This window comes from Enterobacter sp. 50793107 (assembly GCF_001463365.1).
Lineage (GTDB): Bacteria > Pseudomonadota > Gammaproteobacteria > Enterobacterales > Enterobacteriaceae > Enterobacter > Enterobacter cloacae.
Genome location: NZ_LNII01000075.1, coordinates 114341 through 170877 on the forward strand (window position 1 = coordinate 114341; position 56537 = coordinate 170877).

A 56537-nucleotide genomic window follows, 5' to 3' on the forward strand; every position below is an offset into this window, starting at 1 on the left:
GTCGGCAGCCCGCGTGCGGTATAGCGAGCGGCAATGGCGTCGCGCAGAGCCGTCAGGCCGAGCTGATCGTAACCGGTCAGCGCAAGGTGCTGGGTGATCGCGGTGAGCGCCCAGGTGTAAGCCTGGTGGATCTCTGGCCCGGCATTCAGGGCGGCAGTGGAGAGATCCAGCGCTGCGCTTGCCGCTGAAAGCGTCGGTACAGCACGGGTATCGGGCAGGATCACGCGTGAACCGCTGCCGTGGCGGCTCTCCAGATACCCTTCTTCTCGCAGATGGGCCAGCGCGCTGCTGATGGTCGTCCGGCTTACATCTAACGCCGTGGCCAGTTCACGTTCACCGGGCAGGCGCGTGCTCAACGCCAGCCTGCCGTCTAGGATCAGCAGGCGCAACGCGTCGGCCAGCTGTCGCCAGAGTGGGGTTCGGGATGGGGTTTGTTGCCAGTGGCCCAAAAGGCGAACCAGCGACTGACTTCCGAAACGGCGTGATGACATATGCAGTCCACTATTTGAAAACTGGACATTAATCATAGTGCCATTTTCGAACAAGATGAAAGCCTGGTTCACTGGAGAAGCTAAAATGGTACGTCGTCTGCTGCAACTGTACGTTGGTTTAGGCCTGTACGGGCTTTCAACCGCGATGTTTATTCGTTCGGATCTGGGGGTTGACCCGTGGGATGTGTTTCACCTTGGGGTGGGATTACAGCTGGGGATGACCATCGGTACGGTGATTATTTTGACCGGTGCCGCGGTGCTGCTGCTGTGGATCCCGCTGCGTCAGATGCCTGGGCTGGGAACGCTCAGTAACGTTGTCTGTATTGGCCTGGCGGCGGATGCCTCGATGGCCCTTATCCCCGAGCTGGATCTTCTCCCCATTCGGATTGCTCTGCTGGTTGGGGGCATTGTGCTGAACGCGATAGCAACCGGTATGTATATCGGTGCCGGGTTCGGGGCGGGCCCACGCGATGGACTGATGACCGGCATTCACGCCCGGCTGGGGTGGTCAATCCGCAGCGTTCGGACCTCAATTGAAGTGAGTGTTCTGCTGATTGGCTGCGTCCTTGGCGGAACGTTTGGCGTCGGGACGGTACTGTATGCCCTGACCATCGGCCCGCTTATCCAGCTCTGTTTGCCGTGGTTCCGTCAGAAGCCGCGTACGGATAACGTTCCTCAGCCAGAGCGGGTTGTTTAATTTTGCGAAGCGCTCACAGGTATTAATGGCCGCGCTGTGCCACAATAGACGGCTCTGTTAACACCAAGCCGGAACGCATGAAAGCCATTACCCTCTATGATGTTGCCCTCCTTGCGGGGGTGTCTTATCAAACCGTTTCCCGTGTGATTAACGACGCGGAGCATGTTTCTGCCCGGACACGGGAAAAGGTGCAGCAGGCCATGGCGGAGCTGCACTATGTTCCTAACCGTGGCGCGCAGCAGCTGGCGGGCAAGCGCACCCGTACGCTGGGACTGATCACTACCGATCTGGCGCTGCATGCGCCTTCGCAAATTGTCTCTGCGGTCAAATCCCGGGCGGTAGAAAAGGGGGCGAGCGTACTGATCTCAATGGTGGAACATCCGCAACAGTGCCAGGCCGCGCTTCAGGAGCTGCTGGCGCAGCGCGTGGAAGCCCTGCTGGTGAACGTGCCGCTTGACGATCCCCATGCCGAACAACTCAAGGCACTGGCGTCGCCCGTGCCGGTGTTGTTTCTGGATGTCTCTCCGTCGGCAGCGGTCAACAGCCTGGTGTTCAATGCTGAACAGGGCGCTCGTCTGGGCGTTGAACATTTGCTGTCGCTCGGGCATCAGCGTATTGCATTGCTGAGCGGGCCGGAAAGCTCTGTTTCCGCTCGTGCCCGTCTGGCGGCATGGAAAGCCGCGCTGGCGGAAGCTGGCCTTGAGGCGGCGGCGGTGGCCTACGGCGACTGGAGCGCAGCCTGCGGTTATGAGAAGGGGCATGCGCTGTTGTCTGCTGCAACGTTACCGGATGCCATTCTGGTGGCTAACGATCAAATGGCGCTGGGGGTGATGCGGGCCTGCGCGGAAAAAGGGGTGACGATCCCGGGCCAGATATCGATAGTGGGGTTTGACGATACCGCCGACAGCGCCTGGTTTTCACCTCCGCTTACCACCATCCGTCAGGCATTTCGCGAGGCAGGTGAACAAAGTGTGGAGTGGCTGCTGGCTCCCGCCCGCCATGAAGCCTGCTGGCAGGTTCAGTTGCCCGTCACGTTGATTAGCCGACAATCCAGTGCCCGTCGCACCCCGCAGCAGGCCGATCGTGAGGATCTTGCGCAGCAGCTCAGAAGCCTGGCCCTGCGGGCAGAGCAACTTGCTCGCCAGTAACACTTTTGTGATCTGACTCGCTACACGGCGATCCCACGCTTTACCGCGGCAGTTTGCCAGGGCATGTTGAGTAAAATTGTGAGCGCTTCGCAAAGAGGAAAACATGTCCAATACTGTCTCGCTGACTCTCAGCGCACTTCTGGCCCGTCGGGACTGGGAAAATCCCGGCGTCACCCAGTGGAACCGGCTGGCGGCGCATGCGCCATTTCATAGCTGGCGTAATGAACACGCCGCCAGAGAGGACGCGGCATCCATCAGCCGACGTTCCCTGAATGGGGAGTGGCGATTTAGCTTCTTTTCTGCACCTGAGCAGGTTCCGCAGGCATGGACAGGCGAAGATTGCCCGGATGCCGTTGCGATGCCGGTGCCGTCAAACTGGCAGATGCAGGGGTTTGATACACCTGTTTACACCAACGTCACCTATCCCATTCCCGTCAATCCGCCCTTTGTTCCGGCAGAGAATCCGGTCGGTTGTTACTCGCTCACATTTGAGGTGGAGGACGCGTGGCTCGAGGGCGGGCAAACCCGCATTATCTTTGATGGCGTGAACTCGGCGTTTCATCTCTGGTGCAACGGTCAGTGGGTGGGGTATTCCCAGGACAGCCGTCTGCCGGCCGAATTCGATCTCTCGGGCGTATTGCGTGCTGGCCAGAACCGCCTGGCCGTGATGGTTTTGCGCTGGTGCGACGGAAGCTATCTGGAAGATCAGGACATGTGGCGCATGAGCGGGATTTTCCGCGATGTGTCGCTGCTGCATAAGCCGGAGACGTACATCGCGGATTATCAGGTGGTCACCGACCTCAATGCGGAGCTGGATCGCGCCGTGCTGAAGGTGGATGTCGCCCTGGCGGGCGCTCACTTTGCGGAGTGCGAGGTGGCAATAACGCTCTGGCGCAACGGTGAACGCTGTGCCAGCGCCACCCGGCGGCCAGGCTCGGCCATTGTGGATGAACGTGGCAACTGGGCCGAGCGGTTGACGGTGGCGATCCCGGTTGCGTCACCCGCCTTATGGAGTGCTGAGACCCCAGCGCTTTATCGGCTGACGATCGCGCTGCTGGACCCGCAGGGTGAGGTGCTGGAGATTGAAGCCTGTGACGTGGGCTTCCGCCGCGTTGAAATCAGCAATGGCCTGCTGAAGCTCAACGGCAAGCCACTGCTCATCCGCGGGGTCAACCGGCATGAACATCACCCGGAAAACGGCCAGGTGATGGACGAAGCGACGATGCGTCGCGATATCGAAATCATGAAGCAGCACAACTTCAACGCCGTGCGCTGCTCGCACTACCCAAACCATCCTCTGTGGTACCGGCTTTGCGATCGCTACGGCCTGTATGTGGTTGACGAGGCCAATATCGAAACCCACGGCATGGTGCCGATGAGTCGTCTCGCTGACGATCCCCGCTGGCTGCCCGCCATGAGCGAGCGCGTGACCCGCATGGTGCAACGCGATCGTAATCATCCGTCCATTATCATCTGGTCGCTGGGCAATGAGTCTGGCCACGGTGCAAATCACGACGCGCTGTATCGCTGGCTAAAAACCACCGATCCGACGCGCCCGGTTCAATATGAAGGCGGTGGAGCGAATACGGCGGCGACCGATATCATTTGTCCGATGTATGCCCGTGTTGATCAGGATCAGCCGTTCCCGGCAGTGCCGAAATGGTCCATTAAAAAATGGATCGGGTTGCCGGATGAAACCCGACCGCTGATCCTCTGCGAATACGCCCACGCAATGGGCAACAGCTTTGGCGGCTTCGCCAGATACTGGCAGGCGTTTCGTAGCCATCCGCGTCTGCAGGGAGGATTTGTCTGGGACTGGGTCGACCAGGCGCTGACGAAGAAAGATGAAAATGGCACCCCGTTCTGGGCCTACGGCGGCGATTTTGGTGATACACCCAATGACCGACAGTTCTGCCTTAACGGGCTGGTGTTCCCCGATCGCACGCCGCACCCGGCACTGTATGAGGCTCAGCGCGCGCAGCAGTTCTTCACCTTTACGCGAGTAAGCACTTCTCCGCTGGTGGTGGACGTGCAAAGCGATTACCTGTTCCGTCATACGGATAACGAGCTGCTCAGATGGTCGGTGATCCGTGACGGAACGGTGCTGGCTAAGGGGGAGGTTACGCTCTCCATCGCGCCTCAGGAGACTCAGCGTCTGGATATCTCGCTGCCCGCGCTGACGGCAGAGCCGGGCGAGGTCTGGCTGAATGTAGAGGTGTACCAGCTGAAGGCAACGCCGTGGTCACCGGAAAACCATCGCTGCGCGTGGGATCAATGGCCACTCCCGGCACCGTTGTTTATCGCCCCGCCCGCACCGGTGGGTGTGCCGCCGGTACTGACGCAAACCGATGAGATGCTGACCCTGACGCACCAGCAGCAGCGATGGATAGTTGACCGTACCTCAGGACTCCTGACGCAGTGGCTGAACAATGGCGTTGAAACGCTGCTCTCGCCGCTGACGGATAACTTTACCCGCGCGCCGCTGGACAATGATATCGGAGTCAGCGAGGCCACGCGTATCGATCCAAATGCATGGGTGGAGCGCTGGAAGGCGGCGGGGATGTACGACATTACCCCGCGGTTGCTGCGTTGTGAAGGAGAGCAGCATGCCCGCGAGGCGGTAGTCACGACGCTGCATGCCTGGGAACATCTCGGCAAAGCGCTGTTCCTGAGCCGTAAAGTCTGGCGGGTGGACGATCAGGGTGTGCTGCACGGTGAGGTTGAGGTAGAGGTTGCGTCTGATATTCCGGAGCCTGCGCGTATTGGCCTGAGCATGCATCTTGCCCGGCCGCCGGAAGCCGTTCACTGGCTGGGGCTGGGGCCGCATGAAAACTACCCGGACAGAAAGCTGGCAGCACAGCAGGGGCGCTGGACGTTGCCGCTGCAGGCAATGCATACGCCGTACATCTTCCCGACGGAAAACGGCTTGCGGTGCGATACCCGTGAACTGGTGCTGGGGACGCATCAGTTGAACGGGCAGTTCCATTTCTCTGTGAGCCGCTACAGCCAGCAACAGCTGCGTGAGACAACCCATCACCATCTGCTGCGTGACGAGCCGGGGTATTGGCTCAATCTTGATGCGTTCCATATGGGCGTGGGTGGAGATGACTCCTGGAGCCCCAGCGTCTCGCCGGAATTTATCCTGCAAAATCGCCAGCTTCGCTATCGCTTTAGCTGGCGTCAGAACCTCAACTGACCTTCGGTGGCGGCCACGCGTTGGCCGCCTGGTTCAGGCCAGGATACCGCCTAACCCGTGCAGGATCATGTAACCCCCCACCAGGATAATCAGTGCCGCAGAGAACCACGGTGCTTTGCGTGAAAACTCGCTGAACCCCGGCCAGCGTTTTGTCGCATGTTTAAGGCTTAACGCGGCAATCGCGCCCGATGCCACCAGCGTTAACGCCAGACCAATACTGAAGCTAAATACCAGCGTGGCGCCCAGGGCAAAGTGCTTGAGCTGCAGGCAGATCAGCAGGACGGTGATTGACGCCGGGCAGGGGATCAACCCGCCGGTCAGCCCAAACATCGCAATTTGCCCGGTGGTGACGTTTTGTCCGTTAAAACGACGATTGATATCCTGCGCATGGGCGCGCTGGTGGGCGTCTTGCCACTCCTCTGCAACCAGTTGATGTTCATGGTGGTGATGATCATGATGGTGGTCATGGTCATGGTCATGGTCATGGTCATGGTCATGGTGGTGATGATGATCGTGCGGCTGATTCTCCTTCCAGGTACGCCACGCCATCCACAGCGCGATCAAAACGATCAATACCCCAGAGATAAGCTGGAACCAGGGTTCAGAGGTTTGCGCATCCCAGCCGCGACCAAACCATAATCCCGCCATGGCAATGATCCAGACTACCGCGGTATGGGAAAGCGTGGCCGCCAGCCCCAACAATACCGCCTGTTTCAGCGTGCCACGGATCGCCACAATAAAGGCTGCCATCATTGTTTTAGAGTGGCCCGGCTCAAGACCATGCAGGGCACCGAGCAGGATCGCGCTGGGAATGAATAGCCATGCGTTGCCCTGTTGCAGAAGAGAAGCAAAATCGTTCATTACAAAATCCGCACTGGAAAAGGTGCGCAGATAGTACTCCCCCCCAGTAGTTGAATACTACCCCCCAGTAGAAAAATACTCAGGGGGAGTAGGGCGTGTTATGCTTTACCCGCCAGAAGAAGAAGGATGCAGAGATGTCACATACGGTTCGTCACAAGAAGATGTTATTGACTCGCCTGAAGAAAATTCAGGGACAGAGCACCGCGCTGGAAAAAATGCTCAGTAACGACGAGCATGAGTGTGCCGAGGTATTACAGCAGCTGGCCGCGATCCGCGGTGCGGTGAATGGCATGATGCTGCAGGTGATCGAAGGCCATTTAACCGATCACGTCGTCAAAGAGCCTGAGGAAGATCAGCGTGAGGCCGATCTTGGCGTGGTTTTACAGGTGATCAAATCTTATCTGAAGTAGAAGGGGCGTTAAGGTTATTTTCTGCCCATGCCATAAATTCCGCTTTTGGCAGCGCCTTACTGTAGTACCAGCCTTGCCCGTATTGCACGCCGTGACGGTGCAGCCAGGCGAGCTGCCCTGCGGTTTCCACTCCCTCAGCAACCATCGCCAGCTTCAGTGATTTCGCCATTTCTATAATGTGTGGCGTTACGTTTTTGTACTCCAGCGCATCCACGAACGACTTATCAATTTTCAGCGTGTCGACGTCCAGATCCTGCAGATAGCTCAGGCTGGAATAGCCCGTGCCAAAATCATCGATGTAAATGGCGTGGCCCGAACGGCGAAAAGCGGCGATGGCCGGTGCGCTGATTTTGGGATCGGCAAAGCCGCGTTCGGTTAATTCAAGCGCTATCTGTTCCGGGCGGACTTGCCATTTATTTAGTAGCTGGCTCAGAAGCGGCGGCAGCTTGCCGGAGGTTAAATCTGCAGGCGCGAGGTTGACGGAGATATGCTGATCGGCATGGAGATGCAGCCAGTTGCCCATATCCTCGAACACTTTTTCGATCACCAGATGCGTGAGGCGCGAGATAAGCCCCGTTTGTTCCGCCAGCGGGACGAAACTGTCAGGCGACAGGCTACTCCCGTCAGGCTGAGGCCAGCGCGTTAGCGCCTCTGCGCCCACTATTTTCCCGCTACAGAGCGCCACAATAGGCTGGTAGTGAACCTCGAATTCGCGGTTATTGATGGCATCAAGCAGGCGGTTACGCGGTGACTGGATGCGACGCAATATCCGCAGAACAAACAGGGCGGCAAGCAGGCTTATCAGCATGCCAAACGGCAGCCAGAAAAGGAGCTGCCGGTGCCAGGTTTCCGCCAGCGGTTTTAGTGCAGCCCATGCAACAACGTTTATTCCCAGCTCCGGTACGGGCTTCATGACGTACATTGCACCGTTGTACTCAACACTGACCATCTCCTGATCTTTAATCATGTTGCGGATGTGCGGATCAAGTTTGCTGCTGCTGGAGAACACGAGATGCGTTGCGTTCGCTACCAGGGCGGCATCGATAGAAATATCGGCGAAGGGGATCACATCCACCAGCGAGGCGGGATCGACCAGTACAAGATAATGTCCTTGCCCCAGCACGGCCATGTTGCGGTTGAAACCGAGTTCATTTGGCCTCGTAAGCCACGCGCTATAGCCATCTTCCGTAATGCGCATGGGCGGCGGGAACGCGGTCGCTTTGCTGACCTGTTCCAGCGACGAGCACAGTGGCTTAAGGTTATCGGTGTATATCACTTCCTGAACATAGAGCCACGAGAAGGCGATCCGGCGCATTTCCCGTAAATGCAGATGGCTACAGGGAGGGCCTTTAAAGGTCTGCAGTTGCGTGAGCGCTTCCTTGGCCTGCCCAACAACCCTGTCCGTACGCAACAGCACGCGTGAGGCATAGCTGTCCAGCGCATCGACAAATTTTTCTTCCGCCTGGCGATGCGCCAGCCAGATACTGAGGCAAATCGGTATCAGCACAGAAAAGATCAGTATGCCAGTCACCAGGCTGACCAGATGTCGGGTTTTCATGCTGCCGTGTCCTTCCTCATATGCCCACTCCAGGGCACTGAGACGCTTGCCAGAGGAGAAAGTTTTTACCGCGAAATGATATAGTTATAGCACGTGAGCGTCATGGTTTTCGTTCCGCAGCAGCGAAATCAAAAAATATCGTCGGAAATGTGATGCACTCTCGGGGGTTGTTTTTACCGCAGAGCCTGGATATTATTTTGTTATGTTATAACAAAACATGAGTGATTCACGATGAAACCCAATATCCATCCAGCCTATCGCACCGTGGTGTTTCACGACACCAGTGCCAATGAATACTTTAAAGTTGGTTCAACCATCAAGACTGACCGCGAAATTGAACTCGACGGTGAAACCTATCCTTACATCACCATCGAGGTCTCTTCAAAATCGCATCCGTTTTATACCGGCAAACAGAAAACCTTCTCGACGGATGGCAGCGCGGCGCGCTTCCGTAAACGTTTTGGCGGCTTTCTTAATGCGAAGCGGGGGTGATCATGCAAGTACTTAACTCGTTGCGGAGTGCGAAACAGCGTCACCCGGATTGCCAGATAGTCAAACGTAAGGGACGCCTGTATGTGATTTGCAAATCAAACCCGCGCTTTAAAGCGGTGCAGGGACGTAAAAAAAGACGCTAGACGCCCGTTTCACGCCAGCTTTCCAGGGATCTTTTCTGTTTGCCATCGGCAGTAAAATTGTCGGTGGCAAGCCAGCTTTCAAAGGCGCTCGCCAGCGCTGGCCACTCTTTGTCGATAATCGAAAACCAGTCCGTATCCCGGTTATGGCCTTTGGTGACCAGCGCCTGGCGAAAACGCCCCTCAAACAAAAAGCCCAGACGCAGCGCAGCCTTGCGGGAAGGCTCGTTCAGGCTGTTGCACTTCCACTCATAACGCCGGTAGCCCAGAGTATCGAACACGTATTGCATCAGCAGAAACTGCGCTTCGGTAGACATTGGCGTGCGGCTCAACAGCGGGGAGAAATGAACGTGTCCCACCTCCACAACGCCATTTTTGGGGTCGATACGCATCAAGGCCAGGGTTCCCACCGGGGAGCGGGTCTGATTATCGAAGACGGTAAAGTGTATCGGGTCTGATAATTCACTCACGCTTGCCACCCATGCGGCAAATTCTCCTGCCGTGGCATCGGGTTCACGCAGAAGCCATGTCCAGCTTCGGGTATCCCCGGCGAGCGAATAAGCGGCACACAGCGCACCGGCATGCTCCACCTGCAGCGGCTCAAGCCAGCAGTAGCGGCCCTGAAGGACCACCCGGGAAGGGTGCTGACGGGGCTGCCAGTCGATTAGCGGTTCGCCCACCGGCTGCCCAAACTGATTGAAAGTATTCATCTTCATCTCCGTGACGTTGTAAAGAGTTCCAGACTAGTGAAGAAGTGGTTCCTTAAAAAGTACCAACAGGCTATGTTTTGGTGGTACCACAAGGAGGGGCGATGAATATTCCAGGCGATGAACTGTATACCTTGCTGAATACGGCGCTGAAAAACCGCGGACAAGAGACGCTGCAGCGCACGCTTTATCTTTCATTGCGGGAGTACATATTGTCCGGCAGGTTACAGTCCGGTAGTCGCCTGTCTGGTTCCAGAACGCTGGCCGGGCATCTCTCCCTTTCCCGAAACACCGTTAATGGGGCACTGGAACAGCTCACCCTCGAAGGGTATCTGTTGCGTAGCCGCCAGGGAACGCGGGTGGCACCGCTGGCGGCCCGTCAGCTCGCGCAGGATTTACCGGCACCTGCGGTTGCGCTTGCCGGGCGGGTTAGCGCACTGCCTGCCCCTGTACCGCGTAGCACGCCGGTTCTGGCCTTTACGCCGGGGACACCGGCCATCAACTATTTTCCCTTGCCGCTCTGGCGGCGCCTGTACGATCGCGTGTTGCGGGAGGAGGGAAGTGCCCTGTTGGGCTACGGCGATCCCGCCGGGGAACCTGCTTTGCGGGCGGCCATTGCCCGCCACCTTGCGCTTTCCCGCGGGATTGACTGCGACGCCAGCCAGATTGTGATCACCGAAGGCGCACTGGAAGGTGTGAACCTCTGCACCCTGCTATTGAGTGAGCCGGGCGATGTTGCCTGGGTGGAAGATCCCGGCTATGCCGGCGCAAAAAGCGCCTTTGTGAAAGCGGGTTTAGCCATAACGGGAATACCGGTTGATGGAGAGGGCATGTGCTGGGAAGGAACAGATGCGCCGTCCCCTTCGCTTATTTTTACTTCACCTTCACATCAGTTTCCGTACGGAAGTGTCCTCAGCGCGCGGCGGCGTCTGGCGTTACTGGATGTGGCGCGACAACATAACGCCTGGATTATCGAGGATGATTACGACAGCGAGTTTCGTTATAGCGGTGAGCCGGTACCGGCGATGCTGGGAATGATTAACCATGCGCCCGTTGTTTATCTGGGAACATTCAGCAAAACGTTATTCCCGTCGCTCAGAATGGGGTTTATGGTTTTCCCCCCGGCGCTGGCGAAAGCGGCACGCCCGGCCATCGGTTCGTTATTGCGCGGCGGGCATCGCGCCGAGCAGCGTACCCTGGCGCTGTTCATTGAAGAGGGCCACTATGCGCGCCATTTGGCAGCCATGCGTCGTCTCTATCGTAAACGCTACCGACAGCTGCGTGAGGCTCTGAATGCGGAGCTTCATGTACCACACCGGGTTCTGGCGGGGGAAGGGGGCATGCATCTGACGGTGGCGATTGACGGAATCGACGACAGGCAACTGGTGGAACAGGCCAGGGCGTATCAGCTGGCTCCAGCGGCATTGAGCGGGTATTACCTTGATACAAAACAGGGGCAGAGCGGTCTGGTATTAGGCTACGGGAACACATCGGCTTCACTGTATGCGTCGGCTATCCGACGCATACAGATACTGATCACGCAACAGCAGGGCGGGAAAGGGTAAAGACATCATAGAAAGAGAGCTGGCCTTTGGTTGAGACCATTTTTTGCAGTTTCTCTTTTTGTTCGGTTTCTACCGCAGGGGAGTGCAGAATGCTGTCGATCAGCTCCGGCGGGACAAAACGGGTGTTGTACCACTCGCCGTTGTAGCAGACCCGGAAATCGAGCACGTCGATATCTTCATAACGATAGCGCGGATGCACGTCAAAAAAGAAAAACGCGTTAAATACCACAAACAGCACCACAAGCAGCCAGACGGAGTCCACCAGCGTTTCGGATTTCAGCATGACAATCAGCGTTGCCAGCCAGGCGGCATACATTGCGACAAACAGGCCTGGATGTTTGCGAATAAAGCTAATGCTAAAGCGCGGGCGATTATCGCGCTTTTCGCGGATGTTGAGATCGTCGATGGTGGCGGTAAGCAGGCGCTGTATTTCGGTCATTTTTTGCCTTCATGATTGTTGAATACAGGGGATCTGCCTATTTTAGGGGAGCCATTTGACTGAAAAAAGTAACAGTTATGTGCTGAAAGACCATAACAGTTGGCTCCCCACACCTTCACAGCATTTTGATAATTTTCGCCGGATTACCCCCGACGACGGCATTGGCCGGGACATCTTTTGTCACCACAGCGCCGGAGGCGATCACCACATTATCCCCCACCGTGACGCCCGGGTTAATCACTGCCCGTCCGCCGATCCAGACATTATTGCCAATGCGCACGGGTTTACCGTATTCCACTCCGCTGTTGCGTTCTTCGGCATCCAGCGGGTGGGTGGCCGTATAAATATGCACGCCAGGCGCGAGCATACAGTTATCACCAATATGAATAGGGCAGACATCGAGCATCACGCAGTCGAAGTTAGCGTAAAATTCTTTGCCCAGGAAAATGTTATAGCCATAGTCACAACGGAAAGCTGGCTCAATATAAGCCCCTTCACTTTGCCCCAGCAGTTCCGCCAGAATCTTCTGGCGTTCTGTTTTCTCATCGGGGGCGGAGTGGTTATAGCGGTGAACCAGATGGCGGGCGCGCAGTCGGTCGGCCCGTAATGTTTCATCACCAGGACGGTAATGTTCACCCGCAATCATTTTCTGCTTTTCTACGCTCATAGGATGCCTCTCTGGGTTCGATTACCGCAGGGTAATCGGGATAAGCCAGAAAGGGAACGTTCCCGAAAAGCGCGTGTGACTAAAGTCACAACATTGTTGCTAATGATCACGTTTTACACGGAGACCTGGCTTTAACACCGGGATCGTAATTCGAAAGGTATAAACAACTAAGAGAGTGGCGTAGAACCTCTACAGACACACTGCAACAACTAACGGACAAATTTCCACACGGAAGGAGGGATTTTGTCATACAGTTTATTCATGGTCAGCTCGGCAAGGCGATGGTCAGCGGCTGAATAAAATACGGTCAGTTCATTATCAGAAAGCTCGTATTTATTTTTTTCAATCACGCGTTCGAGTGTGTCAATTGACTGACAACGTCGTAAGCGCATCAAATAATCGGTTTTTGTGAGTGGTTTATCAGACATAAATTCACCTTAGTCATTGTAATAATTTTAACAGGAAAGGCTAACCGGGTTAGCTCTGCTCACGTTGACGAAACAGCGGAATAGCCGGTTTCCAGATTTACGCCATTTCTGCAAATCCTGCGCGTTAATGCCGTAGCTGCTGAACAACATAAAGGTGTCATCCAGGTATTCGTCAATTTGCTCAATCAGTTTATTATCTTCATTGTACTTAATTTTATAATTAAGTGCGAAGGTCGCGATATGCTCTATCAACTCATTCAATTGCAAATTGATGGCCGATGTTGGATCGTTCACCCAGCCATGATTACTTTCATCAAGATTGGCAAGGCAGTCATGGTACAAGGATTCGCAGAGAAATTTCAACTGCGCGATATCATGCCTTTTTGGCGAGTACTCGTCCATAGCGCATCCCCTTCTGAGTGATTTCTTACTCACCGAACATCATTGTCGGGATGGATACAACCTACTTAGCTCTACGGGTGCTGTGCTCCTGTTCACTCTAACTATAAGCCACTCTGATCAGGATTTCACCGCGCTATTACGAAAAATTACAATTAAAATCAGAGTCTGCGAGCGTTTACGCAATAGTACATCCTAAGATGAACACTTTTATCCAAATTAACGCTGGTTTTTTTTCGCTTCCTTACGTTTCATTGATTTAGCGTAAACACGCGGAAAAAGTCCGGATTCAGAATTTTCTTTGTATGGACTTGTTATTAGGAATATTCCTAATAAGTTAAGCGGCGAAATGGAATTAAAACAATCCTGAGTTCGCCCATTAAGTTTTCTGCTAATTATGATATGCCTTTTAAACATGGCATAAAATAAATAAAACGACAATAAGCGTATTTTATGATTTTTTTCAGAAATGAAAAAGGCCGCTAATGCGGCCTTTTTATCATGTGAAACCGGTATCAGTGAGGTTCTACCGAATGACTGTGTTCAATATCTTCATTCTTCCGGCTGAAGCGGCGGCGAACCACCACAAAGAACACCGGTACGAAGAAGATAGCCAGTACGGTCGCGGTGATCATACCGCCCATTACCCCGGTACCTACCGCGTTCTGTGCGCCGGAACCCGCACCAGAGCTGATAACCAGCGGCAGTACCCCGAGGATAAATGCCAGTGAGGTCATCAGAATAGGGCGCAGACGCATACGAACAGCTTCAAGCGTGGCTTCGATCAGGCCTTTACCTTCTTTCTCCATCAGATCTTTGGCGAATTCGACGATAAGTATCGCGTTCTTCGCCGACAAGCCAATGGTTGTCAGCAGGCCTACCTGGAAGTACACGTCGTTGGTCAGCCCACGGAACGTTGCAGCCAGCAGCGCACCGATAACCCCCAATGGCACCACCAGCATAACGGAGAACGGAATTGACCAGCTCTCATACAGTGCCGCCAGACACAGGAACACCACAATCAGTGAAATGGCGTACAGGGCAGGGGCCTGGTTACCGGACAGACGTTCCTGATAGGACATACCGGTCCAGTCATAGCCAATACCCGCAGGCAGCTTGCTGGCTAACTCTTCCATCAGGTTCATGGCTTCACCGGTGCTTCGACCCGGCGCGGCCTGACCCAGAATTTCCATGGATGGCAGCCCGTTATAACGTTCCAGACGCGGTGAACCGTATTCCCAGCGCGACGTCGAGAAGGCTGAGAACGGCACCATCTGGCCATCGCTGCCGCGAACGTACCAGTTGTTGATATCGTTCGGCAACATACGGTATTGCGCTTCAGACATCACGTACACTTTCTTCACACGACCGCGGTCGATGAAGTCGTTAACGTAGCTACCGCCCCAGGCTGCGCCCAGTGTGGTATTGATGTCGCTGATGGATACACCCAGCGCCTGCGCTTTCTCCTGGTCGATGTCGATCTTGTACTGCGGCGTATCTTCCAGGCCGTTAGGACGCACGCCGACCAGCAGGTCAGGGTGTTTAGCCACTTCGCCAAACAGCTGGTTACGCGCCTGAGTCAGTTTCTCGTGGCCCAGACCGCCCTGGTCAATCAGCTGGAAGTCGAAACCGGTCGCCGTACCCAGTTCAACGATCGCTGGCAGGTTAAAGGCGAAGACCATCGCATCTTTAATCTGCGAGAAGGTGCCCATTGCACGGCCGGTGATCGCTTCAACCTTGTTCTCTTCGCCCGGACGTTCAGACCAGTCTTTCAGTGAAACGAAGGCGATACCGGTGTTCTGGCCACGACCCGCAAAGCCAAAGCCGTTAACCGCAAACACGGATTCAACGTTCGCTTTTTCTTTGGTGAGGTAGTAGTCCGTCACTTCATCCAGCACTTTCTGGGTACGTTCTTGCGATGCACCCGCCGGAAGCTGCGCCATCGTCAGGAATACGCCCTGGTCTTCATCTGGCAGGAACGAGCTTGGCAGACGAACGAACAGATAGGCCATGCCCACCACGATGATGATATAGAGCAGCAGATAACGACCGGTGCTGCGCAGAATGTTCCCTACGCTGTCGGTATAGTGGTGCGTACTCTTATCAAACATGCGGTTAAACCAGCCGAAGAACCCTTTGTGCTCGCCGTGACCGCCTTTCTGAATCGGTTTCAGCATGGTTGCACACAGCGCAGGCGTCAGGATCAACGCCACCAGCACCGACAGCGCCATCGCAGAAACGATAGTGATGGAGAACTGACGGTAAATCGCACCGGTAGAGCCCCCGAAGAACGCCATCGGAATAAATACGGCGGACAGCACCATCGCGATACCGACCAGCGCGCCCTGGATCTGGCCCATGGATTTACGGGTTGCTTCCTTCGGCGGCAGACCTTCTTCCGCCATGACGCGCTCGACGTTTTCTACCACCACGATGGCGTCATCCACCAGCAAGCCGATGGCGAGCACCATCCCGAACATCGTCAGGGTGTTTATCGAGTAGCCAAATATTGCCAGTATGGCGAAGGTTCCGAGCAAGACGACCGGTACGGCGATGGTTGGAATCAGCGTCGCGCGGAAGTTCTGCAGGAACAGATACATCACCAGGAAGACCAGGATGATCGCTTCTACCAGGGTTTTAACCACTTCGTGAATCGAAATTTTAACGAATGGCGTGGTGTCATACGGATAAACGATCTTCAGACCTGACGGGAAGAACGGTTCCATCTTCTTCAGTTCTGCACGGATAGCCGTTGCGGTGTCCAGGGCGTTAGCACCGGTCGCCAGTTTGATACCCAGACCAGAAGCTGGTTTGCCGTTAAACTTCGCAATGATGTCGTAGTTTTCGCCACCCAGCTCCACTTTTGCCACGTCACGCAGGCGAACCTGCGAACCGTCCTGATTCACTTTCAGCAGAATTTTGCTGAATTCATCGGCGGAGGTCAGACGGGTTTGCGCGATGATGGACGCGTTAAGCTGCTGGCCTTTCACCGGCGGCGTACCGCCTAACTGACCGGCTGCAACCTGGGCGTTCTGTGCTTTAATGGCGTTGATGACGTCAACCGGCGTCAGCTGGAAGTTGTTCAGTTTATTCGGGTCCATCCAGATACGCATCGCGTACTGGGAACCAAACAGCTGAACGTCACCCACACCTGAAGTACGGCTAATAGCGTCCTTCATGTTGGCGCCCACGTAGTCGGAAATATCCTCCTGCGTCATGGTGCCGTTGGTGTTGATAACGCCAACAACCATCAGGAAGCTACTGGACGATTTCTCGACGCTCACACCCTGCTGTTGTACTTCCTGCGGCAGCAGCGGCATCGCCAGCTGCAGTTTGTTCTGCACCTGAACCTGCGCGATGTCAGCATCAGTACCAGACTCGAAGGTCAGGGTGATCTGAACCGTACCGGTGGAGTCACTGTTTGAGGACATGTACATCAGGTTATCGATACCGTTCATGTTCTGTTCGATAACCTGCGTAACGGTATCCTGCACCGTTTTCGCATCCGCCCCCGGGTAGGTTGCGGAGATCGTCACCGCCGGTGGCGCAATGGTCGGATATTGCGCAACAGGCAGCTTCAGGATCGCAAGTCCCCCGGCCAGCATGATAATAATGGCGATCACCCATGCGAATATGGGGCGATCGATAAAGAAATTAGGCATGTCTTAACGGCTCCTGTTTAAGTTAAGACTTGGTTTGTTCTGACTGGCCAGCGGCCGAAGCTTGTTGTTTATCGTCAGACTTCACTTCCTGTGCTTTAACCTGCGCGCCAGGACGAACTTTTTGCAAACCAGTAACAATCACGCGATCGCCATCTTTCAGACCGTCCGTCACCAGCCATTTATCGCCAATCGCCTGCGTAGCAGTGATATTGCGCATTTCGACTTTGTCACCAGCGCCAACAACCAGTGCGCTCGCATCGCCGCGTGGCGTACGGGTCACACCCTGCTGTGGAACCAGAAGTGCGGTTGGGTTAGTGCCTTCTTCCAGACGTGCGCGAACGAACATACCTGGCAACAGGGTGTGGTCAGGGTTCGGGAAGATCGCACGTAAGGTGATGGAACCGGTGGTCTGGTCGACCGTTACGTCAGAGAATTCCAGCGTACCCGCCTGTGGATATTTGATGCCGTCGTTAGTGACCAGCTCCACTTTGGCTTTGCCGTTCTCCTGCTTCAGGGTGCCGTTTGCCAGCTCTTGTTTCAGTCGCAGGAAATCGTTGCTGGACTGCGTCACGTCAACGTAGATCGGATCAAGCTGCTGCACGGTTGCCATCGCTGTGGCCTGACCGTTTTGCACCAGTGCCCCTTCCGTCACGGAGGATTTACCAATACGACCGCTGATAGGGGAGGTCACTTTGGTATAGGCCAGGTTGATGCGCGCGGTTTCGACAGCCGCTTTTGCTGCCACAACGGCCGCGTTAGCCTGCTGTGCATCCGCCAGGGCTGTGTCGTAGTCCTGTTGGCTGATGTACTGCGTACCGAGCAGTTTTTTGTAACGATTCAACGTCAGCTGAGAGATTTTGGCCGCCGCTTCCGCTTTCGCCAGGTCGCCTTTCGCGCTTTCATACGACGCCTGATACGTTGCGGGATCAATCTGATAAAGAGACTCACCGGCTTGCACATCGCCGCCTTCGGTAAAGTTACGTTTCAGGATAATGCCGCTCACCTGAGGACGAACTTCTGCAATGCGATAAGCACTTGTGCGGCCAGGCAATTCGGTGGTGATCTGAAGAGGTTCGGATTTGAGCGTCACAACGCCAACTTCTGGCATCTGCTGCGCTCCTTGTTGAGCCTGTTTGTCGTCACATCCTGTAAGCGCTAAGCTGCCTGAGAGCATCAGAACGACCGCCAGAGGCGTTAACCCTCTGTTTTTGTTCATATGTAAACCTCGAGTGTCCGATTTCAAATTGATCAATGGTCCTGAGTCCAAAAACCCATTGCTGCGTTTATATTATCGTCATGCTATGGTACATACATTCACAAATGTATGTAAATCTGACGCCTGTAAATTCACCCACTTATGGCACGAAAAACCAAACAACAAGCGCTTGAAACCCGACAACACATTCTGGATGTGGCAATCCGCTTATTTTCTCAGCAAGGTGTTTCGTCAACCTCGCTGGCACAGATTGCTCAGGCCGCTGGCGTTACGCGGGGAGCGATTTACTGGCATTTTAAAGACAAGTCAGATCTGTTCAGTGAAATCTGGGAGCTTTCAGAGTCCAGCATTAGCGATCTCGAGAGTGAGTATCGGGCAAAATTCCCTGACGATCCACTCTCAGTATTAAGAGAAATATTAGTATATATCCTTGAAGCGACGGTAGTTGAAGAGCGCCGTCGGTTAATGATGGAAATTATTTTCCATAAATGTGAGTTTGTGGGAGAGATGGCTGTCGTGCAGCAGGCGCAGCGCAGCCTTAGCCTGGAAAGCTATGACCGCATTGAACAGAACCTGAACCAGTGCATGCAGGCTAAACTGCTACCGGCCAATCTCCTGACCCGCCGGGCGGCTATTCTGATGCGCAGCTACATTTCGGGCCTGATGGAAAACTGGCTTTTCGCCCCGCAATCCTTTGACTTAAAAGCGGAAGCCCGCAGCTACGTGGCGATTTTACTGGAAATGCTACAACTCTGCCCGACGCTGCGCAGCGACGCGCCTTCGCTCACTGCCTGAGCCATTTCCAGGATTTATCTCAGAGGCTCACGTTCGCGCTATTCTGCTTCAGGCGAGCGTGATATTCTGCACGCCGGACTATTTTCGGTCATCTTCTGACATCACTCACGACTATGCTGCACACCAATCGCTCGCAACATCCTGTTCTTGCACTACTCTTCGCGACGCTGTTTTTCTTCGCAACGGCACCGCTTTCCTGGGCCCGCGCCGATAACGGCAATGACATTCCATCACGTGCTGATGTTCAGTCGCAGCTCGACGCCCTGAATAAACAAAAAGATCTCACGCCTCAGGACAAACTCGTTCAGCAGGATCTGACGGAAACGCTGGAATCACTGGATAAAATCGATCGCGTTAAAGCGGAAACCACCCAGCTTCGTCAGAAGGTGGCGCAGGCGCCTGAAAACATGCGTAAAGCAACGGATTCGCTAAATGCCCTGAGCGACGTAGATAACGACGACGAAACGCGCAAAACGCTGGCAACGCTGTCGCTGCGTCAGCTGGAGTCGCGCGTCGCGCAACTGCTCGACGACCTGCAAACCGCACAGTCGGATCTCGCCACCTACAACAGTCAGCTTGTCTCTTTGCAGACTCAGCCCGAGCGCGTACAAAACGCAATGTACGCCGCGTCTCAGCAGCTGCAGCAAATCCGCAACCGCCTGAACGGTACCACGGTGGGTGAAGGCACGCTGCGCCCGACGCAGCAAACGCTGCTGCTGGTTCAGCAGTCGTTACTGAATGCGCAAATTGAACAGCAGCGTAAAAGCCTGGAAGGGAATACGGTGCTGCAGGACACGCTACAAAAACAGCGTGATTACGTGACCGCTAACATTAACCGTCTGGAACACCAGCTTCAGCTGTTGCAGGAGGCGGTGAACAGCAAGCGCCTGACGCTGACGGAAAAAACCGCCCAGGAGGCGGTATCGCCGGACGAAACCGCCCGCATCCAGGCCAATCCGCTGGTGAAGCAGGAGCTCGACGCGAACCATCAGCTGAGCGAGCGCCTGATTCAGGCGACCGAAAACGGTAACTCGCTGGTTCAACAGAACATTAAAGTTAAAAACTGGCTGGACCGCGCGCTCCAGGCGGAACGTAACATCAAAGAGCAAATTGCGGTGCTGAAAGGCAGCCTTCTGCTGTCACGCATTCTTTATCAGCAACAGCAGACGCTGCCCTCTGCCGACGAGCTGGAGGACATGACCAACCGCATTGCGGATTTACGTCTGGAACAGTTTGACGTCAACCAGCAGCGCGATGCCCTTTTCCAGAGCGATACCTTTGTCGCCAAAATAGAAGAGGGCCACTCCAGTGAAGTGAACCCGGAAGTGCACGACGCACTGTTGCAGGTGGTGGATATGCGCCGCGAGCTGCTTGACCAGCTCAATAAACAGCTGGGTAATCAGCTGATGATGGCGATTAACCTGCAGATCAACCAGCAGCAGCTGGTGAGCGTTTCTAAAAGTCTGCAGGAGATTTTAACCCAGCAGATTTTCTGGGTTAACAGCAACAAACCGATGGACTGGGACTGGATTAAATCCTTCCCCGAAACGCTGAAAACGCAGATTAAAAGCATGAAAATCACCGGGAACTGGGAGAAAGCCTGGCCCGCGATGATGATTGCCTTCCTGGCGGGATTACCGCTGCTGCTGATTGCGGGCGTGATCCGCTGGCGTCTGGGATGGCTGAAGAACTATCAGGCGAAGCTGGCCTCAGAAGTGGGGCAACTGCGAAATGACAGCCAGCTGCATACGCCAAAAGCGATTCTGATCGATCTCATTCGCGCGCTGCCGGTGTGCCTGATCATCCTTGCTGTTGGCCTGATCCTGCTCACCATGCAGCTCAACGTCAGCGATTTGCTGTGGGCTTTCAGTAAAAAGCTGGCCCTGTTCTGGCTGGTGTTTGGTCTGTGCTGGAAGGTGCTGGAAAAAGACGGCGTGGCGGTGCGTCACTTCAATATGCCGCAGCAACTGACCAGCCACTGGCGTCGTCAGATTGTCCGCATCAGCCTGGCGCTCCTGCCGCTGCACTTCTGGTCGGTGGTTTCCGAGCTTTCTCCGCTGCATCTGATGGATGACGTTCTGGGTCAGCTGGTCATTCTGCTGAACCTGCTGCTGATTGCCATCCTGATGTGGCCGATGTGCCGCGATAGCTGGCGTGATAAAGAGTCCCACAACCTGCGCCTCGCCACCGTCACGGTGCTGGCAATCATTCCGCTGGCGCTGATGGTGCTCACGGCGACGGGCTACTTCTACACCACGCTGCGTCTGTCCGGCCGCTGGATAGAAACCGTCTATCTGGTGATTGTCTGGAACCTGCTCTACCAGACCGTGCTGCGCGGCTTGAGCGTGGCGGCTCGCCGTATCGCTTATCGCCGCGCCATTGCGCGTCGTCAGCATCAGGTGAAAGAGGGCGCCGAAGGCGCGGAGCCGCAGGAAGAGCCGACCATCGCGCTGGAGCAGGTTAACCAGCAGACGCTGCGTATCACCATGCTGGTGATGATTGCCCTGTTCGCGGTGATGTTCTGGGCCATCTGGTCTGATTTGATTACCGTCTTTGCCTATCTCGACAGTATCACCCTCTGGCAGTACAGCGGGACCGAAGCAGGCGCTGCGGTGATGAAGAGCGTCACCATGGGCAGCCTGCTGTTTGCGGTGGTGTCGTCGATGGTGGCCTGGGCGCTGATTCGAAACCTGCCGGGTCTGCTGGAGGTGCTGGTGCTGTCGCGCCTGAACCTGCGTCAGGGGGCGTCCTATGCCATTACCACCATCCTCAACTACGTCATTATTATTGTCGGGGCGATGACGGTCTTCGGCTCGCTGGGCGTGTCATGGGACAAACTGCAGTGGCTGGCGGCAGCGCTCTCTGTGGGTCTCGGTTTTGGCCTGCAGGAGATTTTCGGTAACTTCGTTTCCGGCCTGATCATCCTGTTCGAACGTCCGGTGCGAATTGGCGATACGGTGACCATCGGGACCTTCTCCGGTACCGTCAGCAAGATCCGCATTCGTGCGACCACCATTACCGACTTCGATCGCAAAGAGGTGATCATCCCGAACAAAGCGTTCGTGACCGAGCGTTTGATCAACTGGTCGCTCTCTGATACGACGACGCGTGTGGTGATCCGCCTCGGCGTAGCCTACGGTTCGGATCTGGATAAGGTGAAAGAGGTATTGCTGAAGGCCGCAAAAGAGCATCCAAAGGTTATGCACGAGCCGGCGCCAGACGTCTTTTTCACCACCTTCGGGGCGAGCACGCTGGATCACGAGCTGCGTTTATACGTGCGTGAGCTTCGCGATCGCAGCTACACCGTGGATGAACTGAACCGCTCCATCGACCGTCTGTGCCGTGAAAACAATATCAATATTGCTTTCAACCAGCTTGAGGTTCACCTGCATAACGAGAAAGGTGACGAGCATACGGAAGTGAAGCGTGAGATTAAGGGTGACGATCCGACTCCCGCCTGAACTATTTTCCCTCTCCCTGTGGAAGAGGGTTAGGGTGAGGGCAACCGGCCTTCACCTTTCCCTCAAAATCCCGCCGCACAATCTCCAGTGCCTTCAGCACCGTCTCAGCCGGGATCTCATGATTCTCCAGCAGCATAATCAAATCGACGGCCAGTTTGACCTCATCGGGGGCATTTTCCAGCGACATGTATGGCTCCTTTTAACGGGTCAGGCGTTCAATGACGCGTTCGATCTCATCCAGCGCATGACGGCAACGGACAAGACGTCCATCCAGCGCGTCGATTTCGCGCATCAATAACTGCTGCTCTTCCAGCGTTTCACTGTTGTTCAGACGTGCTTCCCGCTCGCGCTTCATCTCAAACAGACGGCGTTCAAACTCCTGGTGCTCCAGCCGTTTTCGCTGCCATTTACCGAGGCCGGGAGACGCGCTATCCCAGGTACGCAGGGGCCAGGCTGCGATCTCCCGGTGCAAGGCGGTGATCTGACTGGTGAGATGCTCCGCAAGCCAGGCCACCTGCTCATGTTTACCGTCATTCACGGCCTGTCGCAGTTCGTCGAGGTTGGTCTGCGCCTCATCAAGATAGTCTTTCATCAGCGTACTTCGCGTATGAAATAACTGCCGGTCAAAGCGCGGTTTGAGCGTCGCATGCTGCATCAACGGTGACGCCTGCGTGCGCAGGGCAACGAGCTGATTTTGCAGCGTCTCTAAAAGCAGGGCTATTTTCAAGGCGCGCTCCAGTGGTAAAGTAGCCGTTCAGTTTGATAACGATTCGCATTATGCAGCGTACTATTTTAATCATCATTGGCTGGCTGGCGGTAGTGTTAGGCACCCTGGGCGTGGTTTTGCCACTTTTGCCCACGACGCCGTTTATTCTGCTGGCAGCCTGGTGTTTTGCCCGCTCATCCCCGCGTTTTCATCACTGGCTGCTGTATCGCTCGTGGTTTGGCGGCTATCTGCGCCACTGGCAGAAACACCGGGCCATGCCGCCTGGCGCAAAGCCGCGTGCGATTGCAGTCATCCTCATCACCTTCGCCATTTCATTATGGCTGGTGAAAATGATGTGGGTGCGGATCCTGCTGCTGGTTATCCTGACCTGCCTGCTTATCTTCATGTGGCGGATCCCCGTGGTTGATGAAAAGCAACAAAAGCACTGAAGCCTTATAATGGCTGTTGCAATTATTGTGCGCAGCCAGTAAATTCGACCGTTTTCGAGCACAGGCGCGCCTGGTTAAAGGTTAAACAATTGTTACCTTTACCGCCTCTTTGCGCGCTGTGAGTAACACTGTTTCATTTAGGCACAAACCGATGACCGCAACTGCACAGCAGCTTGAATATCTGAAAAACAGCATCAAAAGCATCCAGGACTATCCAAAACCTGGCATTCTTTTCCGTGATGTCACCAGCTTGCTGGAAGACCCGAAAGCGTACGCGCTCAGCATTGAACTGCTGGTAGAGCGTTATAAAAACGCCGGGATCACCAAAGTAGTAGGTACCGAAGCCCGTGGCTTCCTGTTTGGCGCACCGGTGGCGCTGGCAATGGGCGTAGGTTTTGTGCCAGTGCGTAAGCCGCGCAAACTGCCGCGTGAAACCATCGCGGAGAGCTATGAGCTGGAATACGGCACCGATCAGCTGGAAATCCACGTCGATGCCATTAAGCCTGGCGACAAAGTGCTGGTGGTGGACGATCTGCTGGCAACCGGTGGCACTATCGAAGCGACCGTGAAGCTGATTCGTCGCCTGGGTGGTGAAGTGACCGATGCGGCCTTCATCATCAATCTGTTCGATCTGGGCGGCGAACAGCGCCTGGAAAAACAGGGTATTACCAGCTACAGCCTGGTGCCTTTCCCGGGTCATTAATCCCGTTTCTCACAACCTCGCTCAATGGGTGAGGTTGTGATAGCATTCCCCTCCATTAATTCACCTTCCAGCGTTGCAGAGCCTGCCCATGAGTTATCAGGTGTTAGCCCGTAAATGGCGACCACAAACCTTTGCCGACGTTGTCGGTCAGGAACATGTGCTGACGGCCCTGGCGAACGGCTTGTCGCTAGGTCGTATCCATCACGCCTATCTCTTCTCCGGTACCCGCGGCGTCGGTAAAACCTCTATTGCCCGTTTGCTGGCAAAAGGTCTGAACTGCGAAACCGGGATCACCGCCACGCCGTGTGGCGTGTGTGACAACTGCCGTGAGATCGAGCAGGGGCGCTTTGTCGATCTGATCGAGATCGACGCCGCCTCGCGCACCAAAGTTGAAGATACCCGTGACCTGCTGGATAACGTGCAGTACGCCCCGGCGCGTGGCCGCTTCAAGGTCTATCTGATCGATGAAGTGCACATGCTGTCACGTCACAGCTTCAACGCCCTGCTGAAAACGCTGGAAGAGCCGCCTGCGCATGTGAAATTCCTGCTGGCGACCACCGATCCGCAAAAGCTGCCGGTGACGATTCTGTCGCGCTGTTTGCAGTTCCATCTGAAGGCGCTGGACGTTGAACAGATCCGCACTCAGCTGGAACACATTCTCGACGAAGAGAACATTGTCCACGAGCCGCGCGCCCTGCAACTGCTGGCCCGTGCAGCGGACGGCAGCCTGCGCGATGCGCTCAGCCTGACGGATCAAGCCATTGCCAGCGGTGACGGTAAACTGTCGACGGAGGCGGTCAGCACCATGCTCGGCACGCTGGACGACGACCAGGCGCTCTCCCTGATTGAAGCCACGATCGCCGCGAACGGTGAGCGCGTCATGTCGCTGGTGAATGCCGCTGCAGCCCGTGGCGTCGAGTGGGAAGCCCTGCTGGTCGAGATGCTTAGCCTGCTGCACCGTGTAGCGATGCTTCAGCTCTCTCCGTCAGCAATGGGGGCGGATATGGCGGCCATTGAACAGCGGATGCGTGAACTTGCGCGAACCGTGCCGCCTGCTGACGTACAGCTTTATTACCAGACCTTGCTGATTGGCCGTAAAGAGCTGCCGTTTGCGCCGGATCCTAGAATGGGCGTTGAAATGACGCTGCTGCGTGCGCTGGCGTTCCACCCGCGTATGCCGCTGCCAGAGCCTGAAGTGCCCCGGCAGTCATTCGCCCCGACCGCTCCAACGGCAGTGATGTCCCCGCAGCAGGTGCCAGCACAGCCGGCAGCGCCGCCGCAAAATGTACCGCTGTCGGATGCCACCAGTTCGGTGCTTGCCGCCCGCAGCCAGTTGCAGCGAGCGCAGGGAGCAACCAAACCAAAAAAGAGTGAACCGGCAGCGCCAGGAAGAGCGCGGCCGGTTAACAACGCCGCGCTTGAACGACTGGCCTCGGTAACGGAGCGCGTACAGGCGCGCCCGGCACCGTCCGCGCTCGAGCAAAAAGCCCCGGTGAAAGAAGAGGCTTACCGCTGGAAGTCGACGACCATCGTCGAAGAGGTGAAGAAAGAGGTCGCCACGCCAAAAGCGCTGAAAAAAGCGCTGGAGCATGAAAAAACACCGGAGCTTTCCGCGAAGCTCGCGGAAGAGTCTATCGCGCGTGACGCCTGGGCCGCGGAGGTCAGTAAACTGCATTTGCCTAAGCTGGTCGAGCAGGTCGCGCTGAATGCCTGGAAAGAGCAGGACGGTAATCAGGTGCGTCTGCATCTGCGTCCCGGTCAACGGCACCTGAACTCCCCCGGCGCACAAAAAGCACTGGCGGAGGCGCTGGCCACATTGCAGGGTGCACCGGTTGAATTGACTATCATTGAAGATGATAATCCGGCGGTGCGAACGCCACTGGAGTGGCGCCAGGCCATTTATGAAGAGAAACTCGCGCAGGCGCGTGAGTCGATTATTGCGGATAACAACATCCAGACCCTGCGCCGGTTCTTCGACGCCGATCTGGATGAAGAGAGTATTCGCCCCATTTGATCGTGAGTCTGACTTACGGTTGTCATCGTTAAACGTGAAAGAGAGAGAAGCCTATGTTTGGTGGAAAAGGCGGTCTGGGTGGCCTGATGAAGCAGGCTCAGCAGATGCAGGAAAAAATGCAGAAGATGCAGGAAGAGATCGCTCAGCTGGAAGTCACGGGTGAATCCGGTGCCGGTCTGGTCAAGGTGACCATCAACGGTGCGCATAACTGCCGCCGCGTTGAAATCGATCCAAGCCTGCTCGAAGACGACAAAGAGATGCTGGAAGATCTGGTTGCAGCCGCGTTCAACGATGCCGCTCGCCGTATCGACGAAACCCAGAAAGAGAAAATGGCCTCTGTATCCAGCGGTATGCAACTGCCGCCGGGCTTCAAGATGCCGTTCTGATGCAAACCAGTCCGCTGCTCACGCAGTTAATGGAAGCGTTGCGCTGCCTGCCGGGCGTAGGCCCGAAGTCGGCGCAGCGTATGGCGTTTACGCTATTGCAGCGCGACCGCAGCGGCGGGATGCGCCTGGCGCAGGCTCTGACCCGCGCCATGTCAGAAATTGGTCACTGTGCGGATTGCCGTACTTTTACCGAGCAGGACGTCTGTAATATTTGCTCGAATCCGCGTCGTCAGGAGAACGGTCAGATTTGCGTGGTGGAGAGTCCGGCGGACATCTATGCCATCGAACAAACCGGGCAGTTCTCTGGCCGCTATTTCGTGCTGATGGGGCATCTCTCCCCGCTGGACGGTATTGGCCCGGATGATATCGGTCTTGATCGCCTTGAACAGCGTCTGGAGTCCGAGACCATCAAAGAGGTGATCCTCGCCACCAACCCCACGGTGGAAGGGGAGGCAACCGCCAACTACATCGCCGAGCTGTGCGCGCAGTACGGCGTTGACGCCAGCCGTATCGCTCACGGCGTGCCGGTTGGCGGCGAGCTGGAGATGGTTGACGGCACCACGCTGTCGCACTCTCTGGCCGGACGTCACAAGATTATTTTCTGACCAAACGGAGGCGGCATTCGCAGCCTCCGCTTGAAAATTTCCCTGCTTATCCCCATCTCTCCCTCAACGTTTTACAACCCCATTAAATGGCATTGTTGAGGTCGACTTAGATGAAAGGACAAGAAACCCGTGGTTTCCAGTCAGAAGTAAAACAGCTTCTGCACCTGATGATCCATTCCCTGTATTCCAACAAAGAAATCTTCCTGCGTGAGCTGATTTCCAACGCCTCCGATGCGGCGGACAAGCTGCGTTTCCGCGCGCTGTCTAACCCGGATCTGTATGAAGGCGACGGCGAGCTGCGCGTGCGCGTCTCTTTCAATAAAGAGAACCGTACCCTGACCATCGCCGATAACGGCATCGGCATGAACCGCGACGAGGTGATCGACCACCTCGGGACTATCGCCAAATCCGGGACCAAAGCGTTCCTGGAATCTATGGGCTCTGACCAGGCGAAAGACAGCCAGCTGATCGGCCAGTTCGGTGTGGGCTTCTATTCGGCGTTTATCGTGGCGGACAAAGTGACCGTGCGTACACGTGCGGCGGGCGACAGCGCGGAAAACGGCGTGTTCTGGGAATCTAAAGGTGAAGGTGAATACACCGTTGATGACATCACCAAAGCGGATCGCGGCACCGAAATCACCCTGCACCTGCGTGAAGGCGAAGACGATTTCCTGAACGACTGGCGCGTGCGCTCCATCATCAGCAAATATTCCGACCACATTGCCCTGCCGGTTGAGATTGAAAAACAGGAAGAGAAAGACGGTGAAACCGTGGTCTCTTGGGAGAAAATCAACAAGGCGCAGGCCCTGTGGACGCGCAATAAGGCTGAAATCAAGGACGACGAATACAACGAGTTCTACAAACACATCGCCCACGACTTTACCGATCCGCTGACCTGGAGCCATAACCGTGTGGAAGGTAAGCAGGAGTACACCAGCCTGCTGTATATCCCGTCGCAGGCGCCGTGGGATATGTGGAACCGCGATCACAAGCACGGTCTGAAGCTTTACGTTCAGCGTGTCTTCATCATGGACGACGCCGAGCAGTTCATGCCGAATTACCTGCGCTTTGTCCGTGGCCTGATAGATTCCAACGATCTGCCGCTGAACGTCTCCCGTGAAATTCTGCAGGACAGCACCGTGACCCGCAACCTGCGTAACGCGCTGACCAAACGTACGCTGCAGATGCTGGAAAAACTGGCGAAAGACGACGCGGAAAAATACCAGACCTTCTGGAAGCAGTTTGGCCTGGTGCTGAAAGAAGGCCCGGCGGAAGACACCGCGAACGTAGAAGCGATCGCCAAACTGCTGCGCTTTGCCTCTACGCACACTGACTCCTCCGCGCAGACCGTGTCGCTGGAAGAGTACGTTTCCCGCATGAAAGAAGGGCAGGAGAAGATCTACTACATCACCGCCGACAGCTACGCCGCGGCGAAGAGCAGCCCACACCTGGAGCTGCTGCGTAAGAAAGGCATCGAAGTGCTGCTGCTTTCTGACCGCATCGACGAGTGGATGATGAACTACCTGACCGAGTTCGACGGTAAGCCATTCCAGTCTGTTGCCAAAGCCGATGAATCCATCGACAAGCTGGCGGATGAAGTAGATGAAAGCGCGAAAGAAGCCGAGAAGGCGCTGGAGCCGTTCGTTAAGCGCGTGAAAACCCTGCTGGGCGATCGTGTGAAAGAGGTGCGCTTCACCCACCGTCTGACCGATACGCCGGCGATTGTGACTACCGATGCGGACGAAATGGGTACCCAGATGGCGAAACTGTTCGCCGCGGCAGGTCAGGCGATGCCAGAAGTGAAATATATCTTCGAGCTGAACCCGGATCACCCGCTGGTGAAACGCGCGGCGGATACCCAGGACGAAACCCGCTTTGCCGAGTGGGTTGAACTGCTGCTGGATCAGTCTCTGCTGGCCGAGCGCGGCACGCTGGAAGATCCTAACCTCTTCATTAAACGTGTGAATGCGCTGCTGCTGGCGTAATTGACCACGCCTCCCCTGGTCTTCTCCCTCTCCCCGTGGGAGAGGGCCGGGGTGAGGGCACCAGACCGCACTCCCCCAAATTATCTCCCCCCATTAACCGTTTCAGCCCTCCCGCCTTCCTTGAGCCGCATCCGTTCTGGTGGTATTGTTTAGCGCTTTTGAAAAATTGAATCGACTTTTGAGGGGATTTTCGCAATGCGTATTATTCTGCTTGGCGCTCCGGGCGCGGGTAAAGGAACTCAGGCTCAGTTCATCATGGAGAAATACGGTATTCCGCAAATCTCCACCGGTGATATGCTGCGCGCCGCTGTTAAATCTGGCTCTGAGCTGGGTAAACAAGCGAAAGACATCATGGACGCTGGCAAACTGGTGACCGACGAGCTGGTTATCGCTCTGGTCAAAGAGCGCATTGCTCAGGAAGACTGCCGTAACGGTTTCCTGCTGGACGGCTTCCCACGCACCATTCCTCAGGCTGACGCCATGAAAGAAGCGGGCATCAACGTAGACTACGTGCTGGAGTTCGACGTACCAGACGAGCTGATCGTTGATCGTATCGTTGGTCGCCGTGTGCACGCTGCTTCTGGCCGCGTTTACCACATTAAATTCAACCCACCTAAGGTTGAAGGTAAAGACGACGTAACCGGCGAAGAGCTGACCACCCGTAAAGACGATCAGGAAGAGACCGTGCGTAAGCGCCTGGTGGAATACCATCAGATGACTGCGCCGCTGATCGGCTACTACACCAAAGAAGCGCAGGCGGGTAACACCAAATACGCGAAAGTTGACGGCACTAAAGCCGTGGCTGACGTTCGTGCAGAGCTGGAAAAAATCCTCGGCTAATCGCACTGCTCTCACCCGGGGCCCCGGGTGAGAATATTTCTCATCTTACCTATTACAGCAATGGGTTCCGTTTAAACGCATTTCCGCTACAATTGACAACCATTCAAATGGTTAAGAGGCGTGAATGAGTCAGGCGAAAACCGGCATCCTGCTTGCCAATCTGGGCACCCCAGAAGCACCTACGCCAGAAGCGGTAAAACGCTATCTGCGACAATTTTTAAGCGACACGCGCGTTGTGGATACCCCAAGACTGCTGTGGTGGCCATTACTGCGTGGCGTGATTCTGCCCATTCGTTCACCGCGCGTCGCCAAACTCTATCAGTCTGTCTGGATGGAAGAGGGCTCGCCGCTGATGGTCTACAGCCGTCGTCAGGAGAAAGCGCTGGCTGCCCGCCTGCCGGATATGCCTGTCGCACTCGGCATGAGCTATGGCAAACCGTCTCTGGAAAGTGCGGTCGACGCGCTGCTGGCGCAGGGGGTTGAGCACATTGTGGTGCTGGCACTCTACCCGCAGTACTCCTGCTCGACAGTCGCTGCGGTGTGGGACGAACTGGCCCGCATTCTGGCGACCCGCCGCCGCATTCCGGGCGTGACCTTTATACGCGACTACGCCGATAACGAACTCTATATCAAAGCGCTTGCCAGCAGTGCCCGCGCGTCGTTTGAAAAACACGGCGAGCCGGATCTGCTGCTGTTGTCCTATCACGGCATTCCGCAGCGTTTCGCTAACGAAGGGGATGATTATCCGCAGCGCTGTCGCGATACCACGCGTGAGCTGGTGTCCGCGCTCGGCCTGCCGCCGGAGAAGGTGATGATGACTTTCCAGTCGCGCTTTGGTCGCGAGCCGTGGTTGACACCGTATACGGATGAAACCCTCAAAATGCTCGGCGAGAAAGGCGTGAAGCATATTCAGGTAATGTCGCCGGGCTTCTCGGCCGATTGCCTGGAAACGCTGGAGGAGATCGCGGTGCAAAACCGGGAGTTTTTCCTTGAGGCTGGCGGTGAGAAGTACGAGTACATTCCGGCACTTAATGACGCTCCGGAACATATCGACATGATGGTCTCGCTGGTGACCAACAGCCGCTGATCGCACTCTGGGCCGGGTTTGTGCTACCATTCCCGGCCCATATTCTATGCACAGTTCAGACCATGAAATTTCCCGGTAAACGCAAATCCAAACACTACTTCCCTGTTGATGCCCGCGATCCGCTCCTGCAGCAAATCCAGCCTGAAAATGAAACCAGCGCGGCATGGGTCGTCGGTATCGATCAGACGCTGGTGGACATTGAAGCGAAAGTGGATGATGCGTTTGTCGCCCGTTACGGTCTGAGCGCCGGCCACTCGCTGGTGATCGAAGACGACGTTGCGGAGGTGCTCTATCAGGAGCTGGTGCGTGACAACCTGATCACCCATCAGTTTGCCGGTGGCACCATCGGCAATACCATGCACAACTACTCCGTTCTGGCAGACGACCGCTCAGTGTTGCTCGGCGTGATGTGCAGCAACATCGAAATTGGTGGCTACGCCTACCGTTACCTGTGCAATACCTCCAGCCGTACCGATCTTAACTATCTGCAGGGTGTCGACGGCCCCATTGGCCGCTGCTTTACGTTGATCGGTGAATCCGGCGAGCGTACCTTTGCCATCAGCCCTGGCCACATGAACAAGCTGCGTGCCGAGAGCATTCCCGAAGAGGTGATTGCGGGCGCGTCGGCGCTGGTGCTCACCTCCTACCTGGTGCGCTGCAAGCCGGGCGAGCCGATGCCGGAAGCCACCATGAAGGCGATTGAGTACGCGAAAAAGTACGATGTGCCGGTGGTCCTGACGCTGGGAACAAAATTTGTGATTGCCGACAACCCGGAGTGGTGGCAGGCCTTCCTGAAAGAGCATGTCTCGATTCTGGCGATGAACGAAGAAGAAGCTGAGGCCCTCACCGGCGAGAGCGATCCGCTGCTGGCCTCCGATAAAGCGCTGGACTGGGTGGATCTGGTGCTCTGCACCGCCGGACCGGTAGGGCTGTATATGGCAGGCTTCACGGAAGAAGAGAGCAAACGCAAAACCCAGCATCCGCTGCTGCCTGGCGCCATCGCCGAGTTCAACCAGTATGAGTTCAGCCGTGGCATGCGTTATAAAGACTGTGTTAATCCGCTGCGGATCTACTCGCACATCGCCCCGTACATGGGCGGCCCGGAGAAGATCATGAACACCAACGGTGCGGGCGACGGTGCGCTGGCGGCGCTGCTGCATGACATCACCGCCAATGCCTACCACAAAACCAACGTGCCGAATTCCAGCAAACATAAGTTCAGCTGGCTCACCTATTCGTCGCTGGCGCAGGTGTGTAAATACGCGAACCGCGTCAGTTATCAGGTGCTGAACCAGCACTCCCCGCGCTTAACACGTGGCCTGCCGGAAAGGGAAGACAGCCTCGAAGAGGCGTACTGGGACAGGTAAAAGCAAAACGGCAACGTATGTTGCCGTTTTTAGTGTTTATTCCCTCTCCCGGTGGGAGAGGGCCAGGGTGAGGGCATCAGGCCGCACGAAAATTACCTCGTCACAGCCTCTTCAACCGGCGGCTTCGCCAGCAGCGCCAGCATCGTATTCGCAATTTCGCGCTCACCCATCACCACCTGATTCGCACCCCGTTCGGTGATGTAATCCACCTCGTCGTCGTAATGGGCGCGGGCAATGATCTCAATCGTTGGGCATTTCTCACGTGCAGTGGCCACAATCTCACCCGCTTCGTAGCCGTTTGGAATGGTCAGCAGCAGCCAGCGGGCGCAGTCCAGATGCGCCAGGTTCATAATTTCTTCGTTCGCCGCATTGCCCAGCACCGCGCGGATACCGCGCTCGCGCAACTCATCGACGCGGGTACGCGAGGTTTCAATCACCACCAGCGGGATCCCCTGCGCCATCAGCTTCTCGCCGAGCAGGCTTCCCACGCGGCCAAAGCCGACCAGCAGGGCGTGGTTGCAAATATCCACCGGGATCTGCTTCTCTTCTTCAATGGCCTCTTCGAGCGTCTGCTCTTCAAGGGTTTCCGTTTTATCGAGATATTTTTCCAGCAGGGCGAACAGCACGGGGTTCAGCATAATCGAGAGGATCGCCCCCGCCAGCACCAGGTTCTGCCCGGCCTGCGGCAGCAGGTTCAGCGCCATCCCCAGACCCGCCAGAATAAAGGCGAACTCACCAATCTGTGCCAGGCTGGCGGCGATGGTAAGAGCGGTACGCGGCGAGTGGCCGAACATTCGCACCAGGAAAAAGGCGGCGACCGACTTACCAAAGATGATAATCGCCAGCGTCCCCAGTACGGCCAACGGCTGCTGAACCAGAATCATCGGATCAAACAGCATCCCGACGGAGACAAAGAACAGCACCGCGAAGGCATCACGCAGGGGGAGGGTGTCGTGCGCCGCTCGGTGGCTCAGTTCGGATTCGTTCAGCACCATCCCGGCGAAGAACGCGCCAAGGGCAAAGGAGACGTCAAAGAGCTCCACTGCGCCAAAGGCAATCCCCAGCGCCAGCGCAAGGACGGAAAGGGTGAACAGTTCACGCGAGCCGGTGGCCGCGCTGCGCGACATGATCCACGGCACCAGACGGCGGCCTACCAGCATCATGATGGCGATAAACGCCACCACTTTTCCGATGGTGATGCTCATATCCAGCGCCAGCGAGGCAAAGCCGAGGGTGTCTTTTTCCATCATTCCGGCGACGGCAGGCAGCAGGACCAGCGTCAGCACCATCACCAGATCTTCAACAATCAGCCAGCCGATTGCGATTTGTCCGCGCTGGCTGTCTATCAGCTGCCTCTCTTCAAGCGCGCGCAGCAGCACCACGGTACTGGCGGTTGAGAGACACAGCCCAAATACGATGCCGGTCATTAACGACCAGCCCAGTACGGCCGAAAGCGCCATGCCCAGCAGCGTCGCCACCCCTATCTGGGCGATCGCTCCCGGTATGGCGATCGACTTTACCGCCATCAGGTCCTTCAGGGAAAAATGCAGCCCCACGCCAAACATCAGCAGAATCACGCCCAGTTCCGCCAGTTCAGGTGCCAGTTTGGTATCCGCAACGAAGCCAGGCGTAAACGGTCCCGCCAGTACCCCGGCTAACAGATAGCCCACAAGAGGGGAAATACGCAGTTTATTGGCAATCATGCCGAGAATAAAAGCGAGCACAAGTCCACCAACAATGGTGGTGATAAGCGGTGTGGCGTGGTGCATTCCGTCTCCTTTCGTTGTGGGTGTTCCATTTTGGTGAAAACCAAAAACCGAGTAATAGTTTATGACAATTTTTACCCTTGTGTTTATGAATAATTGTTGAAATTTGAATAAAACGGCAATATGCCTCAGAAAAGGCAGGTTTTGATAAATTCAGAGAAGGGATGAACAGGAAAGCCTTATGCCATGAGGGCATCAGGCTGCCAAAGTTACACTTTGGCAGCCATGAAATTACGCTTTATGACGATTATCAGGCAGGAATATGGTCAACATCCCCAGAAGTGGCAGGAAAGCGCAGATTTTATAAACCAGGAAGATACTGGTGTGGTCGGCAACCATACCTAACACGGCTGCACCAAGGCCGCCCATGCCGAAGGCGAAACCAAAGAAGAGCCCGGAAACCATACCAATACGCCCCGGTAACAACTCCTGCGCATACACCAGGATAGCCGAGAACGCCGAAGCCAGAATAAAACCAATAATCACCGTTAAAATGCCCGTCCATTCAAGGCTGGCGTAAGGCAAAATAAGGGTAAAGGGAGCAACGCCAAGGATAGAGCCCCAAATAACATATTTACGGCCAATTTTATCCCCGACTGGCCCGCCAATCACCGTCCCTGCCGCGACGGCAAACAGGAAAGCAAACAGGTGGAACTGCGCGTTTTGTACCGATAATCCGAATTTTTGCATCAGGTAAAAGGTGTAATAGCTGCTGATGCTCGCCATATAGAAATATTTCGAGAAAATCAGCACCAGCAGCACGGACACGGCCAGGATAACCTTATTGCGTGGAAGGGGATTGATAACCTTCACTTTTGGTTTGCCTTTGTTTACGCGGTGCTGTGCGGCATACCAGCGGCTGATCTGGGCGAGCACAACGATTGCCAGCAGGGCGGCCAGCACAAACCAGGCGACGTTACCCTTGCCGTACGGCGCGATGATCACTGCCGCCAGCAGCGGGCCGAGGGAACTGCCAAAATTACCGCCCACCTGGAAGAGTGATTGCGCCAGCCCGTGGCGCCCGCCGGAGGCCATACGTGCCACGCGGGAGGACTCCGGATGGAAGACCGACGAGCCGGTTCCCACCAGTGCGGCGGCAAGCAGCACCGCTTCAAAACTGCCCGCCATAGCCAGCAGCACCAGCCCGCTCAGGGTGAAGCACATGCCAATCGGCAGCGACCACGGCATCGGATATTTATCCGTCCAGTAACCGACGATAGGTTGCAGTAGCGAAGAGGCCAGCTGGAAGGTCAGGGTGATCATCCCGATCTGCACGAAGGTTAATGAAAACTCGGATTGCAGCAGCGGGTAAATCGCCAGGATCAGCGACTGGATCATGTCGTTGAGCAGATGGGAGAGGCTAATAGCGCCTAAGACTTTAAATGAGGTGCGCGAGGGTGGCGGCGACGCCGGCGCGCCCGAAACGGGCTGGGTTGATTCACTGATTGCCATAAATACCACGTCGTTAGTGATGAAAAATGCAGGGGGTAATTATTATCCAACTAACATACCTGCCAGCGACATTTGAAGAAAGTCGCAATTATGAAAACTTATTTGTCTATTCTTGTTACTCACTGTAATTTTTGCGTTTGTCTATTGGTCAGGGAGAGAGAAGATGAAGTTAATGAAGCATGGCGTCGCGTTGGCGCTGCTCGCCGCCTGGGGTCTGGCAAGCCTGCCCGCACAGGCGTATGAAAAAGACAAAACGTATAAAATTACGATCCTGCATACCAACGATCACCACGGCCATTTCTGGCGCAGCGAGTACGGCGAATATGGTCTCTCCGCGCAAAAAACGCTGGTGGATGGCATTCGTAAAGAGGTTGCCGCCGAAGGGGGCAGCGTGCTGCTGTTATCGGGGGGCGATATCAATACCGGCGTGCCGGAGTCCGATTTACAGGATGCTGAGCCTGATTTTCGCGGTATGAATTTAATCGGTTACGATGCAATGGCCGTCGGAAACCATGAGTTTGATAACCCGCTGAGCGTGCTGCGCCAGCAGGAAAAATGGTCCAAATTCCCATTCCTCTCCGCCAATATCTATCAGAAAAGCACCGGTGAACGCCTGTTTAAACCGTGGGCGCTGTTTAAGCGTCAGGATCTGAAAATCGCGGTGATTGGCCTCACCACGGACGATACGGCAAAAATTGGCAACCCGGAGTTCTTTACCGATATCGAATTCCGTAAACCGGCAGACGAAGCGAAGCTGGTGATTCAGGAGTTGCAGCAAAACGAAAAACCGGACGTGATCATCGCCACCACCCATATGGGACATTACGACAACGGCGAGCATGGTTCTAACGCACCGGGCGACGTTGAAATGGCGCGCAGCCTCCCTGCGGGCTCGCTGGCAATGATTGTGGGTGGTCACTCACAAGATCCGGTGTGCATGGCCTCGGAGAATAAAAAGCAGGTGGATTATGTTCCGGGCACGCCGTGCGCACCAGACCGTCAGAACGGGATCTGGATTGTGCAGGCGCACGAGTGGGGTAAATACGTTGGCCGTGCCGACTTTGAGTTCCGTAACGGCGAGATGAAACTGGTGCATTATCAGCTCATCCCGGTCAACCTGAAGAAAAAAGTGACCTATCCGGACGGGAAAAGTGAGCGCGTACTCTACACCCCGGAAATCCCCGAGAACCCACAGATGCTCTCTCTCTTAACCCCGTTCCAGAATAAAGGCAAAGCGCAGCTGGACGTGAAAATCGGTACGCTGAACGGGCGTCTGGAAGGGGACCGCAGCAAAGTCCGTTTCGTACAGACCAATATGGGGCACCTGGTGCTGGCGGCACAAATCGCGCGCACCGGCGCTGATTTTGGTGTGATGAGCGGCGGCGGGATCCGTGATTCCATCGAAGGCGGGAATATCACCTATAAAGATGTGCTGAAGGTGCAGCCGTTTGGCAACGTGGTGGTTTATGCCGATATGAGCGGGAAAGAGGTGATTGAGTACCTTACCGCCGTGGCGCAGATGAAGCCGGACTCCGGCGCCTATCCGCAGTTCGCTAACGTCAGCTTTGTGGCCAAAGACGGCAAGCTCAACGATCTCAAAATCAAGGGTGAGCCGGTTGATCCCGCGAAAACCTACCGTCTGGCAACCTTAAGCTTTAACGCCACCGGCGGCGACGGTTATCCGCACATCGATAATAAACCGGGCTATGTGAATACCGGCTTTATTGATGCCGAGGTTCTGAAGCAGTTTATCGAGCAGAATTCACCGATCGACGTGAATGCGTATGAGCCGAAAGGCGAGGTGAGCTGGCAGTAACGTTGTGCGGCCTGATGCCCTCACCCCAACCCTCTCCCACCGGGAGAGGGCGCGAACACAAAAAACGGTAACGTCTGTTACCGTTTTGCTTTTACCTCGCAGCCGCCACCCGGCTTTTTCTTTTAATCCCTGCGCGCAATATCCGCAAACTTCGCATCCAGCATTTTGGCCAGATCGCCTGCGGCCAGTTCAATATCCAGCCCGCGCTTGCCGCCGGAAATATAGATGGTTTCAAATTCCTGCGAAGGGGCGTCAATCAGCGTTGGCAGGCGTTTTTTCTGCCCGAGCGGGCTGATCCCGCCCACCAGATAACCCGTGGTGCGTTGCGCAACCATTGGGTCTGCCATATCTACCTTTTTCGCTCCCAGCGCTTTGGCCACTTTCTTCAGATCCAGTTGACCAGCCACGGGCGTGACCGCGACGGCGAGATGCTTCATATCGCCATTCACGGCCACCAGCAGCGTTTTATAGACCTGGTCGGCGTTCAGCCCCAGTTTGCGCACCACTTCATCACCAAAATTGGTTTCGTTCGGATCGTGATCGTAAGTGTGGATCCGGAAAGAAATTTTGTTTTTTTCGAGTAATTTAACGGCGGGAGTCATAGCTATCCTTCTTACGACAGACAATTCATGCTGACAGCATACGCCTGACGTTTGTCTAAAAAATAGCACCATCTTGCGCAATAGTATTGGCAGTGATGGTCACTTTGAGCGACAATCGGCTCAACCGAAGGTCTCCTTCGGCATAATAAAAACGATGAAATTCCTCTTTGACGGGCCAATAGAAATATTGGCCATTTTTTTATTTCAGCAGCGACGGCAAATTCCCTTCTCCGTACAAATGTAATGCCCCCACCGCAACCACGTAATGCCCGGCAGGTAACGCATGCAGCGTCTGCCGCCATGCCGCATTGCGTGCGTTCATCAGCACATCGTACAGCGATTCACTGAACGTCGACGGCAGCGTTAATTTCCCCTCAGCAGGCGGGGCATCCAGCCACCAGCCAATCATGGTTTGCAGCAGACGGGCGTTGGTATGCCAGTGCGTTAGCGTATCATCAAGAAGAATGAGACCGTCATCAGGCAACTGGCGAAGGAGGGCAATCTGACTATCGGTACCTTCCAGCTCAATGATCGGCAGACGGCGTGCCCGAGCCGCACTCAGCAGCTGGTAATCAATACCGTAATCACCGCGCAGGCCCAGACGCTGCGCCTGCGTCGCCTGCAATATCATGGCAATCTGCCAGAGCGGCAGGGTGTCCAGCATGGAGAGCGATACGCCGGTTTCATCCGCCACGCGCGTCAGTTCGGCGAGCTGAGCCTCGTTCAGACGGTCGGCCAGGGTCAAATCGCTCTCCAGCCCGGCAAAGGGAGACTCGTGGCCTGAAATATCCGCCTCAACCACCAGCGCATCGGCCTGCTTCAGGAGGGATAACAGACCAGAGGGCAGCGGGGACATATCCTGCGTGCCCATATGTATGCTGCCCACCAGGTGCAGATGCTGACCGCCGGGGAGCGAAATATCCATTCCGGGCCAGGTATAACGGCGGGGGAAGAGGGCGCGAAACGATGTTTTTATACGGCGAAACAGACTCATACGCGCTCCATAAACGGAAAGGTTCATGCTAACGCGTGGGGAAGGGCGGCGCAACAGGTGAACGTCGGCACGTTTCGTAAGCCTGATACGCGCAGCGCCATCAGGTAAAAAAGCCGGGTGGCGCTGCGCTTCCCCGGCCTACAACGTATTACGCTTTCGGTTTAAAGCGCAGCAGCCGGTTGGCGTTGCTCACCACGGTAATGGAGGAGAGCGCCATCGCTGCACCTGCGACCACCGGGTTAAGCAGCGTACCGGTCAGGGGCCACAGAATGCCGGCAGCAATCGGGATACCGAGCGAGTTATAGATAAACGCACCCAGCAGGTTCTGCTTCATGTTGCGCAACGTGGCTTTCGAAATCGCCAACGCATCGGCAACACCCATCAGGCTGTGTCGCATCAGTGTGATGGCTGCCGTCTCAATGGCAACGTCGCTCCCGCTTCCCATGGCAATCCCCACCTCTGCCTGTGCCAGCGCCGGCGCATCGTTAATACCGTCGCCAACCATCGCGACCTGGCGCCCCTGTTGTTGCAGCGTTTTAATGGCGTCCGCTTTGCCGTCCGGCAGGACACCGGCAATGACTTCATCGATCCCCGCCTCTCTGGCGATGGCGTTGGCCGTGGTTAGGTTATCCCCGGTTAACATCACCAGGCGGTAGCCCGCGCGGTGCAGTCGTTGTAAGGCATCCACACTGTCCTGACGTAACGGATCGCGCACGGCCAGCAGGGCCGCAATATGACCGTCCACCGCAAGCAGCACAGGGGTTGCGCCCTGTGATGCGTGGGCATTCAGTTCACTTTCCAGCGCTGAAGTTGCTATGCCGTTTTCATTCATCAGGGCCTGGTTACCCAGCAGCAGTGTGTGCCCTTCGGCCTCACCGCTGACGCCTAATCCGCGCAGGGTGCGGAAGTTGTTCACCTGCGGCAGGCTGGCCTCACCGGCTTTCTCAATGATGGCTCGCGCCAGCGGGTGGCTGGAGCCTTGTTCCAGGGCCGCGGCGAGACGCAGCGCGTCAGCCTCCGCGAAGCCTGAGGTATGCACGGCCATGACCTGCGGTTTACCTTCGGTCAGGGTACCGGTTTTATCAAAGACCAGCGTGTCGAGAGTGCTGGCACGTTGCAGGGCGTCGGCATCACGCACCAGCACGCCAAACTCGGCGGCGCGACCCACGCCGGAGATAATCGACATCGGCGTCGCAAGGCCGAGCGCGCAAGGACAGGCGATAATCAGTACCGTGGTGGCGATCACCAGGGTATAGACAATTTGCGGCGCCGGGCCGAAGAAATACCAGATAGCCGCGCTCAGCAGCGCGATGCCCACTACTACCGGCACAAAAATGGCGGAGATTTTATCGGCCAGCTGACCTATTTCAGGCTTACTGCTCTGTGCCTGGCGCACCATGCGGATAATACGGGACAGCGTGGTGTGGCTTCCCACTGCACTGGCGGTGAACAGCACGCTGCCGTCCTGCACCACCGTACCGGCATGCACGCCATCACCCTGTGATTTCTGCTGCGGAATGGGTTCCCCGGTGAGCATCGCTTCGTCAAACCAGGCTTCACCCTGCGTAATGTCTCCGTCCACGGGAACACGGTCACCGGTGGTCAGACGCAGCGTCATACCGGGCTGAACCTCGGCCAGCGGAACGCTTTTTTCTCCGTCGTCAGTGACCACGCGGGCGGTCGGGGGGGTTAAATCCAGCAATCGCTCCAGCGCCTTTGAGGAGCGCTGACGGGCACGGGCTTCCAGCATATGGCCCAGGTTAATCAGGCCGATGATCATCGCGCTCGCTTCATAATAGAGATGGCGGGCTTCCATCGGGAACCACTGTGGCCAGACGTTCACGCTCATGGAGTAGAGCCATGCCGCACCCGTGCCGAGTGCCACCAGCGTATCCATGGTTGCGGTGCGGTTTTTCAGGCTCTTCCAGGCGCTGGAGTAGAAATGTCCGCCTGCAAATACCATTACACCAAGCGTAATAATACCAATGACCAGCCACAGCGTGCGGTTATCGTCGGTGACCATCATGTTGTCACCGATCATGCCCCACACCATCACCGGGATCCCGACCAGCAGCGCAACAATGGCCTGCCAGCGGAAGCGTTTCATGGTGGCGATAGCCGTTTCCTGCTGGCGTTCGCGGTGTTTGGCATCATCTTCGATGGCCTCTGCGCCATAGCCCGCTTTTTCAACGGCCTGCACTAATTCTGCGGCGGAGGCACTGCCCATGACCAGCGCAGTACGCTCCGCAAGATTGACCCGTGCCTGCGCGACTCCGGGTACCGCCTGCAAGGCATTTTGCACCCGGGAGACGCAGCTGGCGCAGCTCATGCCGTTGATCAGCAGTTGTTGGCTGTCATCGATATCATCAGTTGCCGGAAGCTCAGGAGTGGCCGCTGTCAGTGCTTCCGACGGGGATGATGACTCTGCCAGCGGTTTAGCCTTTGGGTGGCTCAGCTCCGCCCCATAACCTGCCTGTTTGATGGTATCAATCAGCGCTTGCGCACTGGCGCTGCCGGTGACGGCGGCGTGATCGATAGTGACGTCAGCGCTTTCGACATCAGGACGCTGTTCCAGACTTTCTTTTACGCGTTTGACACAGTGGCCGCAGGAGAGGCCGTCCAGTGTCAGGTCAATTGTGTGAGACATAACAAAACTCCCGTATAATGAACTGGTCAGTTGTTGACCGGAGTAACGCTTTTCGCTAACTGTTATGAAGGTTAAACCTTCCATCAAGGGGAAGGTCAAGGGGGAAATGTGAATATCAGCGATGTTGCGAAAAAAACCGGATTGACCAGCAAAGCAATCCGCTTTTATGAAGAGAAGGGGCTGGTGACGCCGCCGCTGCGCAGCGAAAATGGCTACCGTAGCTACACGCAACTGCATCTGGACGAGCTGACCTTACTGCGTCAGGCGCGTCAGGTGGGTTTTAACCTTGAAGAGTGCGGTGAGCTGGTGAATCTGTTCAACGATCCAAAACGCCACAGCGCAGATGTAAAAAAACGGACGCTGGAAAAAGTGGCGGAGATTGAACGGCACATTACGGAACTGGAAGCGATGCGCAAGCAGCTGCTGGCGCTGGCGGAATCCTGTCCGGGAGATGACAGCGCCGACTGCCCGATTATCGATAATCTTGCCGGCTGCTGTCATCGTAAGGCGCAGGCTTAGCAGGCTTTCACCCGAAGCGTAATCCCTTCCACCGCGATGACCTCAACCCGCGTCCCGGCGCTGAGGTCATCGTCGGCCACCACCGGCCAGGAGCTATCGCCCACGCGCATATGTCCGCGGCCGTTCACCAGCGCGGTCTCAAGCGTAAAGCGCTGGCCGACGATCTGCTGTCCACGCTGATTGAGATGGGTATCCAGCGGTTTTTGCTCGTTAACCTGACGGTTCAGCCAGCGCCACCACAGCCAGGCGGCCACCAGCGTCAGCACGGCAAACAGCGCGCCCTGCCACGCCCAGTCCAGGGGGAGCAGCCAGACCAGCAGCCCGGTAATCACCGCGGCCACACCGCTCCAGAGCAGATAACCGTTGCCACCAAGCATCTCTGCGGCCAGCAGTAAGCCACCCAGGCTTAGCCAGAAAGCATGAGGATGTGCGACGATCAGCTCAATCATTTTTTGCGCTCGTTTCCGCTGTCTTTGATAAGTTCAGCAATCCCGGCGATGGAGCCCATCAGACTGCTGGCATCCAGCGGCATCATCACCACTTTGCTGTTATTTGCCGAGCCGATCTCTTTCAGCGCATCGGTATATTTTTGCGCGACAAAGTAGTTCACGGCCTGGATGTCACCGGCGGCAATGGCCTCGGATACCATCTGGGTTGCGCGGGCTTCCGCTTCGGCAGAACGTTCACGCGCCTCTGCCTGCAAGAAGGCAGACTGGCGATCCCCTTCCGCTTTCAGAATTTGCGACTGTTTTTCCCCTTCGGCTTTCAGGATCTCCGCCTGACGCACCCCTTCGGCTTCCAGAATATAGGCGCGCTTGGTTCGTTCTGCCTTCATCTGGGCGTTCATCGAAGCGATAAGCTCCGCAGGTGGGCGAACGTCCCGGATTTCAATGCGGGTGACTTTAATGCCCCACGGGTTTGTCGCTTCATCAACAATGTGCAGCAGACGGGTGTTGATGCTGTCACGCTGAGAGAGCATTTCGTCCAGCTCCATAGAGCCGAGTACCGTACGGATGTTGGTCATCGTCAGATTAACAATCGCCAGCTCCAGGTTGCTCACCTCATAGGCGGCTTTGGGCGCATCAATTACCTGAATAAAACAGACGGCATCGATGGTGACGTTGGCGTTATCCTTCGAAATAACTTCCTGCGAGGGGATATCCAACACTTGTTCCATCATGTTGATCTTGCGACCAATTCTGTCCATGAAGGGAACAATCAGGCTCAAACCTGGCTGGAGAGTATTGGTGTAGCGGCCGAAGCGTTCAACGGTCCACTGATATCCCTGCGGGACAATTTTGACCCCGGCGCCCACAATAACCAGCGCAACGAATATAAGGACAGGAACAACGATAAGCATAAAAACCTCCTGTTTTGCATGCTGTTGATGAGTAAAAATGCATGTTTATTGTTCATCAGTATATCGGCTATCGGGCTGAAATTCGCCTCTGAAAATAGGCTGGGAAGGGACAAAGGATTATGCTACAGACGATTTTTACCAGAAGCGGTTAACGGAAGCGGAATGAACGATCAAAAAAACATATTACATCTCAGGGATGTCGGGTTTCGTGTTGGGGGGAATACGATCCTTCAGCACGTCGAATTTTGCCTTTCACCGGGCGAGTTTAAATTAATCACCGGGCCGTCAGGCTGCGGCAAAAGCACGTTGCTGAAAATTGTGGCTTCACTGCTAAGTCCTACGGAGGGAACCGTTCTGTTTGAGGGCCACGATATTGCGACCCTCTCCCCGGAACGCTATCGCCAGCAGGTCTCTTATTGTGTACAGACCCCTTCACTGTTCGGCGAAACGGTCTATGACAACCTGATCTTCCCGTGGCAGATTCGCCAGCAAACGCCGGAGCCGAATAAATTTATCGCTGACCTGGCCCGCTTTGGCCTGGCGCAGGAAACATTGACCAAATCCATTAATGAGCTCTCCGGGGGCGAAAAGCAGCGCGTTTCGCTGATTCGTAACCTGCAGTTTTTACCGAAGGTGCTGCTGCTGGACGAGATCACCAGCGCGCTGGATGAGGCCAACAAGCGCAACGTGAACGATATTATCCATCGCTACGCCAGTGAACAAAATATTGCCGTGCTGTGGGTGACGCACGACGCAAATGAAATTGCCCATGCGGATGATGTCATCACGCTGCAGCCGCAGGGTGGGAAATGGCAGGAGGCAAACCATGGGTGAGCATAATATCACCAACGCATCGCTGGCGTTTTCGATGGTGCTGGTACTGGTGGCGATTTTAGTGAGCTACCGGGAAAAGCTGGGGCTGGAGAAAGATATTCTCTGGAGCATCTGCCGCGCGGTGATTCAGCTCATCATCGTTGGCTATGTGCTGAAGTACATCTTTAACGTCAACCACGCGGTGCTGACGCTGCTGATGGTGCTGTTTATCTGCTTCAACGCAGCGTGGAATGCGCAGAAGCGCAGCAAATATATCGATAAGGCGTTTGTCTCGTCATTTATTGCCATTACGACCGGGACCGCGCTGACGCTGGCGGTGCTGGTGCTATCTGGCTCTATTGAGTTTACGCCGATGCAGGTGATCCCCATCTCCGGGATGATCGCCGGGAACGCCATGGTGGCGGTAGGGCTGTGCTACAACAACCTTGGCCAGCGCTTCAGCAGTGAGCAACAGAAGCTGCAGGAGAAGTTAAGCCTGGGGGCAACGCCAAAAGTGGCGTCGGCGCGGCTGATTCGTGAGAGTATCCGCGCGTCGCTGATCCCTACGGTGGATTCGGCGAAAACGGTGGGGCTGGTGAGTCTGCCGGGGATGATGTCAGGGCTGATCTTCGCTGGCATTGATCCGGTGAAAGCGATCAAATATCAGATCATGGTGACCTTTATGCTGCTCTCCACGGCGAGCCTGTCGACCATCATTGCCTGTTATCTGACGTATAGGAAGTTCTACAACGCGCGCCACCAGCTGGTGGTCACACAGCTAAAAAAAGCGGATTAAGCCTGTTTGTGTAGGCCCGGTAAGCGTGAGCGCCACCGGGCATTTTTTTAGTAGAGCAGCGCGTACAGCTGACGACGGTACTTCGAGGCCAGCGCATCGCCGGTACCCAGCGCGGCCAGGATCTCCTGGAACATTTTCCGCGCCTGACCGTCTGCGGCAGCCAGATCGTTTTGCAGGTGGCTGAACAGCAGTTCCAGGGCCTCTTCATTTCGACCCACCTGATGCAGCTGGAGTGCCAGCTGGCTTGCCAGCGCTGCGTCGGCCGGGTTATCGGCAACCTGCTGCTGGAGTTGCTGGATTTCCGGGGTATCCGCCGCCTGTTTCAGCAGATCAATTTGCGCCACCAGGCCCTGATAGCGGGTGTCCTGATCCTGCAACGGGATCGTTTTTAGCACGGCTTCAGCATCTTCTGAGCGGTGCAGGGCAATCTGCGTTTCAGCCAGCAGCAGGCCAATCTGGCTGTTCTGCTTAGAGAGCTGCCAGGCGTCTTTCAACAGCGGCAGGGCTTCGTCGTATTTACCTTCCTGCATCAGCGCCATGGCTTCCTGCGCTTTTAGCTCCTCCTCACGCGGCAGCACTTTATCCAGCAGGGCGCGGATCGCCTCTTCAGGCTGCGGTCCCTGGAAGCCATCAACAGGCTGTCCATTCTGGAAAAGATAGACCGTGGGGATGGCGCGCAGGCCAAACTGTGAGGCCACCATGGGTTCTGCATCACAGTCCAGTTTGGCGAGAATAAACTGGCCATTGTATTGTGCGGCAAGGCTTTCGAGGACCGGCGTCAGCTGCAGACAGTGTTGGCTGCGTTCAGACCAGAAGTAGAACAGTACCGGTTTAACCATCGACTGTTCGAGGACCTGTTGCAGGTTTGCTTCAGTAATATTGACGATATTCTGTACGGACATGCGGCATTCTCTTTTATCGGTTTGTTATTTACATGGGGGTGAGCGTCGTCGCTTCAACTCAACCGTGTAAAATTTTGTCCATCATCCGGCCCGGCAGCAGACGTTTTAACCAGCCTACGGCATGGGTGACCAGCGTTACCGGATAGCGCATTTTTGGGTTATCGCTCTCAAAAGCATGGCGCACTTTCGCGACAACCGCTTCCGGCCCAAGAGTAAAACGTGCGGCGATGCCGGGGTTTTCGACCGGTTTGTCCGCCTGCGTCTGGTTGACGTTATCCGTAAAACGGGTGCGGATGGGGCCGGGTTCAATCAGGCTCACCTTAATCCCGCTGTGACGCAACTCCATGCGCAGGGCGTCCGACCATGCTTCCAGCGCATATTTGCTGGCGGCATACGCGCCGCGGCCGGGGGTAGAAATCAGCCCCATGACCGAGGAGGTCATCACGATACGCCCTTCACCGTGAGGCAGCATCGCCGGAAGCAGGCGCATGGTGAGCTGATGCACACCGAAAAAGTTGCTGGAAAACTGTTGTTCAAGCTGTTCGCGGGAGATCGTATTCAGCGGGCCATAGAGACCGTAACCGGCATTATTGAACAGACCGTACAGACGGTTGCCGGTAAGGGCGATCACCTCATCTGCGGCGCGTTCAACGCTTTCCGGTGAGTCCAGATCCAGCAACACGCTGGTGAACCCCATCCCGTTGAGGCGTTCCACATCGTCAGGTTTACGGCAGGCCGCCAGCACCTGAAATCCCTGACGCTTTAATTCGAGCGCGCTTTCAAGACCAATTCCGCTGGAACATCCTGTAATTAAGACCGATTTTTGCATAACTTTACCTGTCAGGATCTCCGCTTAATCAGGAGTCATGGTTAACTAAAGGAGCCAGCCGCGTTGCCATCCAGTCGGCAATAAACGGCTGTGCATCGCGATTGGGGTGGATCCCGTCATCCTGCATCCAGTTGGGTTTGAGATAGACCTCTTCCATGAAAAATGGCAGCAGCGGAATATCAAACTCGTTGGCAAGCTTAGGGTAGATCGCGCTAAAGGCTTCATTATACCGACGACCGTAGTTGGCGGGCAGGCGAATTTGCATCAGCAGCGGCTGTGCGTTCGCCGCTTTAATGTCCTTCAGGATGGTGCGCAGGGTTTGTTCCGTTTGCTGAGGCTGGAAGCCACGCAATCCGTCGTTACCGCCCAGCTCCACCAGTACCCATCGCGGTTGATGCTGTTTGAGCAAAGCCGGCAGACGCGACAAGCCCTGCTGCGAGGTATCACCGCTGATGCTGGCGTTGATAACAGACGTTTTGCTCTGCCATTTTTCGTTGAGCAGAGCCGGCCAGGCCGCACTGGCCGCCATACGATAGCCTGCGCTGAGGCTGTCGCCGAGAACCAGTAACGTGTCCGCTGCCGCCGCGCGGAAAGTCATCAGAATCAAAAACAGGAAGGGCAAATGCCAGCGGAAAACATTGTTGAAGTTCATCGTCTTAAGAAGTCCGTCGGTCAGGGGGAACACGAGCTTTCCATCCTCACCGGAGTTGAACTCGTTGTCAAACCTGCCGAAACCATTGCGCTGATTGGCGAATCCGGTTCCGGTAAGTCCACGCTGCTGGCTATTCTGGCCGGACTGGACGACGGCAGCAGCGGCGAGGTTAACCTGGTCGGACAGCCGCTGCATCAGCTTGATGAAGAGGCGCGTGCCGCGCTACGTGCCCGTCACATCGGCTTTGTGTTTCAGTCCTTCATGCTGATCCCCACCCTGAACGCGCTGGAAAATGTTGAATTGCCCGCGCTGCTGCGCGGAGAAAGCAGCCGTGAAAGCCGCGATCATGCGAAGGCATTGCTGGAACAGCTGGGGCTGGGGAAACGCCTTGACCATCTTCCGGCGCAGCTTTCCGGTGGAGAGCAGCAACGCGTGGCGCTGGCCCGCGCATTTAATGGTCGCCCGGAGGTGCTGTTTGCCGATGAACCCACCGGGAACCTGGACCGTAAAACCGGAGACAAAATTGCCGATCTGCTGTTCTCGCTCAACCGGGAACATGGCACCACGCTGATTCTGGTCACGCACGATCCGCAGTTGGCCGCCCGCTGCGATCGCCGCCTGCGGCTGGTCAACGGTGAATTGCAGGAGGAAGCATGATTGCCCGCTGGTTCTGGCGCGAGTGGCGCTCGCCTTCGCTGCTGATCGTCTGGCTGGCGTTAAGCCTGGCGGTGGCCTGCGTGCTGGCGCTGGGCAGCGTCAGCGATCGCATGGAGAAAGGGCTTAGCCAGCAAAGCCGCGAATTTATGGCGGGCGACAGGGCGCTGCAAAGCTCGCGTGCCGTCCCGCCGGGCTGGATCGACGAAGCGCGCAAGCGGGGGCTCAAGGTCGGGGAGCAGATAAGCTTCCAGACCATGACCTTTGCCGGTGACACGCCGCAGCTGGCCAGTGTCAAAGCCGTGGATGATATCTACCCGATGTACGGTGAACTGCAGACCAGCCCGCCAGGCGTCAAGCCGAAACCCGGTACGGTGCTGCTGGCACCGCGACTGATGGCGCTGCTGAACCTGAAAACAGGTGACAGCATCGACGTGGGGGACGCGACGCTGACCATTGCCGGGGAGGTGGTTCAGGAACCCGATTCCGGCTTCAACCCGTTCCAGCTCGCCCCACGCTTGCTGATGAACACCGCAGACGTGGCGAAAACCAACGCCGTCCAGCCGGGGAGCCGTGTCACCTGGCGCTATAAGTTTGGCGGCACGCCTGCGCAGCTGGAGGCGTATGAAAAATGGCTTCTGCCGCAGTTAAAACCGGAGCACCGCTGGTACGGGCTTGAGCAGGATGAGGGCGCGCTCGGCAAGTCTCTTGAACGCTCTCAGCAGTTTCTGCTGCTCTCGGCGCTGTTAACCCTGCTGCTGGCCGTCGCGGCGGTAGCCGTGGCGATGGGACACTACTGCCGCAGCCGTTACGATCTGGTGGCGATCCTCAAAACTCTTGGCGCGGGCAGGGCGCAATTGCGGAGGCTGATTGTCGGCCAGTGGCTGATGGTGCTGACGCTGTCGGCCATCACCGGTGGGGCGACAGGTCTGCTGTTTGAAAAGCTGCTGATGATGCTCCTGAAACCGGTACTGCCTGCCGCGCTGCCGCCAGCAAGCCTCTGGCCGTGGCTGTGGGCGATTGGCGCGATGACCGTGATTTCATTGCTGGTGGGATTGCGCCCGTACCGGCTCCTGCTCGCCACCCAGCCGCTGCGCGTGCTGCGCCGCGATGTGGTGGCCAGCGTCTGGCCGCTTAAATACTACCTGCCGGTGATGATAGCCGTGGTGATCGGGCTCCTTGCCTGGCTGATGGGCGGGAGTACCCTGCTGTGGGCCGTGTTGGTCGGGGCGGTGGTTCTGGCGCTGCTGTGTGGCATGCTGGGCTGGATGTTGCTCACTGTTCTGAAAAGGATGACGATTAACTCCCTTCCCGTGCGGCTGGCGGTGAACCGTCTGCTGCATCAGCCGTGGTCAACGCTGAGCCAGCTTTCGGCGTTTTCGCTCTCGTTTATGCTGCTGGCGCTTTTGCTGGTGCTGCGCGGCGATCTGCTGGATCGCTGGCAACAGCAGCTTCCGCCGGAAAGCCCGAACTATTTTCTGATCAATATTGCTCCAGAACAGGTGACGCCACTGAAGGGTTTTCTCTCTGAGCATCACATTATTCCCGAGTCGTTCTATCCGATCGTGCGTGCGCGCCTGACGCAGATCAACGGTCAGTCGACGGAGGGAAATAAAGATGAGTCGCTCAACCGTGAGCTAAACCTGACCTGGCAGGAGAAGCGCCCGGATCACAATCCGATCACCGCCGGAAGCTGGCCGCCAAAGGCCGGGGAAGTGTCGATGGAAGAGGGGCTGGCAAAGCGTCTGAATGTGAAGCTGGGAGATAGCGTGACCTTTACCGGCGACACGCAGGATTTCAGCGCCAGAGTGACCAGCCTGCGCAAAGTGGACTGGGAAAGCCTGCGGCCAAACTTCTTCTTTATCTTCCCTGTCGGGGCGCTGGACGGACAGCCGCAGAGCTGGCTCACCAGCTTCCGCTGGGAAAACGGCAACGGCATGTTGACGCAGCTTAACCGGGAATTCCCGACGGTCAGCCTGCTGGATATTGGCGCGATACTGAAACAGGTCGGTCAGGTGCTGGAGCAGGTCAGCCGCGCGCTGGAGGTGATGGTGGTACTGGTGACGATTTGCGGCGTGCTGTTGCTGCTGGCACAGGTGCAGGTTGGCATGCGTCAGCGTCATCAGGAGCTGGTGGTCTACCGTACGCTGGGAGCCGGCAAGCGCCTGCTGAGGGCTACGCTGTGGAGCGAGTTCGCCCTGCTGGGGCTGGTGGCAGGCCTGGTGGCCGCCATTGGCGCAGAGGCGGCGCTGGCAGTGCTGCAGTCGAAAGTCTTCGACTTCCCGTGGGAGCCAGACTGGCGCCTGTGGCTGACGCTGCCGGTGTGCGGTGCGCTTTTGCTTTCACTTTGCGGCGGCTGGCTTGGAACGCGGCTGTTAAAAGGCAAGGCATTGTTCCGCCAGTTTGTCAGTTAGTTCACAGACGTGATGGTTGCGTACCGGTTTAAATGCTGGTGCGCAGCCCGTTAACAGCACAAATCGATAATACCCACTCATTTAGTAGCACAAAACATTAAAAACCCGCCCACACAGCCCGATTATTTCCAGTTAATATTCACACGCTAAATATTTAGCAGCGTGTCTATTAAGGAAAAATAATGACTATAAAAACAACCGCGCTGGCGACAGCTATTGGCGCAGCAGTGGCATTAACCTCCTTCGCATCTCAGGCGGAAATCACGGTTCTTAAGCAAGATCCTCAGGCGGGTAACCCGCTGAGCCGTCTGAACTTTACCGTTGGCGGCAGTATTCGTCCTCAGTTCCAGAACATGACGGGCGACGACGGTAAAAACAGCTACAAACGTAACGGTTTCGACGGCGGCACCCGTTTCCGTTTTGCGGCAGATTACTATCTGTTCGACGACATCAGCTGGATCAGCTACTACGAACTGGGTGTGAATATCCCTGCCCAGTTCAACTGGGATCATCATTATGCTGAAGGTGCTCACGACACCACGCGCCGTATGCTCTACACCGGCCTGAAGAGCGACACCTGGGGTACGCTGACCTTCGGTCAACAGAACAGCGTGTACTATGATGTGGTGGGCGTGAAAACCGATATCTGGGACTACGACATGATCGGTCAGGCACCAGGTAACGGTATCAACGGCGACTACGATGGCTCTTATCGTTCACGCAATATGCTGAAATATAAGAAAACCGTTGGCGATGCTGATATCTACGCCTCTTACCTGTTTGAAGACAGCGAATACCTGCCGGGCAACGGTCTGCGCTACAAGCGTAAAGGCGGCGGTTCCCTGGGTATCGATTACCACCTGACCACCGATCTGACCTGGGGCGCGGCATGGAACTACACCCGTGCAGATATGCGTAACCCGGACAACGGCGACAGCAAAACCTATGACCAGAACATCCTCGGTACCGCGCTCAGCTGGACACCGGATAACTGGACCTTCTCTGCTGGCGGCGGCTGGTACCAGAACTTCCTGACCACCAAAAAAGTGTCTGTTAACGACTACTTTGCCGGTGACGCATGGGGTATCGAATACTTCGCAGGGTACAAATTCCCAATCAATCAGTATGCGGTTAAATCCATCCAGCCATACTTCATGGGTGACCGTATTGAGTACGTGAACGGCCGTAACTACCAGCGCATCGACAACGGTGTAGGTATCAGCTTCCAGCTGGACTACGGTTTCCGTGTGGATTACGAACACGTGTTCACCTCCAGCACCGACAACCTGGGCGATATGAACCTGGTGCGTCTGCGTTACGACTTCTAACCCTCACCCTGAAAGGGAGAGGGAATTGCACATGTAGGCCGGGTAAGGCGTAGCCGCCACCCGGCTTTCTTTCAGCGATCAAGCCAGTCAGCGACCTCGCCATACGTCCCGCGATATACAATCTTCTCCGCTTTCTTCTCCAGCTGATAGCCGTACATCGGGTCGTAATAATCTCTGAGCAGCGGCGCAAGCCAGCTAAAGTGTGCGTCAGTGCTGCCAGAGCGTTGTTGTTCCAGCAGTGCGGAATCTAACAGCGCGGTGAATTCCGCATAACGCTGCAGCCCCAGACGGCGGCGAATGGCGAACAGACCGTGGTGCAGGTACTCGCTATACTCCTTCCAGCCTGCCTCTTCGCCGTAGGCGGCAGAAAAATCGGCCCACATATGGTCGAAATACTCTTCGCGCAGGCGCTCAAGACGAATGTCAAACGGATCCTCTACCACCACGATAGGGGCTTCGGCCATCCGGTCGCGCAGGCATTCCGGCAGATGGTTAGAGCCAATCATCCTGCCCTCATCCTCCAGCACCCAACGTGCGGCATCTTTTTTCAACAGCTCGACGGCCAGATGATTTTCAAAGCTTGCCTGGGAAAGCTGTGGCGTCAGCGTGCGGCCAAACGACGAGCCGCGATGGTGCGCCAGCCCTTCCAGATCGATCCCCTGCGCGTGCTGCTTCACCAGCAACGTTTTACCGTTTCCGGTACAGCCGCCGATAAGCACCATCGGTTTTTGTGACTGCTCAATAGTGACCTGAATCGCCGTCTGACGCAGGGCTTTATAGCCGCCGCGGATCAGCGGGTAATCCACGCCCGCCTCTTTCAGCCAGGCCTGCGTGATATGCGAGCGCTGTCCGCCGCGCGCACAGCAGATAAAGCCCTCAGGTCGGGCAAGACAGGCTTCGCGCCAGGCGTTGATCCGGGCCTCCCGCGTGTCGCCGTTCACCAGACTATGGCCGAGCGCCAGCGCAGCGTCGGGCCCCTGGCGTTTGTAGCAGGTCCCCACGGCGGCGCGTTCGTCGTCGTTCATTAAAGGCAGGTTGATTGCCGCAGGCATCGCACCCTGCGCAAATTCGATCGGCGCGCGAACGTCAATCAAAGGGGTATCGGACGCGAGTATCGCGCGATAATCCGTTCCATCGTTCATGGTTATTCCAGAAATCAAAACAGCAATGGAGGGGGATTTTACGCGCGTGAGGAGAGGCCGGGGAAGGGGAAGATCAACTCCCCGGCAATTATCGCTTATTTGAGCTTTGATTGCGCCCAGACAATCCCGCTTGCGTATTCCGGCGGCAGGAGAGGGATCATCGCTTCCAGGGTAGCGCTCAGGCGGCCTGCGTCGCTGTCGTTCAGGTTCAGGTGACCCACTTTACGCCCCGGACGAACCTCTTTGTCGTACCAGTGCAGGTGCACCAGCGGCAGCTTCAGCCAGTCGTAGTTCAGATCGGTACCGATCAGGTTGATCATCACTGAAGGGCTATTAACCACCGGCTGCGGCAGCGGCAGGTTAGTAATGGCGCGCAGGTGCAGCTCAAACTGGCTGATTGATGCGCCGTTTTGCGTCCAGTGACCGCTGTTGTGAACGCGCGGTGCCAGTTCGTTGATCAGCAGACCAGACGGCGTTACAAAACACTCCATCGCCATCACGCCCACATAACCCAGTTCATGCATAATGGCCGAGAGCATCTCTTCAGCCTGGGCCTGCTGTTCAGCATTGGCCTGCGGGAAGGCGACGCTGGTGCGTAAGATCCCGTCCTGATGCAGGTTATGGGTCAGAGGATAAAATACGGTACGCCCGTCGTGGCCGCGAGCGCCAACCAGCGACACTTCACCGCTGAAATTGATGCCCTGCTCAACGATGCACTCTCCGTAGCACTCTTCCGGCAGTTCGGCGGTTTCGTGCGCGCGCAAACGCCACTGTCCGCGGCCGTCATAACCGCCGACGCGACGCTTTACAATCGCCAGTTCGCCCAGCATTGCGAAGACATCGTTCCACTCGCTTTTATCAGACAGCAACTGCCACGGCGCGGTGGCCAGTCCGAGCTTGTCGAACAGCTGTTTTTGCGTCAGACGGTCAGCAATGATTGGGAACACGTCGCGGTTCACAAAAGCGTTATGGCGCGCCAGTTCACGGGTCAGCGCGGTTTCCGGCCAGCGTTCAATCTCAGCGGTAATGACGCTCTGGTGGAACGGCACGGCTTCGGGTTCGGCATCCAGACCGACCGGCCAGACGGCAATACCCAGCGGTTCACCGGCCTGGCGCAGCATGCGGCCTAACTGACCGTTACCGAGGACGCAAACCTGCTTCATGCCGCACCCCGCGGGTCCGGGTTGTCCAGCACTTCGTCGGTCTGGGCTTTACGCCAGTCCGCCAGACGCTGATGTAAAGCTTTATCGTGCGTCGCCAGGATCTGCGCCGCCAGCAGAGCCGCGTTTGCCGCGCCCGCTTTGCCGATGGCCAGCGTACCCACAGGAATGCCACGCGGCATCTGCACGATGGAGTAAAGGCTGTCGACACCGCTCAGTGCGGCGCTCTGCACCGGAACACCCAGTACCGGCACCAGCGTTTTGGCGGCAATCATGCCCGGCAGATGAGCTGCACCACCCGCACCGGCAATGATCACCTCGTAACCATTCTCTTGCGCGCTTTCGGCAAAGCTGAACAGTTTATCCGGCGTGCGGTGTGCGGAAACCACTTCAACATGGTGAGGAACATTCAGGATTTCAAAGATTTCGGCGGCGAACTGCATGGTAGCCCAGTCGCTTTTGGACCCCATCACGATGGCGACACGCGCCGGATTATTGCGGGAAGACATGCGTCTTAAAACTCCTGTGGTGCGAAACACACTGCTTTCGAGGGCACAGAGAATAGCATGTAATACGGGCAAGGAAAACGGTTGCGCGGTTAAAAACCGAGCCGTTGTGGTGCGCAGGGAATAACAAAACAGACCGCATTCAGGCGGTCTGTTTTGAGAGGTTACTGAAGATCCCCTGCGGTCAGGTTCTCTTTGTCGAATGCGTGGCTGACATCAATATGATTCACCATGCTGGTGTCGATATTCGAGCCGGCTTCCGGTACACAGAAGCCATTCTCTGCTGCCATCGCGCCAGTGGACAGTCCAGCGACCAGCAGCAGGGCACTTACGATGCTGATTTTTTTCATTCTCTTTCCTTCCTCATCGTCTTGTCGCTGTCGCGGATCTACTGGCGGCACGGCAAACGGCGATCTTATTTAGTCAGTTCTGCAGTCATGTGCACGCGGTTATTGAACTGTGCGCTGGTGATTTTGTAAGACGCGCCCTGTTCAGCAGCCTGAGCGGCAATTTTCGCTTCTGCACGATCCAGAGTTGAGGCTGTCGCGCTAACGCTTTGTGCGAAAGAACCGAAAGAGATCAGAGACAGAGCGGCAACTGCAACGAAAGTTTTGATAGATTTCATGGTCGTAATCCTTAAGTGTTTTGTTTGGGATAGGGCGTGTTGCCCTGATGTGATAAATGATAGGCCGACCACGGGCTGATTAAAATCGAAACAATTTGCCGATATCGTTCAAAAAAATAGAATGAGTTTTGCGGGAGAGATTAAAACGGGAAAGCGATCAGTTCCACACCTTCAGGCGTGACTTTCACCATCGATCCTTCGCTGTGCCACGCGCCCAGTACCACACGGTGAGCCGGTTCGCCGTTGGCGACCAACGTATGCACGTCGGGACGGTGGGTATGACCGTGGATCAACCACTGGACGTGGTGTTTCTCCATCATGTTGACCACTGCCTGCGGGTTGACGTCCATGATAGTCATCGACTTACTGCTGTTGGCGGCTTTACTGCCCGCGCGCATTCTGGCGGCGATACGGTTACGGATAAACAGCGGCAGGGCAAGGAACACCTTTTGGATCCACGGGGTGTGGACCTTCGCGCGAAACGCCTGATAGCCGGTATCGTCCGTACAGAGCGTGTCACCGTGCATGATCAGGACTTTTCGACCATAGAGGTCAAGCACCTGTTCTTCTGGCAGCAGCGTCATGCCGCTTTCCCGGGCGTAGCGAGGGCCTACCAGAAAATCGCGGTTGCCGTGAATGAAGTAGCAGGGAACGCCGGAGGTGACCAGCGCGTGAATGGCGGCAGCCATTTTACGGTGCAGCGGGTTGGGGTCGTCGTCGCCGATCCAGGCTTCAAACAGGTCGCCAAGGATGTAAAGCGCGTCGGCGTGTCTGGCTTCACCCGCTAAAAAACGCAGAAAACCGGCGGTGATCGCCGGTTCTTCTGTTTGCAGGTGCAAATCTGCAATAAAGAGTGTCGCCACGAATTACTCGCTGACGGTCACGCTGGTAATCACAACGTCTTCTTTTGGAACGTCCTGATGCATGCCGCTGCGGCCGGTGGAAACGGCTTTGATCTTGTCGACCACGTCCATGCCTTCAACCACTTCTGCGAATACGCAGTAGCCCCAACCCTGCAGGCTTTCGCCGGAGAAGTTCAGGAAGTCGTTGTCAGCCACGTTGATGAAGAACTGCGCGGTGGCAGAG

Annotated in this window: 54 protein-coding genes and 1 other annotated feature (2 of these 55 running past the window's edge); of the genes, 25 read left to right on the top strand and 29 right to left on the bottom strand. The window is 56.2% G+C overall.

Annotation, left to right across the window (positions count from 1 at the left end):
• A protein-coding gene (locus APU11_RS10920; RefSeq protein ID WP_058651629.1) for a PLP-dependent aminotransferase family protein crosses the window boundary here: on the bottom strand, positions 1-491 show its 5' end (the start). It extends 931 nt beyond the left edge of the window; the window shows 491 of its 1422 coding nt (coding positions 1-491); the start codon lies at positions 489-491; the stop codon falls past the left edge of the window.
• An 85-nt stretch (positions 492-576) separates the two neighbouring features.
• On the opposite strand from APU11_RS10920, the gene APU11_RS10925 reads away from it, so the two are divergent.
• From APU11_RS10925 to APU11_RS10935, 3 genes are all read left to right on the top strand, one after another.
• Positions 577-1188 (top strand): membrane protein, encoded by a 612-nt coding sequence (locus APU11_RS10925; RefSeq protein WP_013095879.1) that lies wholly within the window; start codon positions 577-579, stop codon positions 1186-1188.
• A gap of 77 nt (positions 1189-1265) precedes the next feature.
• The gene (locus APU11_RS10930) at positions 1266-2336 is read left to right on the top strand and encodes a LacI family DNA-binding transcriptional regulator (RefSeq protein WP_058651630.1); all 1071 of its coding nucleotides are present in this window, start codon (positions 1266-1268) and stop codon (positions 2334-2336) included.
• Positions 2337-2439: 103 nt separating this feature from the next.
• On the top strand, positions 2440-5532 hold the full coding sequence (locus APU11_RS10935; RefSeq protein ID WP_058651631.1) for a beta-galactosidase: 3093 nt from the start codon (positions 2440-2442) through the stop codon (positions 5530-5532).
• A gap of 33 nt (positions 5533-5565) precedes the next feature.
• On the opposite strand, the gene APU11_RS10940 is transcribed toward APU11_RS10935, so the two are convergent.
• Positions 5566-6393: a nickel/cobalt efflux protein RcnA gene (locus tag APU11_RS10940; RefSeq protein WP_058651632.1), complete on the bottom strand. Its 828-nt coding sequence runs from the start codon at positions 6391-6393 to the stop codon at positions 5566-5568.
• 134 nt (positions 6394-6527) lie between these two features.
• Between APU11_RS10940 and APU11_RS10945 the strand changes: the two genes are divergently transcribed.
• Positions 6528-6803 carry a metal/formaldehyde-sensitive transcriptional repressor gene (locus tag APU11_RS10945; protein WP_014830896.1) on the top strand — a complete coding sequence of 92 codons (276 nt, stop codon included), beginning with the start codon at positions 6528-6530 and terminating at the stop codon, positions 6801-6803.
• On the opposite strand, the gene APU11_RS10950 is transcribed toward APU11_RS10945, so the two are convergent.
• Positions 6784-8361 carry an EAL domain-containing protein gene (locus tag APU11_RS10950; RefSeq protein WP_048970695.1) on the bottom strand — a complete coding sequence of 526 codons (1578 nt, stop codon included), beginning with the start codon at positions 8359-8361 and terminating at the stop codon, positions 6784-6786. The two genes, APU11_RS10945 and APU11_RS10950, sit on opposite strands and share 20 nt — an antisense overlap.
• Before the next feature lie 231 nt (positions 8362-8592).
• Between APU11_RS10950 and APU11_RS10955 the strand changes: the two genes are divergently transcribed.
• Both APU11_RS10955 and ykgO read left to right on the top strand, forming a co-directional pair.
• The gene (locus APU11_RS10955; protein ID WP_006176933.1) at positions 8593-8853 is read left to right on the top strand and encodes a type B 50S ribosomal protein L31; all 261 of its coding nucleotides are present in this window, start codon (positions 8593-8595) and stop codon (positions 8851-8853) included.
• A 2-nt stretch (positions 8854-8855) separates the two neighbouring features.
• Complete coding sequence (gene ykgO / locus APU11_RS10960; protein ID WP_003859006.1) at positions 8856-8996, top strand: type B 50S ribosomal protein L36; 141 nt, start codon at positions 8856-8858, stop codon at positions 8994-8996.
• Here the strand turns inward: ykgO and APU11_RS10965 are convergent.
• Positions 8993-9703, bottom strand: a complete 711-nt coding sequence (locus APU11_RS10965; protein ID WP_058651633.1) for a GNAT family protein — start codon at positions 9701-9703, stop codon at positions 8993-8995. The genes ykgO and APU11_RS10965 overlap by 4 nt on opposite strands.
• A gap of 101 nt (positions 9704-9804) precedes the next feature.
• Between APU11_RS10965 and APU11_RS10970 the strand changes: the two genes are divergently transcribed.
• Complete coding sequence (locus tag APU11_RS10970) at positions 9805-11265, top strand: PLP-dependent aminotransferase family protein (protein WP_058651634.1); 1461 nt, start codon at positions 9805-9807, stop codon at positions 11263-11265.
• Here the strand turns inward: APU11_RS10970 and APU11_RS10975 are convergent.
• The 6 genes from APU11_RS10975 to acrA form a co-directional block, all read right to left on the bottom strand.
• Positions 11237-11704 (bottom strand): YlaC family protein, encoded by a 468-nt coding sequence (locus tag APU11_RS10975; RefSeq protein ID WP_013095887.1) that lies wholly within the window; start codon positions 11702-11704, stop codon positions 11237-11239. The two genes, APU11_RS10970 and APU11_RS10975, sit on opposite strands and share 29 nt — an antisense overlap.
• Positions 11705-11819: 115 nt before the next feature.
• A complete protein-coding gene (gene maa / locus APU11_RS10980; RefSeq protein ID WP_013095888.1) occupies positions 11820-12371 on the bottom strand; it encodes a maltose O-acetyltransferase in 552 nt (183 codons plus the stop codon).
• Positions 12372-12580: 209 nt separating this feature from the next.
• Positions 12581-12799, bottom strand: a complete 219-nt coding sequence (locus APU11_RS10985; protein WP_013095889.1) for an HHA domain-containing protein — start codon at positions 12797-12799, stop codon at positions 12581-12583.
• Positions 12800-12826: 27 nt separating this feature from the next.
• Positions 12827-13201 (bottom strand): Hha toxicity modulator TomB, encoded by a 375-nt coding sequence (tomB, locus tag APU11_RS10990; protein ID WP_008499288.1) that lies wholly within the window; start codon positions 13199-13201, stop codon positions 12827-12829.
• 512 nt (positions 13202-13713) lie between these two features.
• Complete coding sequence (gene acrB / locus APU11_RS10995) at positions 13714-16860, bottom strand: multidrug efflux RND transporter permease subunit AcrB (protein ID WP_013095890.1); 3147 nt, start codon at positions 16858-16860, stop codon at positions 13714-13716.
• Between the two features lie 22 nt (positions 16861-16882).
• On the bottom strand, positions 16883-18076 hold the full coding sequence (acrA, locus tag APU11_RS11000) for a multidrug efflux RND transporter periplasmic adaptor subunit AcrA (RefSeq protein ID WP_023620093.1): 1194 nt from the start codon (positions 18074-18076) through the stop codon (positions 16883-16885).
• A 141-nt stretch (positions 18077-18217) separates the two neighbouring features.
• On the opposite strand from acrA, the gene acrR reads away from it, so the two are divergent.
• Together acrR and mscK are read left to right on the top strand one after the other, a co-directional pair.
• Entirely contained in the window at positions 18218-18871 is a 654-nt protein-coding gene (acrR, locus tag APU11_RS11005; RefSeq protein WP_013095892.1) for a multidrug efflux transporter transcriptional repressor AcrR, read from the top strand.
• 113 nt (positions 18872-18984) lie between these two features.
• The gene (gene mscK / locus APU11_RS11010; RefSeq protein WP_058651635.1) at positions 18985-22332 is read left to right on the top strand and encodes a mechanosensitive channel MscK; all 3348 of its coding nucleotides are present in this window, start codon (positions 18985-18987) and stop codon (positions 22330-22332) included.
• Between the two features lies 1 nt (position 22333).
• Here mscK and rsmS read toward each other — a convergent pair whose 3' ends face one another.
• Both rsmS and priC read right to left on the bottom strand, forming a co-directional pair.
• Positions 22334-22519, bottom strand: coding sequence for a pleiotropic regulatory protein RsmS (gene rsmS / locus APU11_RS11015; protein ID WP_023620091.1), 186 nt, complete (start codon positions 22517-22519; stop codon positions 22334-22336).
• Positions 22520-22531: 12 nt separating this feature from the next.
• Entirely contained in the window at positions 22532-23059 is a 528-nt protein-coding gene (priC, locus tag APU11_RS11020; RefSeq protein ID WP_058651636.1) for a primosomal replication protein N'', read from the bottom strand.
• Between the two features lie 50 nt (positions 23060-23109).
• On the opposite strand from priC, the gene APU11_RS11025 reads away from it, so the two are divergent.
• From APU11_RS11025 to APU11_RS11065, 9 genes are all read left to right on the top strand, one after another.
• Entirely contained in the window at positions 23110-23487 is a 378-nt protein-coding gene (locus APU11_RS11025) for a DUF454 family protein (RefSeq protein ID WP_013095896.1), read from the top strand.
• 151 nt (positions 23488-23638) lie between these two features.
• Positions 23639-24190, top strand: coding sequence for an adenine phosphoribosyltransferase (gene apt / locus APU11_RS11030; protein WP_000127359.1), 552 nt, complete (start codon positions 23639-23641; stop codon positions 24188-24190).
• A gap of 88 nt (positions 24191-24278) precedes the next feature.
• Positions 24279-26204 (top strand): DNA polymerase III subunit gamma/tau, encoded by a 1926-nt coding sequence (dnaX, locus tag APU11_RS11035; protein WP_020685009.1) that lies wholly within the window; start codon positions 24279-24281, stop codon positions 26202-26204.
• Positions 25534-25598, top strand: a sequence feature (DnaX frameshifting element). It overlaps the preceding gene by 65 nt.
• Positions 26205-26257: 53 nt before the next feature.
• Positions 26258-26590, top strand: coding sequence for a YbaB/EbfC family nucleoid-associated protein (locus APU11_RS11040; RefSeq protein ID WP_003858972.1), 333 nt, complete (start codon positions 26258-26260; stop codon positions 26588-26590).
• Positions 26590-27195, top strand: coding sequence for a recombination mediator RecR (recR, locus tag APU11_RS11045; RefSeq protein WP_013095898.1), 606 nt, complete (start codon positions 26590-26592; stop codon positions 27193-27195). Before APU11_RS11040 ends, recR begins: the two co-directional genes overlap by 1 nt.
• 110 nt (positions 27196-27305) lie before the next feature.
• The gene (htpG, locus tag APU11_RS11050; protein ID WP_058651637.1) at positions 27306-29180 is read left to right on the top strand and encodes a molecular chaperone HtpG; all 1875 of its coding nucleotides are present in this window, start codon (positions 27306-27308) and stop codon (positions 29178-29180) included.
• Positions 29181-29375: 195 nt separating this feature from the next.
• The gene (gene adk, locus APU11_RS11055; protein ID WP_006809841.1) at positions 29376-30020 is read left to right on the top strand and encodes an adenylate kinase; all 645 of its coding nucleotides are present in this window, start codon (positions 29376-29378) and stop codon (positions 30018-30020) included.
• Positions 30021-30144: 124 nt separating this feature from the next.
• Positions 30145-31107 (top strand): ferrochelatase, encoded by a 963-nt coding sequence (hemH, locus tag APU11_RS11060; protein WP_013095900.1) that lies wholly within the window; start codon positions 30145-30147, stop codon positions 31105-31107.
• 62 nt (positions 31108-31169) lie between these two features.
• On the top strand, positions 31170-32474 hold the full coding sequence (locus tag APU11_RS11065) for an inosine/guanosine kinase (protein ID WP_048970975.1): 1305 nt from the start codon (positions 31170-31172) through the stop codon (positions 32472-32474).
• A 92-nt stretch (positions 32475-32566) separates the two neighbouring features.
• Here the strand turns inward: APU11_RS11065 and ybaL are convergent, their stop codons facing one another.
• Together ybaL and APU11_RS11075 are read right to left on the bottom strand one after the other, a co-directional pair.
• Positions 32567-34243 carry a YbaL family putative K(+) efflux transporter gene (gene ybaL / locus APU11_RS11070; RefSeq protein WP_029882633.1) on the bottom strand — a complete coding sequence of 559 codons (1677 nt, stop codon included), beginning with the start codon at positions 34241-34243 and terminating at the stop codon, positions 32567-32569.
• Positions 34244-34471: 228 nt separating this feature from the next.
• Positions 34472-35692 carry an MFS transporter gene (locus APU11_RS11075; RefSeq protein WP_013095903.1) on the bottom strand — a complete coding sequence of 407 codons (1221 nt, stop codon included), beginning with the start codon at positions 35690-35692 and terminating at the stop codon, positions 34472-34474.
• 163 nt (positions 35693-35855) lie between these two features.
• Between APU11_RS11075 and ushA the strand changes: the two genes are divergently transcribed.
• Entirely contained in the window at positions 35856-37508 is a 1653-nt protein-coding gene (gene ushA, locus APU11_RS11080) for a bifunctional UDP-sugar hydrolase/5'-nucleotidase UshA (RefSeq protein ID WP_013095904.1), read from the top strand.
• 122 nt (positions 37509-37630) lie between these two features.
• Here ushA and ybaK read toward each other — a convergent pair whose 3' ends face one another.
• From ybaK to copA, 3 genes are all read right to left on the bottom strand, one after another.
• Positions 37631-38110 (bottom strand): Cys-tRNA(Pro)/Cys-tRNA(Cys) deacylase YbaK, encoded by a 480-nt coding sequence (gene ybaK, locus APU11_RS11085; RefSeq protein WP_010428207.1) that lies wholly within the window; start codon positions 38108-38110, stop codon positions 37631-37633.
• 199 nt (positions 38111-38309) lie between these two features.
• Positions 38310-39104, bottom strand: coding sequence for a TraB/GumN family protein (locus tag APU11_RS11090; RefSeq protein WP_058651638.1), 795 nt, complete (start codon positions 39102-39104; stop codon positions 38310-38312).
• Between the two features lie 148 nt (positions 39105-39252).
• Positions 39253-41751: a copper-exporting P-type ATPase CopA gene (gene copA / locus APU11_RS11095; RefSeq protein WP_058651708.1), complete on the bottom strand. Its 2499-nt coding sequence runs from the start codon at positions 41749-41751 to the stop codon at positions 39253-39255.
• Between the two features lie 108 nt (positions 41752-41859).
• On the opposite strand from copA, the gene cueR reads away from it, so the two are divergent.
• Entirely contained in the window at positions 41860-42270 is a 411-nt protein-coding gene (cueR, locus tag APU11_RS11100) for a Cu(I)-responsive transcriptional regulator (RefSeq protein ID WP_013095907.1), read from the top strand.
• Here the strand turns inward: cueR and APU11_RS11105 are convergent.
• Both APU11_RS11105 and APU11_RS11110 read right to left on the bottom strand, forming a co-directional pair.
• Positions 42267-42719, bottom strand: a complete 453-nt coding sequence (locus APU11_RS11105) for an NfeD family protein (protein WP_020685017.1) — start codon at positions 42717-42719, stop codon at positions 42267-42269. The two genes, cueR and APU11_RS11105, sit on opposite strands and share 4 nt — an antisense overlap.
• Positions 42716-43630 (bottom strand): SPFH domain-containing protein, encoded by a 915-nt coding sequence (locus APU11_RS11110; RefSeq protein ID WP_008499312.1) that lies wholly within the window; start codon positions 43628-43630, stop codon positions 42716-42718. Before APU11_RS11110 ends, APU11_RS11105 begins: the two co-directional genes overlap by 4 nt.
• A gap of 162 nt (positions 43631-43792) precedes the next feature.
• Here APU11_RS11110 and fetA point away from each other — a divergent pair, with 162 nt between their 5' ends.
• The gene (fetA, locus tag APU11_RS11115; RefSeq protein ID WP_013095909.1) at positions 43793-44464 is read left to right on the top strand and encodes an iron ABC transporter ATP-binding protein FetA; all 672 of its coding nucleotides are present in this window, start codon (positions 43793-43795) and stop codon (positions 44462-44464) included.
• Positions 44457-45239: an iron export ABC transporter permease subunit FetB gene (gene fetB, locus APU11_RS11120; RefSeq protein WP_020685020.1), complete on the top strand. Its 783-nt coding sequence runs from the start codon at positions 44457-44459 to the stop codon at positions 45237-45239. The genes fetA and fetB overlap by 8 nt, the downstream gene beginning before the upstream one ends.
• A gap of 47 nt (positions 45240-45286) precedes the next feature.
• On the opposite strand, the gene APU11_RS11125 is transcribed toward fetB, so the two are convergent.
• Genes APU11_RS11125 through tesA form a run of 3 tightly spaced genes read right to left on the bottom strand, consistent with a single transcriptional unit; the run spans position 45287 to position 47622 of the window.
• Positions 45287-46141, bottom strand: coding sequence for a co-chaperone YbbN (locus APU11_RS11125; protein ID WP_013095911.1), 855 nt, complete (start codon positions 46139-46141; stop codon positions 45287-45289).
• 58 nt (positions 46142-46199) lie between these two features.
• Positions 46200-46970 (bottom strand): SDR family oxidoreductase, encoded by a 771-nt coding sequence (locus tag APU11_RS11130; protein WP_013095912.1) that lies wholly within the window; start codon positions 46968-46970, stop codon positions 46200-46202.
• A gap of 28 nt (positions 46971-46998) precedes the next feature.
• Complete coding sequence (tesA, locus tag APU11_RS11135; RefSeq protein ID WP_013095913.1) at positions 46999-47622, bottom strand: multifunctional acyl-CoA thioesterase I/protease I/lysophospholipase L1; 624 nt, start codon at positions 47620-47622, stop codon at positions 46999-47001.
• Here tesA and ybbA point away from each other — a divergent pair.
• From ybbA to APU11_RS11150, 3 genes are all read left to right on the top strand, one after another.
• Positions 47593-48279, top strand: coding sequence for a putative ABC transporter ATP-binding protein YbbA (ybbA, locus tag APU11_RS11140; RefSeq protein ID WP_013095914.1), 687 nt, complete (start codon positions 47593-47595; stop codon positions 48277-48279). The two genes, tesA and ybbA, sit on opposite strands and share 30 nt — an antisense overlap.
• The gene (gene ybbP / locus APU11_RS11145) at positions 48276-50690 is read left to right on the top strand and encodes a putative ABC transporter permease subunit YbbP (protein WP_058651671.1); all 2415 of its coding nucleotides are present in this window, start codon (positions 48276-48278) and stop codon (positions 50688-50690) included. Before ybbA ends, ybbP begins: the two co-directional genes overlap by 4 nt.
• 182 nt (positions 50691-50872) lie before the next feature.
• On the top strand, positions 50873-52018 hold the full coding sequence (locus APU11_RS11150) for a porin (protein ID WP_013095916.1): 1146 nt from the start codon (positions 50873-50875) through the stop codon (positions 52016-52018).
• Between the two features lie 71 nt (positions 52019-52089).
• Here the strand turns inward: APU11_RS11150 and mnmH are convergent, their stop codons facing one another.
• The 7 genes from mnmH to ppiB all read right to left on the bottom strand — a co-directional run.
• A complete protein-coding gene (gene mnmH / locus APU11_RS11155) occupies positions 52090-53160 on the bottom strand; it encodes a tRNA 2-selenouridine(34) synthase MnmH (protein ID WP_020685023.1) in 1071 nt (356 codons plus the stop codon).
• Positions 53161-53255: 95 nt separating this feature from the next.
• Complete coding sequence (gene purK / locus APU11_RS11160; RefSeq protein ID WP_038982821.1) at positions 53256-54323, bottom strand: 5-(carboxyamino)imidazole ribonucleotide synthase; 1068 nt, start codon at positions 54321-54323, stop codon at positions 53256-53258.
• On the bottom strand, positions 54320-54829 hold the full coding sequence (gene purE / locus APU11_RS11165; RefSeq protein ID WP_013095919.1) for a 5-(carboxyamino)imidazole ribonucleotide mutase: 510 nt from the start codon (positions 54827-54829) through the stop codon (positions 54320-54322). The genes purK and purE overlap by 4 nt, the downstream gene beginning before the upstream one ends.
• A gap of 161 nt (positions 54830-54990) precedes the next feature.
• Positions 54991-55176: a hypothetical protein gene (locus APU11_RS11170; RefSeq protein ID WP_013095920.1), complete on the bottom strand. Its 186-nt coding sequence runs from the start codon at positions 55174-55176 to the stop codon at positions 54991-54993.
• Positions 55177-55241: 65 nt separating this feature from the next.
• The gene (locus APU11_RS11175; RefSeq protein ID WP_013095921.1) at positions 55242-55451 is read right to left on the bottom strand and encodes a YdgH/BhsA/McbA-like domain containing protein; all 210 of its coding nucleotides are present in this window, start codon (positions 55449-55451) and stop codon (positions 55242-55244) included.
• A 140-nt stretch (positions 55452-55591) separates the two neighbouring features.
• Positions 55592-56314, bottom strand: coding sequence for a UDP-2,3-diacylglucosamine diphosphatase (gene lpxH / locus APU11_RS11180; protein WP_058651672.1), 723 nt, complete (start codon positions 56312-56314; stop codon positions 55592-55594).
• 3 nt (positions 56315-56317) lie between these two features.
• A protein-coding gene (gene ppiB / locus APU11_RS11185) for a peptidylprolyl isomerase B (protein ID WP_020685026.1) crosses the window boundary here: on the bottom strand, positions 56318-56537 show its 3' end. The gene runs 275 nt beyond the window's last position; only the last 220 of its 495 coding nucleotides appear in the window; the start codon falls outside the window, past its right edge; it ends in the stop codon at positions 56318-56320.

What these genes read in the sequence shown, in the direction of transcription:
- APU11_RS10985 (WP_013095889.1), bottom strand. Translation starts at nt 12,799, where the DNA reads ATGTCTGATAAACCACTCACAAAAACCGATTATTTGATGCGCTTACGA.
- APU11_RS10940 (WP_058651632.1), bottom strand. Translation starts at nt 6,393, where the DNA reads ATGAACGATTTTGCTTCTCTTCTGCAACAGGGCAACGCATGGCTATTC.
- dnaX (WP_020685009.1), top strand. Translation starts at nt 24,279, where the DNA reads ATGAGTTATCAGGTGTTAGCCCGTAAATGGCGACCACAAACCTTTGCC.
- APU11_RS11110 (WP_008499312.1), bottom strand. Translation starts at nt 43,630, where the DNA reads ATGCTTATCGTTGTTCCTGTCCTTATATTCGTTGCGCTGGTTATTGTG.
- apt (WP_000127359.1), top strand. Translation starts at nt 23,639, where the DNA reads ATGACCGCAACTGCACAGCAGCTTGAATATCTGAAAAACAGCATCAAA.
- ybbP (WP_058651671.1), top strand. Translation starts at nt 48,276, where the DNA reads ATGATTGCCCGCTGGTTCTGGCGCGAGTGGCGCTCGCCTTCGCTGCTG.
- rsmS (WP_023620091.1), bottom strand. Translation starts at nt 22,519, where the DNA reads ATGTCGCTGGAAAATGCCCCCGATGAGGTCAAACTGGCCGTCGATTTG.
- APU11_RS10955 (WP_006176933.1), top strand. Translation starts at nt 8,593, where the DNA reads ATGAAACCCAATATCCATCCAGCCTATCGCACCGTGGTGTTTCACGAC.
- APU11_RS11105 (WP_020685017.1), bottom strand. Translation starts at nt 42,719, where the DNA reads ATGATTGAGCTGATCGTCGCACATCCTCATGCTTTCTGGCTAAGCCTG.
- maa (WP_013095888.1), bottom strand. Translation starts at nt 12,371, where the DNA reads ATGAGCGTAGAAAAGCAGAAAATGATTGCGGGTGAACATTACCGTCCT.
- adk (WP_006809841.1), top strand. Translation starts at nt 29,376, where the DNA reads ATGCGTATTATTCTGCTTGGCGCTCCGGGCGCGGGTAAAGGAACTCAG.
- APU11_RS10930 (WP_058651630.1), top strand. Translation starts at nt 1,266, where the DNA reads ATGAAAGCCATTACCCTCTATGATGTTGCCCTCCTTGCGGGGGTGTCT.
- fetA (WP_013095909.1), top strand. Translation starts at nt 43,793, where the DNA reads ATGAACGATCAAAAAAACATATTACATCTCAGGGATGTCGGGTTTCGT.
- hemH (WP_013095900.1), top strand. Translation starts at nt 30,145, where the DNA reads ATGAGTCAGGCGAAAACCGGCATCCTGCTTGCCAATCTGGGCACCCCA.
- APU11_RS11130 (WP_013095912.1), bottom strand. Translation starts at nt 46,970, where the DNA reads ATGCAAAAATCGGTCTTAATTACAGGATGTTCCAGCGGAATTGGTCTT.
- mnmH (WP_020685023.1), bottom strand. Translation starts at nt 53,160, where the DNA reads ATGAACGATGGAACGGATTATCGCGCGATACTCGCGTCCGATACCCCT.
- APU11_RS10970 (WP_058651634.1), top strand. Translation starts at nt 9,805, where the DNA reads ATGAATATTCCAGGCGATGAACTGTATACCTTGCTGAATACGGCGCTG.
- ybaL (WP_029882633.1), bottom strand. Translation starts at nt 34,243, where the DNA reads ATGCACCACGCCACACCGCTTATCACCACCATTGTTGGTGGACTTGTG.
- mscK (WP_058651635.1), top strand. Translation starts at nt 18,985, where the DNA reads ATGCTGCACACCAATCGCTCGCAACATCCTGTTCTTGCACTACTCTTC.
- ybbA (WP_013095914.1), top strand. Translation starts at nt 47,593, where the DNA reads ATGCCAGCGGAAAACATTGTTGAAGTTCATCGTCTTAAGAAGTCCGTC.
- acrR (WP_013095892.1), top strand. Translation starts at nt 18,218, where the DNA reads ATGGCACGAAAAACCAAACAACAAGCGCTTGAAACCCGACAACACATT.
- APU11_RS10935 (WP_058651631.1), top strand. Translation starts at nt 2,440, where the DNA reads ATGTCCAATACTGTCTCGCTGACTCTCAGCGCACTTCTGGCCCGTCGG.
- purK (WP_038982821.1), bottom strand. Translation starts at nt 54,323, where the DNA reads ATGAAGCAGGTTTGCGTCCTCGGTAACGGTCAGTTAGGCCGCATGCTG.
- APU11_RS11075 (WP_013095903.1), bottom strand. Translation starts at nt 35,692, where the DNA reads ATGGCAATCAGTGAATCAACCCAGCCCGTTTCGGGCGCGCCGGCGTCG.
- APU11_RS10945 (WP_014830896.1), top strand. Translation starts at nt 6,528, where the DNA reads ATGTCACATACGGTTCGTCACAAGAAGATGTTATTGACTCGCCTGAAG.
- APU11_RS11125 (WP_013095911.1), bottom strand. Translation starts at nt 46,141, where the DNA reads ATGTCCGTACAGAATATCGTCAATATTACTGAAGCAAACCTGCAACAG.
- APU11_RS11150 (WP_013095916.1), top strand. Translation starts at nt 50,873, where the DNA reads ATGACTATAAAAACAACCGCGCTGGCGACAGCTATTGGCGCAGCAGTG.
- tesA (WP_013095913.1), bottom strand. Translation starts at nt 47,622, where the DNA reads ATGAACTTCAACAATGTTTTCCGCTGGCATTTGCCCTTCCTGTTTTTG.
- APU11_RS10975 (WP_013095887.1), bottom strand. Translation starts at nt 11,704, where the DNA reads ATGACCGAAATACAGCGCCTGCTTACCGCCACCATCGACGATCTCAAC.
- tomB (WP_008499288.1), bottom strand. Translation starts at nt 13,201, where the DNA reads ATGGACGAGTACTCGCCAAAAAGGCATGATATCGCGCAGTTGAAATTT.
- APU11_RS11090 (WP_058651638.1), bottom strand. Translation starts at nt 39,104, where the DNA reads ATGAGTCTGTTTCGCCGTATAAAAACATCGTTTCGCGCCCTCTTCCCC.
- APU11_RS11175 (WP_013095921.1), bottom strand. Translation starts at nt 55,451, where the DNA reads ATGAAATCTATCAAAACTTTCGTTGCAGTTGCCGCTCTGTCTCTGATC.
- APU11_RS10950 (WP_048970695.1), bottom strand. Translation starts at nt 8,361, where the DNA reads ATGAAAACCCGACATCTGGTCAGCCTGGTGACTGGCATACTGATCTTT.
- APU11_RS10925 (WP_013095879.1), top strand. Translation starts at nt 577, where the DNA reads ATGGTACGTCGTCTGCTGCAACTGTACGTTGGTTTAGGCCTGTACGGG.
- APU11_RS11065 (WP_048970975.1), top strand. Translation starts at nt 31,170, where the DNA reads ATGAAATTTCCCGGTAAACGCAAATCCAAACACTACTTCCCTGTTGAT.
- acrA (WP_023620093.1), bottom strand. Translation starts at nt 18,076, where the DNA reads ATGAACAAAAACAGAGGGTTAACGCCTCTGGCGGTCGTTCTGATGCTC.
- htpG (WP_058651637.1), top strand. Translation starts at nt 27,306, where the DNA reads ATGAAAGGACAAGAAACCCGTGGTTTCCAGTCAGAAGTAAAACAGCTT.
- ykgO (WP_003859006.1), top strand. Translation starts at nt 8,856, where the DNA reads ATGCAAGTACTTAACTCGTTGCGGAGTGCGAAACAGCGTCACCCGGAT.
- APU11_RS11025 (WP_013095896.1), top strand. Translation starts at nt 23,110, where the DNA reads ATGCAGCGTACTATTTTAATCATCATTGGCTGGCTGGCGGTAGTGTTA.
- ushA (WP_013095904.1), top strand. Translation starts at nt 35,856, where the DNA reads ATGAAGTTAATGAAGCATGGCGTCGCGTTGGCGCTGCTCGCCGCCTGG.
- recR (WP_013095898.1), top strand. Translation starts at nt 26,590, where the DNA reads ATGCAAACCAGTCCGCTGCTCACGCAGTTAATGGAAGCGTTGCGCTGC.
- fetB (WP_020685020.1), top strand. Translation starts at nt 44,457, where the DNA reads ATGGGTGAGCATAATATCACCAACGCATCGCTGGCGTTTTCGATGGTG.
- APU11_RS10965 (WP_058651633.1), bottom strand. Translation starts at nt 9,703, where the DNA reads ATGAATACTTTCAATCAGTTTGGGCAGCCGGTGGGCGAACCGCTAATC.
- APU11_RS11170 (WP_013095920.1), bottom strand. Translation starts at nt 55,176, where the DNA reads ATGAAAAAAATCAGCATCGTAAGTGCCCTGCTGCTGGTCGCTGGACTG.
- ybaK (WP_010428207.1), bottom strand. Translation starts at nt 38,110, where the DNA reads ATGACTCCCGCCGTTAAATTACTCGAAAAAAACAAAATTTCTTTCCGG.
- acrB (WP_013095890.1), bottom strand. Translation starts at nt 16,860, where the DNA reads ATGCCTAATTTCTTTATCGATCGCCCCATATTCGCATGGGTGATCGCC.
- purE (WP_013095919.1), bottom strand. Translation starts at nt 54,829, where the DNA reads ATGTCTTCCCGCAATAATCCGGCGCGTGTCGCCATCGTGATGGGGTCC.
- APU11_RS11040 (WP_003858972.1), top strand. Translation starts at nt 26,258, where the DNA reads ATGTTTGGTGGAAAAGGCGGTCTGGGTGGCCTGATGAAGCAGGCTCAG.
- copA (WP_058651708.1), bottom strand. Translation starts at nt 41,751, where the DNA reads ATGTCTCACACAATTGACCTGACACTGGACGGCCTCTCCTGCGGCCAC.